The organism is Streptosporangium nanhuense, assembly GCF_059358815.1.
Window position 1 is genome coordinate 170,434 of sequence record NZ_JCADBG010000006.1, and the last position, 54,107, is coordinate 224,540.

Sequence of the window (54,107 nt, forward strand, 5' to 3'; positions counted from 1 at the left end):
TCGCGGTCCGCGCCGGACGGGGACCATCCGGTACGGCCCGAGCCGGGCGGGGACCAGGCACGGCCCGAGCCGGTGCACGTCGTCGCGGTGGGACGGCTCGCGCCCCGCAAGCAGCCGGTCCGGTTGCTGAGGCTGCTGCGGGAGGCCCGCGCCCAGGTGCCGAAGGAGACGCCGATGCGGGCGACCGTCGTCGGCGACGGGCCGGCCCGGTCGCAGATGGAGCGCTACCTGAGGGCCAACGGCATGACCGGCTGGGTCTCGCTCCCCGGCCGCTACAGCCGCGAGCGGATCCGCGAGCTGCTCGCCTCGACGGACGTGTTCGTCGCCCCCGCGCCCCGCGAGTCCTTCGGGCTGGCGGCGCTGGAGGCAAGGGCGGCGGGGGTGCCGGTGGTGGCGCGCGCGCAGAGCGGGGTGGCCGACTTCGTACGGCCCGGCAAGGAGGGGCTGCTCGGGAGGAGTTTCGACGAGTTGGTCGCGTCGGTGGCCAGGCTGGTCCGCGACCGCGAGCTGCGCGAGTCGATCGCGGCGAACAACCGGGAGACCGAGCCCGTCCGCAGTTCCTGGCCCGCGGTGCTCGAAGGCTTCGAACGCTGCTACGAGCAGGCCCGCGCCACCAGGACCTGACCGGGGCGGGGAAGACGTGTGAGGCCCCTGCCGTGCGGTGGCAGGGGCCTCGACGAAACTCGACGAAACTCGATGGAGCTGTTCGGTACGGCCGCCGCACCGCACTGCCCCCCGCAGGCGGGGCGGCGGCCGTACCCGGAACGCCTCCTGTCACCAGGAGGCGCGAGTCCGGTGGACGGGTTCGTCCGGGAGCGAGCGCCTAGGAGCAGGCCTCGGCCAGCTTGGTGCTCGCCTCCTGGGCCTTCGTCACCAGCGATCCGGCGGCCGTGGCGGCCGCGGCCGGGTCGTTCGGGTCGATCTTGACCGACTCGAACGAGGTGGCGAGGTCGTTGAGGGCGGTGGCCACCTCGCCCTCGGCCGTGCCCGCCAGCGCCTTGAGGTCGGCGGCGAGCTTGGCGGTGGCGTCGTTGTACTTGGTGAGGTCACCGGCGCTCGCCGCGGCGGCGGTGGTGAAGTCCGCGAAGGGCTTCGACCACGAGGCCTCGGTGCAGACCGCGCTGTTGGCGGACGCCCCGCCGCAGGCGGCGGTCATCGATATGAGAGCGACTCCCGCGGCGGCGACGGCGAGGCGACGGGAGGAGAGGGCGCGGAACATTTCTGCCTTTCATTGCATTTCGTGACAGTTGGAACTGTAGGCAGGGTTCCTTGCGGATCACTTTCATGACGCTTACAACAGTGACTCGTGTGACCCGACGTGATTTCGCCCCCTCTTTGGGTAAGGGCGGGGTATGGCTGAGGCGATCGTCGATCCCGGTTCCGGTCAGCACTCGCTCAAGCGGGTCATCGGGCGCAAGGTCCTCCTTCTGTTCGTGGTGGGCGACATCCTCGGCGCGGGGATATACGCCCTGGTCGGGAAGGTCTCCGGATACGTCGGCGGAGCGCTGTGGGTGCCCTTCCTCGTGGCCTTCGTGCTGGCGGCGCTGACGGCGACCGCCTACGCCGAACTTGTCGGTAAATATCCACAAGCAGCCGGTGCCGCGCTTTACGCGAATAAAGCGTTCAACATCCCCTTTGTCACTTTCATCGTGGCGTTCGCGGTGCTGATGAGCGGGATCACCTCGGCGAGCGCGGCCGCGCGGGCCTTCGGCGGCGACTACCTCGGGGAGTTCGTCACACTGCCGGTCGTCGTCGGGGCGTTCCTCTTCCTCGGCCTGGTCGCGCTGGTGAACTTCGCGGGGATCTCCGAGTCCGTCAAGGTCAACGTGGTGCTGACGATCATCGAGGCGTTCGGCCTGCTGGTGGTCATCGCGATCGGGATCTTCGCCCTGCTCTCCGGTGACGGCGAACCGGCGCGGGCCCTGGAGTTCCATCCGGCCAACGGCGCCTTCCTCGGGGTCCTGGGGGGTACGGCCCTCGCCTTCTACGCGCTGCTCGGCTTCGAGGACTCGGTCAACCTCGCGGAGGAGACCAAGGATCCGCAGCGAGACTTCCCCCGCGCGCTCTTCGGCGGCCTGGCCATCGCGGCGATCATCTACATGGCGGTCGCGTTCACGGCGACCATGCTGGTCGACACCAAGACGCTGATGAGCTCGTCGGGTCCGTTGCTGGAGGTCGTCAAGGTCGCCGGGCTGGCGTTCCCGCCCAAGTTGTTCGCCCTGATCGCGTTGCTCGCGGTGGGCAACACCGCGCTGATCAACATGCTCATGGCCTCGCGCCTGGTCTACGGCATGGCGCGTGAGGGAATCGTGCCGCGGGTCTTCGCGGCGGTCCATCCGACGAGGTCCACCCCGTGGGTGGCCATCGTCTTCACCGTGGGTGTCGCTGCGGTGCTGGTCGCCACCGGCGACGTGGGCGGTCTGGCCGACACCACGGTGCTGTTGCTGCTGTGCGTCTTCACGCTGGTCAACGTGGCCGTGCTGATCCTCCGCAAGGACCAGGTGGACCACGATCACTTCCGGGCGCCGAGCTGGATGCCGGCCCTGGGGGCGGTGGTCTGTTTCGTCCTGGTGCTTCCGGTCACCGGCAGGAGCGTGGACGTCTACGTCCGCGCGGGGGTGCTGCTCGTGATCGGGGTGGCTCTCTGGTTCGTCAACCGGTTGTTCCTCTCAGAAGGGCAGCGTCCGTCCTGAGGGGGTGCGGAGGTCCAGAGCGATGGGTTTCCGGGGCGGCCGGGGCTTTTGGAGGATAAGAACCTTTTTCATGTGATACTCCCTCTTTGTTGGAGTTTGAGAGAGACTACGTCACCTGACCGACTTTTTCACGGATTTTTTACCTAGTACGTGCAGGTCTGGGGTGGGTTAGGGGTCCTAGGGGTCACGTGAGCGCGCGGAGGTCTGACCTCTGGCGTCCCAGCCGTCTCATTTGGGGGGTAATGGTGCGCCATGTCCGCACAGTAGGTGGCTCATGTTTCCGGCGGTGACACCGCGTGTTCCAAGTCCGCGACCTCGGTGCCGCCCAGGGTACGGCGAGACGGTTACGCGGCGGGCGGTGATGCCGTCCGTGTCAGGCGTGCCGTCCGTGTCAGGCGTGCCGTCCGTGTCAGGCGTGACGGCCGCGTCCGGTGGGACAGCCGCGTCCGGTGGGACAGCCGGGCCGAGGGCCGGGAACCGGCGACGACGCCGGCGAGGCCGGCGGCTGGGTCGGCGGCTGGGTCAGCGGCGGAGCATGAAGGCCTTCTGGTCGTCGCCGACCCCCACTGAGCCCACCGCCCACAGCGTGTCGCTGCCCGGCACCCGGGCCAGGCCGGTGCCGCCGACGTCGTCGGTCTCGTCGTACTGCTGGGTGGTGGTGTAGGCGCGGAACAGCGGACCGTACTCGCGTGACCAGGTGGTGCCGTCGAAGTGGAGGATGAGCACCTGTCCGGCGTGATCGGCGTCGACGCCGCTGATCCACAGGTCGCCGGGGCCGGAGGCGGTGATCCCGTGCAGGCTCCCCCGGGAGAGCGGCACCTCGACCCGCGTCCAGCGGGTTCCGTCCCAGCGCATGACGAGCGGCCGCGTCTCCGCCTGACCGCCGGACCCGATCTCGCCCTCCGGCGGGGACGACGGGGTAGCGGTGATCTGCCCGACCGCCCACACCTCCGAGGGCGAGACCTGCCAGACCCCGCTGAGACGGCCGCCGGGGATCGGGGGCGTCTCCAGGCTCTCCCATGATCCGGCCGTGCCGTGCCAGACCAGCGGGGTCCGGGTCTCGCTCGTCCCCACCGCCCAGACGTGCCCCTTCCCCGAGGTGATCGCCTCGAAGGCGCCCCCGGTGCTCAGCGCGTTGCGGAACTCGCCGCCCGCCCGCTCCAGGACGACCGCGCCGGAGGGGCCGTTCGCGGCGAACCACGCGTCGCCGCCGCTCGTCGTGACGTCCGCCAGTCGGTAGTCCTCGGCCACCCCGAAGGGCCGGTGCGGGGCCCACGCCCGCCCGTTCCAGTGCGCGGCGAACGCGCTCGGGCCGTTGCCGACCACCCACACGTCGTCGGGCCCGGCCGCGCCGACTCCCTCCAGGCGCTGGGCGCCGGCCTCCGCGCCCAGGGACATCTCCCGCCAGCGCCTCCCGTCCCAGCGGAGGACGGCGGGCGTGCCCTCCCGATCCTCCGCGCTGTCCTGGTATCCGACGGCCCAGGCGTCGCGGGGCCCGGTCGCCGCCACGTCGAGCAGCGCCGTGCCGCCCGACAGCTTCGCGCCCCCCACGGCCGCCCACTCGGCGGACGCGGCGACCGCCCCGGTCGCCACCGGGCTCGCCGAGGGATCTCCCGGCGCGGGGGCCGGGGAGGTGGAACCCGGGGGAAGGGGGCTCCGCGAGGCCGTGCCGCCCGGTGCCGGGGTCGCTGTAGGCCCAGTGGGCCCAGTGGGCGCCGGAGCCCCGCCGCACGCGGCGATCAGGAGCGTTCCGACGACCAGGACCGCCACCGGGCGCGCTTCAACCATGCCACCATTGTTCCGCATGCCTCCGTCGTCCGGCCCGCCTTCGATGATTAGAACCGCCTGGCTGGGGCACCGGGGACGTAGGCGGGAGAGGATGCCGATGTCGAAGGCTGAGAAGGACGCGAGATTCCGCGTCCGAGCCGACAAGCACAGCCAGTTCACCGCCCTGCACGCGGTGGGGGCACTGGACTACGGGTCCTCCCATCTGCTGAAGGAGCAGGCCGACGTCGCGCTGGGGGCGATGGATCACCCGCGTCTGGTGATAGACCTCACCGAGGTCACCTTCTGTGACTCCACCGGATACGGCGTGCTCATGTACGCTCTCACCCGCGTCCGCCGGCTCGCGGGATCGCTGGTCCTCGTCGGCCCCTCCGCCGTGATGAGACAACGGCTGAGGCGCCTGGGGGTGGCCGAGCTGTTCGACACCCGGCGTACGGTCGAAGAGGCGATGGAGGCGTTTCCCAAGACGACGTGAACGGCCGTTCTTCTCCACACCGAGGCGATCCGCGCCGTATGAGACAGTTATGGTTGCTTGGGCAAAGGGTCGGTCAGAGGGTTGGTCATGTTCGTGGGAGATGAGCCGGAGTCGGTTTTTACCGCCACATCCGGACTGCACGGTACGACGCTCGTCGTACGGGCGAGTGGAGAACTTGACCACTACCACACGTCGGTGCTGCGCGCGGAGATGGACAGGGCGTGGGATTCCCTGCCCACGCCGATGCTGATCCTCGACGTGTCCGACCTGACCTTCTGCGACTCCTCCGGGATCGGTGAGCTGCTCCAGGTGCGCCACCAGGGCCTGAACAGGGGGGTCCGGGTCATCCTCACCGGCGTCCAGGGCAACCTGGCCAGACGGCTCCACCTCGCCGGCCTGATCCAGGTGTTCGAGGTGTTCCCCTCCGTGGCCGACGCCCTTGAGGTGGCCTGAGGGCCCCTGCGGGACGGCCTCGGCGTCCCGGGGACCCCGGTCAGTCAGGCTGGTGTGCCGAACGGGTTGACGACGGGCACCCCCGTGCCGGCGAAGTCCTCGAGGTTTCGGCTGACCAGGGTCCAGCCGTTCACCCTGGCCGTCGCGGCGATCAGGCCGTCCATGGTCGGGAGGGGACGTATGGCGTTCAGCCGTCCCCACTCCTCGGCGATCTCCGAGGTGACGGGGGCGATGCGGTCACCGAACTGCCGGTGAAGAGTGTGCAGCCAGCGTTCCAGGGCGGTCGCCCGCACGGGATCACTGTGTCTGTGAAGCTCGACCCCGCAGCGGATCTCGCCGACCGTCAGGCTGCTGAGATGGAGGGTGGGCCCGTGGGCCGCGGCGATCCACTCCCTGACCCCGGGGTCCCCGTTCCGCTTCCGCACCTCGGAGACCACGTTCGTGTCGAGCAGGTAGCCGATGCCCATCAGCCGAGATCGATCTCTCGGGGAAGGTCCTGGTTCCGGGGGAACTCGATGTCGTCGCCCCAGTCGGGATCGGCGAGAAGGAACCGCCCGAAGCCGGGGGCGTCGCCCCTGAGGCGACGGTATTCGGCGACGTCGACGACGACGGCCACCTCTTCTCCGTGCCGGGCGACGGGGCCCTGCCTCACCTCACGTCGTACGACCTCGCCGAGGCGTCGTCTCCCCTTCCGGGCCTGCCACTCGTCCATGACCGTCCCCCTGTCTGGTCCGTCCGGACCCGGAGCGGCTCCGGCGGGAGATCACGCGGGTGGGTCCCCGGCCGTCGCCTGACAGATGATCCTCGTCCTCCTCGCCGTCCACCGGAGGAACGTCCGCCCCTGTGGAGTTCCCGTCGGGTCAGGCGGTGGCGTGGGTGGCGTGCTCCTGGCGCAGCCGGACGCCGGTGACGCGTCCCTCGCGCTCGCGGAGGATGGTGCGGAGCACCCGCAGCCCGTCGCGGACGGCGTGCAGGTTGCTGGCGCCGTGGATGCGGCTGCGCTCGTGGCTGGGGACCTCGCGGATGACGAGGCCGGCCTGGGCGGCGCGGATGTTCATGAGGGTCTCGATCTCGAAGCCGTCGCAGTCGAGGTCGAGGGCGTCGAGGTGGCGGGCCCAGAAGGCGTTGTAGCCGTAGCACAGGTCGGTGTAGCGGGTGCCGTACAGCCGGTTGGTCATCTTGGTCAGCATCGCGTTGCCGAGCGAACGGATCGGGCTGATGTCGTCCGAGCCTCCGCCGGGGGCGCAACGGGACCCCTTGGCGAAGTCGGCGCCCTCGACCAAAGCGGTCACGAAGGCGTGGATCTCCCGGCCGTCGGTGGACCCGTCGGCGTCGATCATGACGATGATGTCACCGGTGGCGGCGGCGAACCCCTCGGTGAGAGCGTTGCCCTTTCCCCTGCGGGTCTGCCTGACGACGCGCAGTCCCGGACGCAGGGCCTTGGCCACGGCCACCGTGTCGTCGGTGGAGTTGCCGTCGACCAGGATCACCTCGTCGATCCAGGACGGCAGGGTCGCGAAGACGTGGGGGAGGTTCTCAGCCTCGTTCATGGCGGGGACGACCACGCTGACACTGAAGGCGAAAGGGGCGCTTTTCATGGTCACAAGATCTACCGAACCGCCTGCAGAACACTTGAAAGCCTCTTGCAACCCCGTATGCGACGAAGGATCGGCCTCCTGACCTCCCCTTCAAGGTGCGAGGGAGACGTCAGAAGGGGAGCGTACGACCCGAGGGGCTGCGCAGGTCGAGCGGCACCGGCTTACGGGGGGGACGCGGGCGTTGCACGACCAGGATCCTTTTCACGGTGCCGCTCCATTCTGGGCTTGATCACCGGGTGTTACCCATGCCAGGCCCAAGAATCACCTATCTCCGTATCACATGAAGAACACTGGCCACACGCTCCGCGGCCGTCGCGACGTCCTCCGCGTGGCCGATGCGCCCCGCCCAGGACAGCCAGAACCACCACTCGCCGTCCTCCTCGTGGGCGGCGAGCACGTCCTCGGTCCTGGCGGGGGCCATGGGGTTGATCACATGAAGCCGTGGATAAAGCCCTGCGGTCGACCTCAGGCGTACCTGGAAGGCGTGCGCCTCCAACTGGGCGGCCAACCGACGCAGGTGGTCGATGCCCTCGCCGCGCTCTGCCATCATCCGGATCACTCCTGGCGGACACTCGTGACTTGCCTCTCTGCAGAGTGCGGTTTCGCGGCACATGAGGCAATCGGTCCCTCCGCAATCCGCCCCGGGATCAGTGGAATAGACCGGAAAGTCGCTGATGTTCCGTGGAGAAACCGCGAATAAACGAAACGCAACGCACAGCTGCGTTTACGCTGAGGTGCGTGTTTGTTAATGTTATGTAAACAGCGACCGGGAGGGGCGCCGTGGCCCGAGGTGAACATTCACCCGCGTGCGCGCGACGGTGGCGGGAGCAAGCGGCCCCCAGGCAGTGGACCCACTGGCAGACCACGCAGGCCATTCACGGCTGCTGCGGGGTGAGTCTGCTCAAGGCACACCGCCTGGCCAGGGGATGGTCGGCCAGGCAGTCCGTGCAGGAACTGGAGGAGCTCTGTGAGCGCCAGGACCTGGGCGAGGCGCGGGCCAGCATCGACCTGCTCAACGCCTGGGAGAACAACCGGGCACGGCCGCGCCCGCAGACCATCGATCTGCTGGCCCGACTCTACCGCGCGAACGCCGTGAGGCTGGGCCTGGCCGGAGACTACTGCGAGGACGGCGAGGGCGCCAAGGTCGTGGTCGTCTCCGGGGGCGAGGCCCGCGCGCCGTACCAGACGGAGGAACGGGAACGGTCCGAGGACGACATCGAGCGGCGGGCGCTGTTCCACCACGCCCTGCTCGGCTCGGGGTCGGTGATGAGCGGCCGGCTGCTGGCCGAGGTCGAACGGACCCGCCAGGACCTGGACCGCACGCTCGCCGTCGCCACCGTCTCCGAGGAGCAGCTCGACCGGCTCGACGAGCAGGTGCTGCGCTACCGGCGCGAGTACATCAGCAGCGCGCCGGTGCCGATGCTCTACCGGCTCATGCTGGAGCTGTCGGACGTCCGGACGCTCTCGCTGGCCCGCCAGCCCGCGATGGCCCAGCGCCGCCTGCTCAACGCCACCGTCATGCTGGCGCTGCTGTCGGCCGACGCGCTGATGAAGCTCGGCGACACCCGCCAGGCCCACGCCTGGTACGGCACCGCGCGCAACGCCTCCGACGACATGGGCGACGTGCGGCTGCGCGCCCTCGTCCGGGCGCAGCAGGCGATGCTCCCCTACTACTACGGCGACCTGGCCGAGACCGTGCGCCTGGCCCGCGAGGCCAGGATGCTCGCGGGCAGCGCGCCCAGTTCCCCCGCGGCGCTCGGCGCGGCGGCGGAGGCGCGGGCGCTGGCCCGGATGGGCGAGCACAAGGCCGCCAGGGTCGCGCTGGCCGAGGCCGAGCGGATCTTCGCCAGGATGCCCCCCGAGGGCCACGACCACCTGGCGTTCCGCTTCTCCGAGCGGCGGCTGCAGTTCTACCGGATCGGCACCCTGATCGAGCTGGGCGAGGACGTCGACTGGAACCCCGGGCCCGCCGGGCCCTCGATGCCGTACGCCATCGACCCGGTCCTGCTGCTGCTCGACCAGGCCGCGCACCTGGTCCGCGACGGCAAGATCGACGACGCCTGCCACCTGGCGGAGAAGGCACTGCTCCAGGTCCCGCCGGAGCACCGCACCTCCATCGTGCTCAACCGCGCGCGGGCGCTGCTGTCGGAGGTGCCGCAGACCAGGCACAGGGCGGCGGCGGTGCGACGTCTGAACGACCTGGTCACCGGCGCGGCACCGGTCAGCTGATGAACGCGCTCGCCGAGGAGGCGTTCACCGTCCTGCGGGAGGTCTGCGAGGACCTCGGCATCGACCACAGGGATGCGGAGCTGCTGCGGGTGCGCAGCAACGCCGTCTTCAAGCTGCGCAGCGAGATCGTGGTCAGGATCGCCACCGCTCCCAACGCGCTGACCCGTCTGCCGCTGGTCCTGGCGGTGGCGCGCTGGCTCGCCGAGCAGGGGTTCCCCGCGGTGCGCCCGGCCGACGAGATCTCCGAGCAGCCCGTGGTGCACGAGGGCAGGGTCGTCACCTTCTGGCACTACGTCCCGGCGAGCGGCCGTCCCACCACCACGGAGCTGGGCGAGATCCTGCGCAGCCTGCACCTGCTGCCGGTGCCGCCGGTGGCGTTGCGGCGTTTCGTCGACCCGTTGTGCGAGGTACGCCGCGCCGTGGACCGCTCCGAGGAGCTCACCCCCTGCCAGCGGGCCTGGCTGCGCGACCGCATCGCGGAGCTGACGGAGCGCTGGTCGGACCTCGGCATGGACGACTCCCCGGTGCTGCTGCACGGCGACGCGTGGATCGACAACCTGCTGCGCTGCACGGACGGGCACGTGGTGCTCTGCGACTGGGACGGCGTCGCGGTCGGCCCCCGCGAGTGGGACCTGGTCCACACCTACCACGGCCAGCGGCGCTTCGGCCTGACCGCCGCCGACGTGGACGCCTTCGCCGACGCGTACGGCAGCGACCTGCGTTCCTGGCCGGGATACTCCACCCTCATGGAGGTCAGGGACGTCTACGCGGTGGGCATCCACATCCGCAACGCCGCCGCCGACCCGTTCTCCCGGCGCGAGCTTCCCCGCAGGCTGGATTCCCTCACCCGAGGTGAGCAACATGCCCGCTGGTACATGGCGGAACCCGTTACTGTCTCCCAGTAAAGATCTTCAAACGGGGGCATGGTATGCCAAAGGTCACACTGCGTAACACCTTCCACGTCCGCAACACCCCGGAGGCGCTGCACGCCCATCTGAGCCAGCCGCAGAGCTACGTGGGGCTCTCCCCGATGGTGGTCGCGGTCAAGAACGTCGAGCGGGGCGAGTCCGAGACCCGCTACACCTCGGTGGAGCGGTTCAGGTTCCTCGGCCTCGTCAAGTACGACAACATGATCAAGGTGACGCTGCGGAGCACGCCGCGGACCGTCGAGGGCGAGGTCGACAGCCCCGGCGGGGTGCGCCTGGACTACCGGTTCACCCTCAACGAGAAGGACGGGGGCACCGAGGTCGAGGACATCCTCGTGGTGCACGCCTGGGCCAGGCCGCTGCTCGGCTACGCCGCGAAGAAGGCCCGCGCGGTGCAGCTCGCCCGCGCCGGGGTGCTGGCCGCCCGCCTGGAGTCCGCTCCCTAGGTTCCCCGTCGCGGTCGTCGTCGCGGCGGCGGTGGCCCGCGCCTAAGGTGGGGCGCGTGAGAGCGCCCACGGTCACCGGGAAGGTCATGGCCATCCTCGGCGCGTTCCTGCCGGGGGACGTGCGGCTGACGCTCACCGAGATCTGCCGCCGGGCCGAGCTGCCGCCCGCCACCGGCCACCGGCTGGTCAGGGAGCTGGTGGAGGGCGGGTTCATGGAGCGGCTCCCCGACGGCTCCTACCGGGTCGGGATGCTCCTGTGGCAGATCGGCGCCCAGGCCGCGGAGCCGAGGGAGCTGCGCGAGCTCGCCCTGCCGTACATGGAGGACCTCTACGTCGCCACCCGCGCGAACGTGCAGCTCGCGGTGCTCCGCGACGACCGGGCGCTGTACGTCGAGCGGCTGCGCGGGCCGACCTCCGTGCCGGTCGTCTCGCGCGTGGCGGGAGAGCTGCCGCTGCACGCGACCGGGGTCGGCAAGGTCCTGCTGGCCTTCGCGGACGCGGAGACGGTGGAGCGGGTGCTCGCCCGGGAGCTCACCCCGCACGCGCCGAACACGGTGGTGGACCCGGCGCGGCTCCGTACCGAGCTGGAGGAGGTGCGCAGGACCGGGGTCGCCCGCACGCAGGAGGAGATGTCGGTGGGCACCATCTCGGTCGCGGCGCCGGTACGGGGGGCGGGCGGCCGGGTGGTGGCGGCGCTGTCGCTGGTGACCTGGCGGCACACCGCCGATTCGCGACGGCTGGCACCGGCGGTGCTGTCCGCGGCGGCGGCCCTCTCCCGGGACCTCGCCGCCGCTCCCCGCTGAGCGCTCCCGGCCGTCTCGCGCCGCTTTCCGCCTCCGCCGGGCGGAGGTTTCCGCTGAGCGGAAGGGTGCGCCGTACGGGGGCGGACGGTACGGAATGCTCGGTGCATGCGAACTCAGGTCGGGATCGTCGGCGCGGGACCCGCCGGGCTGCTCCTCTCCCATCTGCTCCACCTGCGGGGCATCGACTCGGTGGTCCTGGAGGCGCGGAGCAGGGAGTACGTCGAGCAGCGCGTGCGGGCCGGGGTGCTGGAGCAGGGCACCGTGGACGTGCTCAACGAGGCGGGCGTCGGCGACCGGATGCGCGCGGAGGGGCTGCCGCACCACGGCATCGAGCTGCGCTACGGCGGGGCGGGGCACCGCGTCGCCTTCGAGAGGCTGGTCCCCGGGCGGGCCATCACCGTCTACGGCCAGCAGGAGGTCGTCAGGGACCTCATCGCCCGGCGGCTGGCCGACGGAGGGAAGATCCTCTTCGACGTCCCCGACGTCGCGCTGCACTCGCTGGAGAAGGACCCCTACCTCACCTTCCAGGGCGAGCGCCTCGACTGCGACGTCATCGCCGGGTGCGACGGCTTCCACGGCGTCTCGCGGCCGTCGATCCCCGAGGGTGTCCTGTCGGTCTTCCAGCGCGACTACCCGTTCGCCTGGCTCGGCATCCTCGCGCGGGTTCCGCCGTCGTCGGAGGAGCTGATCTACTCCCACAGCGACCGGGGCTTCGCGCTGCACAGCATGCGCTCCCCGGAGATCAGCCGCTTCTACCTCCAGGTCCCGCCGGACGCCTCGCTCGACGACTGGCCGGACGAGCGGATCTGGGCCGAGTTGCGGGCCCGCCTGGAGACGGTCCCGGGGTTCGCGCTGGCCGATGGGCCGATCATCTCCAGGGACCTGTCGGCGATGCGCTCGTTCGTCGCCGAGCCCATGCGGCACGGCAACCTCTACCTCGCCGGGGACGCCGCCCACATCGTGCCGCCCACCGGCGCCAAGGGGCTCAACCTGGCCGTCGCGGACGTCCGGCTGCTGACCGCGGCCCTGGCGGAGTTCTACGCGACGGGCTCCACCGGGCTGCTGGACACCTACTCCGCCAGCTGCCTCAAGCGCGTCTGGCGCGCCCAGCACTTCTCCTGGTGGATGACCACGCTGCTGCACACCTTCGACGAGGACGACCCCTACGGGCGGCGCCTGCAGACCTCCCACCTCGACTACGTCACCTCCTCCGAGGCCGCGGCGACCACCCTCGCGGAGAACTACGTCGGCCTGCCCTTCGACTTCTGAGCCCACCGGCCCGCCCGTGACCTCCCGCGGCCCGGTCCCGCGCCGGCCCGCGGACCTCACCCCGAGGGGTGGAACCCTGATGGGGAGCGCCCTACCATCAGGGGCTTTTGTGCAGCTCATGGGGATATAGCGGGGAGTGTCCCCGGAGGGTGGGCACCACTCCGTCCCGGGGGCCATCCGGGATCGTTCAGGGGTGGCCGGGGGCTGTCTCCGATACTCCGTGATCTTGATCGTCGCCATCGTTGAGGCATGGGAAGCCAGGCGCTCACACGGCACACGATGATCCTCGGCGGCTACGCGGCGATCGGCGCGGGGGCCGTCGCGATGCTCGGACTGCACGTGGTCACCGGTCTCGATCCGGTGCACACCGTGATCAGCGAGTACGCGTTCGAGGCGGACGGCTGGCTGCTGCCCCTGTCGCTCACGCTCTTCTCCGTCGCGGCGACGATCATCGGGACCGTGCTGGCCCGCCGGGGAGAGGACCGCGCGGTGGCCCTGCTGGTCGGGATCTGGGGCCTGTGCATGCTGCTGATCGGCGCCTTCCCGACCGACGAGCCCGGCGTGCCGCTGTCGATGTCCGGTGGCATCCACAGGTACGCGGCGTTCGTGGCCTTCCTGACGATGCCGATCGCCGGGCTGCTCCTGGCCAGGCGGTACGCGAACAGCCCGTACGCCCGCCCGGTCCGGCTGCTCAGCCTGGCCGCCCTGGGGGTGCTGGTCCTGGTGGTCCTCCCGTACGTGGTGCGGATGTTCGGCGTGGACCTGACCAACGACGACATCCCCGCCGGGGTGATCCAGCGGCTGGTGGTGGGCTTCGAGGTGGCGGTGCTGGCCATGCTGGGACTGGTGGCCGGCGCCAGGCGCGGCCGTGTACCCGGCGGCCGCCCGCGCGTGACCGTTCCCGCCGGGGCGTCCCCGCGCGGGCCGCTCCGCGTGGCTGGTTGACGGTCCCGGTGGCCCGGCCTACCTTCGCAGGAAGCGACCGCTCGGTACGTCACCGCCGTCAGGTCGGACCAGCCCCGGAGGACGCGCATGCCGGTCGTGAACACCGTCAGAGGACCCGTCGACGTCGCTGACCTGGGCCAGACCCTCATGCACGAGCACGTCTTCGTCCTGTCTCCCGAGCACCTCGACAGCTACGGCAGGGGCGCGTGGTGGGACGAGGAGCACCGGGTGGCCGACGCCGTCACCAAGCTCAGGGCGGTGGCGGCCATGGGGGTGAGGACCATCGTCGACCCGACCGTGTGGGGGCTGGGCCGCTACATCCCGCGCGTGCGGCGGGTGGCCGACCAGGTGCCGGAGCTGAACATAATCGTCGCCTCCGGGATCTACTCCTTCGACGAGATCCCGCACCAGTACGAGTACCGGGGCCCCGGCCTGATGATGGACGTGCCCGAGCCGATGGTCGAGGACTTCTCCCGCGACATCGTCGAGGGCATCGCCGACACCGGGGTGAAGGCCGCGTTCCTGAAGTGCGTGGTCGAGAGCAAGGGGCTCACCCCCGGCGTCGAGCGGATCTGCCGGGCGGTCGCGCAGACCCACCTGCGGACCGGCGCGCCGATCACGGTGCACACCAACCCCTCCACCGGGAGCGGGCTGCTCGTCCTGGACCTGTTCGTCAAGGAGGGGGTCGACCCGGCCAAGGTCGTGCTCGGGCACTCGGGCGACTCCAACGACCTCGACCACCTGATGCGGCTGGCCGACACCGGCGCGACGCTCGGCATGGACCGCTTCGGGCTGGACGCCTACAACCCCACGGCGTCGCGGATCTCCACCGTCGTCGCGCTCTGCGAGCGTGGCTACGCCGACCGGATGGTGCTCAGCCACGACAGCGCGTGCTTCATGGACTACTTCGGCGACGCCTGGGACGAGGGCATACCGCTGGCCGCGCCGAACTGGCACTTCGGCCACATCCACGAGGACGTGCTCCCGGCCCTGCGGGCGGCCGGGGTGAGCGACGCGCAGGTGGACCAGATGCTGATCGACAATCCTCGCCGCTACTTTTCCTGACTTTTCGTTATTTGTCGTACGGCTGCCCTACGCTCCCGGAAAGTCGATCGATCGAGAAGGTGGGGCATGGCCGCGCGGAGCACTTACCTGGAACTGTCCGAGGACGGCGGGAGCTCGCACAAGTTCTATGAGGTCGTGGTCGACGGGACCGAGGTGACGATCAGGTACGGCCGCATCGGCGAGACGGGCCAGGCCAAGGCGTCGGCTTTCGCGAGCGAGGCGAAGGCCGAGGCGGCCGCCGCGAAGAAGATCAACGAGAAGGTCCGCAGGGGGTACGCCCCCGCCGTCCAGGGGGTGCGCCAGCGCCGCGCGGTCACCCGGCGCAGCGTGGAGAGCAGCCGCTCCACCGCCACCCAGGCGCCGGTGCTGTGGCGCTTCGCCAGCGGCGCGGCGGCGTTCGGCATCTTCGTCGACTCCGAGCGCTGCTGGGTCGGCAACCAGCGCGGCGACGTCTACACCGTCACCCACGGCGGCACCGTCACCGGCCGCTTCAAGCTGCCCGACGGGGTCAAGTGCATCGTCGGCGACGACTTCTGGATCTACGCGGGCGCCGACGACGGCAAGGTCTACGACCTCGGCGGCAAGGTCCCCAGGGTCGCCTACGAGATCGCCGAGGACGTCGACATCTACTGGCTGGACATCCACGACGGCGTGCTGGGCGTGTCCGACCGGGCCGGGCGGATCACCACCATCGACCACGAGGACGAGTTCCAGTGGGCGCGCAAGGGCAGGGGCGACTCGGCCTGGATGGTCCGCTGCGACGACGAGGCCGTCTACCACGGGCACTCCACCGGGGTGGCCCGCTACGACGCCGCCGACGGGACGCCGGTCTGGGAGACGCCGCTCACCGGCGCGGTGCTGTTCGGCTGGCAGGAGGCCGACTCGGTCTACGCCGGAACCTCGCGCTCGGCCGTGCACCGCCTGCGCAAGTCGGACGGCGCCTCCCAGGCGGTCTACCGCTGCGACGCCACGGTCTTCTCCTGCGCCACCGCCCCCGGCGGCCGCTACGTCTTCGCCGGTGACAACCACTCCTCGATCTACTGCTTCGACCAGAGCGGCGAGCGCCTGTGGAAGCTGGCCACCGGCTGCGGCTCCGCCTTCTCCATGCAGTATCTCGACGACCGCCTCTACATCGTGACCACCGACGGCACCCTGGCCTGCATCGACGCCACCGAGCAGGCGATCAGGGCGGCCCAGGAGGGCACCGTTCCCGAGGTGGTCGACGTCAAGGCGTCCGCCGGGCTGGCGGTGGTGGAGCCCACCACCGCGCTGGAGACCGTGGTGCTCGACACCGTCCCCGACACCGGCGACGGCGTGGTGGTGGAGTGCTTCCGCGAGGGCGAGCGGCTCCGGGTGCGGGTGGTCAGCGAGGGCTACGACGTGCGGCGCAACGTGCAGTTCCCCAAGGGCGTGCGCGAGGCCGGGGCCCGCTACCTCGTCGAGGGCGTCCGCTTCTCCGAGCGGGGCGGTTTCTACCGCGCGTACGGCGACATCAGGCGCCTGCTCTGATCGCCCGCCGGGCGGCCACCGGCGAAAGTGACGAGATTTTGTCAGATGCTGTCGCTTCCTGACCTCTCTCCCGCGTGGATGTCCTAGCGTCCGATACATGGTGCACGACTACCGCGGCGCGGCCTCGGCGAGGGCGGGGGAGAACCCCGCAGGTGAAGGCGCGCCGCGCGAGGGATTCGCGCGGCAGGGCCCGGCGCGCGGCGGCGAGGGCGGCGAGGGCGGCGGGGAGGGCGCGGTCGCCGTCGTCGCGGAACTGAACGTTTTTCCGCTCAAAAGCGCGGGCGGCACCCCCCTCGCCGGTGCCGAGCTGACGGAGACCGGGCTGCGGCACGACCGGGAGTTCATGCTGGTCCGGCCCGACCTGCGGCACCTGTCACAGCGTGAGCTGCCCCGGCTGGCGACACTGCGGCCCGCGTACGACGGCGTGAAGCTCGTCGTGGGCGCGCCCGGGGCGGTGACGCCCCTGGTCCACGAGCCGGTGGACGGGCCCGCGCTGGAGGTGACCGTGCACGGGAAACCCTGCCGGGGCGTGGACCAGGGGGATGAGGCCGCCGCGTGGTTCTCCGGTCTTCTCGGGGCGCCCTGTCGGCTGGTCCGCTTCACCGGCACCAGGCCCACCTCGCGGGGCGGCGGCACGCTGGCGTTCGCCGACGCCCACCCGCTCTCCGTGCTGTCACGCGAGTCCCTCGACGACCTGAACCGGCGGGTGAAGGACGGCCCGCTGCCGATGAACCGGTTCCGGCCCAACATCGTGCTGGAGGGCCTCGGCCCCTACGGCGAGGACGCGCTGTCCACGCTGCGGATCGGCTCCGCCGAGATCGAGCTCGTCAAGCCCTGCGGGCGCTGCGTCATCGTCAACGTCGACCAGGACTCCGCGCGCAAGAACGGCGAACCCCTGCGGGTGCTGGCCGGCTACCGCACACAGGTCTTCGACGGCGATCGCGGCGTCATGTTCGGCCGGCTCGGCGTCCCGCGCGCCCTCGGCGCGATCGCGGTCGGTGACACGGTCACCGTGTCGTGAGCGGGGGACGGGAGAGACCCGTCGGTGACGGAGGACGGGAAGGGCCCGTCGCGGGCCGGAACCGGGGGTGAGGGTTCCGGCCCGCGACGGGCCGCGTGAGGTGGAGGCGGGCCGGGTCAGGCCGGGGCGTTCCACTTCTGGTTGGCGGTGCCGGTGCACTCCCAGATCTGCAGGCGGGTGCCGTTGGCGCTGGCCTGGCCGGTGGCGTCCAGGCACTTGTTGGCGGCCGGGTTCACGAGATCCCGGGCCGAGGAGTTGTAGGCCCACCGCTGGGCGGCGGTGCCGTTGCAGTCGTAGAGCTGGATCTGCGCTCCGTTGGCGGTGGAGGCGGCGGTGACGTCCAGGCACTTGCCCAGGGCGCGCACGGTGCCGTCGGTGCCCAGGGTCCACTGCTGGGCGGCGGTGCCGTTGCAGTCGTACAGCTGGACGGGGGTGCCGTTGGCGCTGCTGGCCGCGGCGACGTCGACGCACTTGCCGCCGATACCGGTGATCTGTCCCGTACGGCCGCCGCCGCCGGTGGGCGGGGCGTACACGCGGACGTAGTCGACGGTGAGCTGCTGCGGGAAGGTGGTCGAGGCGTCGGGCGAGCCGGGCCAGTTACCGCCGACGGCGAGGTTGAGGATCATGAAGAACGGGTGGTCGTAGACCCAGGGGTTGCCCCGCGTGTCGGCGGGGGTCTTCCTGGAGTACTGGACGCCGTCGACGTACCAGGTCACCGCGCCGGGCTCCCAGTCGACGGCGAAGGTGTGGAAGGCGTCGGCGAAGGCCTGGCCCGCGGGGAGGTTGTAGCTGCCGCTCAGCGGGTTGGCCCCGAAGTAGCCGGGGCCGTGGAGGCTGCCGAGCACCTGTCCGGGGACGGTGCCGACGTTCTCCATGATGTCGATCTCGCCGTTGGACGGCCAGGGAGCCCCCCCGGTGCCCAGCATCCAGAACGCGGGCCACATGCCCTTGCCCCGGGGGAGCTTCATCCGCGCCTCGAAGCGGCCGTAGGCGCGGGTGAACGTCGCGGCGGTGGTCAGCTTGCCCGAGGTGTACTCGCACGAGCCGTACCAGCAGCCGTATCCGGCGGGGTTGCCCTTGCGCGCGGTGATGACCAGGTTGCCCGCGCCGTCGTGGGCGATGTTTCCGTTGCCGTCCGTGTAGTACTGCCGCTCGTTGTTCCCCCAGCCGCCGCCACCGACGTCCCGGCGCCACTTGGTGGTGTCGGGGCCGGTGCCGGAGGCGGCGTTGAACTCGTCCGACCACACGAGGGGGCCGGGCGCGGGGGCCGCCAGAGCCGCCTGGGCGGTGGACCGCGCGGCGCCTGCCGGAGTGGGGACGAGCGCGGCGGAGCCGAGGGCGAGGAGCGTCGCGGCCAGCAGGCCGCCGATCCGGGCGAGTCGCCTCCGTGGGCGGCTCCGCGAGTGACGTGTGCCGGGAAGGGCCGCCGGGCTGGTGGAGATCATCGGCTGTTCCTTTCGAGCCGGTGTCCGCTGGAAGGGGGTGTCACGCTCTTAGAAGCCGGCCGTGATGCGGGTGAACTCCCAGTTGGGCTGGGAGATGCCGCTGCATTCGGAGCCCGCGTCGCCGCCGGGGCAGGGACGGTCGCGGTTGACCGCCCAGTAGGCGAAGCGGGTCAGGCCCTTGGACTTGGCCCAGTCACGGATCTGGGTCCAGGCCTGCGTGGTGGTCAGCTCGCCCTGGTCGGACAGGCCGTTCATGCCGGAGATGCCCATCCGGGCGTACGCCTGCGCGTCGGTCCAGCCGTTGGCGGCCTTGAGCGCGTTCTTCAGTCCCTCGGAGGAGCTGACGGTCGCGTTGTAGATGTTCGAGGCGCCGAAGTTGAACGGCATGATCGTGTAGTTGTCGATCGGCACGGCCAGGGCCTTGGCCTGGTTGATCAGGCGGACACCGGTCGAGCTCGGGCCGTTGATCCCGGTACCGATGGTGACGGCGATCTTGACGTTCGGGTTGTTCTGCTTGACGATCTTCAGGCCGTTGAGGATGCGGTCCTGGACGGTGAAGTTCTCGAACTCGTCGTTGTTCTCGATGTCGAAGTCGACGACCGCGGGACCGACCGCGTTGATGACCTGCTGCACCGCGCCGGCGAAGGCGGCCGGGGTGGAGCAGTTCGGGCCGAGCTTGTTGCCCGACCAGCCGCCGAAGGAGACCTGCACGCTGCCGCCCGCGGCCTTGATCTGGTTGATCGCGGCCTGGTCGGTGCCGCCGGTCAGCGGCCTGGAGCCGTCCCAGCGCGGGGTGCAGCCGCCGCCGGACAGGATGAACGCCATGGTGAAGGACCTGATACCGGTGGTGCTCATGATCGTCGCCGGGCTCGGCGGGTTGCCCCAGCCCATGTAGAGGTACGGGGCCGCGGCCATCTTGCCGGCCGGCGGGGGGTCGGTGGGCGGGTTGCCGCCGTCGCTCGGGGCGTTCCACTTCTGGTTGGCGGTGCCGGTGCAGGTCCAGATCTGCAGGCGGGTGCCGTTGGCGCTGGACTGGCCGGTGGCGTCCAGGCACTTGTTGGCGGCCGGGTTCACCAGGTCGTTCGCGGCGCTGTAGGCCCACTGCTGCGCGGCGGTGCCGTTGCAGTCGTAGAGCTGGATCTGCGCTCCGTTGGCGGTGGAGGCGGCGGTGACGTCCAGGCACTTGCCCAGGGCGCGCACGGTGCCGTCGGTGCCCAGGGTCCACTGCTGGGCGGCGGTGCCGTTGCAGTCGTACAGCTGGACGGGGGTGCCGTTGGCGCTGCTGGCCGCGGCGACGTCGACGCACTTGCCGCCGATGCCGGTGATCTGCCCGGTGGCGGCGGCGGCCGGGGAGGCGGTCGTCACGCCGGCGAGGGCGAGGACGACGACGGTGAACATCCCGCCGAGGGTGGTGGGGAGCTGCATACGACGGCGCCGGCGGGGCGACTGTCGGGTGTCCATGCGCGGACTTCCTTCCGTCTTTGGGAGGTGGCGCACGGGTGCCGTCACGCCCCGGGCGGGGGCGCGGCACGCGCGTGACGCCACGACCCGTGTCAGGGGGTGACGTGCGGGTGGTGCCGAACGCGGCGAGCGTCCTTCCACGAGCGGCCGCGCGGTGGCCCGGGAACGGGCCCGCCACACGGCGGCACGCGCTGCTCGGCGCGTCCCGGGCCCTGCCGCGACGGATACGGCAGGGAGAACCGGGGGTCGTCACGGGCGGCGGGCGGCCAGTGCGCCCGCTGCCCGTGACGGGGTGGGTCAGGGTGATGAGGCGAACGCGGTCATCGCGCCCGCCGCCATCCGGCGTAGGGGGAGCGAGTCATGGGGGGTCCCTTCACGGCAAGGTCTCGCTTGCCCGGGACCTTAGGCCAGCCTTCGTTCTCAAGTCAATGCAAGAAGTAAAAAAAGTCTCCGGCCGTCCAGGGTCGTGCTCGCGCGAAACGCCGTGGACCTGAGGTGAAAAGGAAAGTTTACTTACGGTGGAAGCCCTGAAGGGAACGGTCCATGATGCGGTCCTGTCAGGACCTGCTGTCAGGATTTTCCGGCGAGGAATTCTCCTGGTCCGCGGCGAGGAATCCGCGGGCCGATGGCGGGGATCCGGGCCGGAGGCCGGGGAGGCCCGTGAGGCCCGGTGCGACGGTGGACCGGCTGTCGGTCGACGGTGGGCCGGCGGTTGGGCCGGCTGCCGACCGGCGGTTGGGCCGGCTGTGCGCCGGCGGTGAGCCGGTGGTGGCATCGTGCCGTCCGTGCCGCGCGTGTGGTTTTCGGGTGTGTGGTTCCACGCCCCGTGGCAGGATGCGTCGAGATCATCCGTGGTGTGGCGTTATTCGTTGTCCTTCCCGACTTTTCGTATGGTGTGATGTCCGGGAGGTGGCGAGCCCTCTTGCGCGTCGCCCGGCGATCGACAGTGGGGTTTCGCTCATGCTTCGCGGAGACAGGGTTCTGCTCAGGGCCATCACCAAGGAGGACGCGGTCTCGCTCCACCGGTTGAACGAGGAGGTGGAGACGGCGGCCGGGGCCACGACGACGCCCTGGCTTCCCGAGACGGTCGAACAGGTGGTCGCCTACTACGACGGGCGCAAGCCCGACCCGGCCAACGTCGCCTTCGCCGTCCAGGCCATCTCCTCCGGGGATCTGCTCGGGTCCTGCATCGTCTGGGGGATCGACACCCTCAACCGCAACGGGCACCTGGGCATCTCGCTGCTCCCCGAGGCGCGCGGCCACGGTTACGCCCCCGACGCGCTCAGGCTGCTGTGCGACTACGCCTTCCGCATCCGCGGCCTGAACCGGCTGGGCCTGGAGACGCTGGTCACCAACAGCGCGATGATCGCCGCCGCCGAGAAGACCGGCTTCCGGCGCGAGGGCACGCTCCGCGCCCACGCCTGGGTGGCCGGCTCCTTCGTCGACGAGGCGCTGTTCGGCCTCCTCGCCTCCGAGTTCCACGACCCGCGCACCACGAAGGAGCTGTGAGCGATGAGGACCTGGCTTCCGGTCGGTCTCGGCGTCCTGCTCGTCCTGGCGGGCGGCCTCTGGGCGCTCCAGGGCCTCGGCTACGTGGGCGGCAGCTCCATGAGCGGCGCGCGGGAGTGGTTCTGGATCGGCCTGGCCACCGTCGCCGTCGGCCTCGTCCTGGCCGGTTCCGCCCTCCGCCGGGGCCGCCGCCCCCGGTAGGTCGTTCCCGCCCCCGGGACACGGCGGGGGCCTCGTACGCGTGACCGGATCAGGTGAACCCGGCCAGCTTGTAGAGGACCAGCGAACCGGCGACGGCCACGTTGAGGCTGGCTCCCGTGCCGATCATCGGGATCTCCACCGCGGTCTGCAGCAGGTCGAGCGCCTCCGGCGGGATGCCGTCACGCTCGTGGCCGAGGACGGCGACCGTGGGGCGGCGGGCCATGGGCAGGTCCGCGAGGCGGACGGCCTCCTCCGCCAGCTCCACGCCGAGGATGTGGTGCCCGGTGGAGCGCCGGTCGGCGAGCCAGGTCAGCGGGTCGCGCACCCAGTGCACGCAGGCCGGTCGGCGCAGGGTGTTGCCCCGGTCCAGGGCCTCGGGGACCCAGGACAGGCGGGGTACGGCCATGCACGCGCCGACCGCGTCACAGGTGCGCAGCAGGGTGCCGAGGTTGAGCCCGTGCAGGGGCCACAGCGGGGCGACGTACAGGTGGCCGAGGCATCGGGACGGTCGCGGGCGACGGGTCGCCCGCAGGTCCTCGCGGGTGCGGACCCGGATCGCGGGGCCGCTCACGCCCGCTCGCGGAAGACCTCCGCGCGGGTGGCAGGAATCATGGTGGTGAACGCTTCAGCGGTGCGTCCGGACCATCGACGGGGGTTGTCTCGCCCCCAGGGTAACGGCACGGCCACCGCCACGTGAAGGCGGTGGCCGCACCGGTCGCGGGGCGGGTGTTCAGCGTTTGCCGCCGGAGCCGTCGAGCCCGGCGCGGCGCAGCGCGTCGGCCATCGCGCCGCTCGGCGCGTTGCGCTGCCGGTCGCCGCCGCCCTGGCGCTGCCGGTCGCCGCGCCCCTGGCCGCCACCTTGCCCGCCCTGCCCGCCGCGTCCCTGCCCGCCGCCCTGTCCGCCGCCCTGGCCACCACCGCGCCTGCCGCCGCCGTCGCCCTGCCGCTGGCCGCCGCCGCCCTGCTGGTCGCGCGATCCGCGGGGCCCCGAGGGCTTGACGTCGTCCTCCAGGCGGAGGGTGAGCGAGATGCGCTTGCGCGGGATGTCGACGTCGAGCACCTTCACCCGGACGATGTCGCCGGGCTTGACCACCTCGCGCGGGTCCTTGACGAAGTTGTGCGACAGCGCCGACACGTGGACCAGGCCGTCCTGGTGCACGCCGACGTCGACGAACGCGCCGAAGGCGGCGACGTTGGTGACCACGCCCTCCAGCAGCATGCCGGGCGTGAGGTCGGAGAGCTTCTCCACGCCCTCCTTGAAGGTGGCGGTCTTGAAGGCGGGACGCGGGTCGCGACCCGGCTTCTCCAGCTCGGAGAGGATGTCGGTGACGGTCGGCAGGCCGAAGGTGTCGTCCACGAACTCCTGCGGGCGCAGCGCACGCAGCGCCGTGCCGTTGCCGATCAGGGACGCGAGGTCGCCGCCGGTGCTCTTCAGGATGCGCCGCACCACCGGGTACGACTCCGGGTGCACGCTGGAGGTGTCGAGCGGGTCGTCGCCGTCGCGGATGCGCAGGAAGCCCGCGCACTGCTCGAAGGCCTTCGGGCCGAGCCTGGGCACCTCCTTCAGCGCCTTGCGGGAGCGGAACGGGCCGTTGGCGTCGCGGTGCTGGACGATGTTCTCCGCGAGCCCGGAGCCGATGCCGGAGACCCGGGTGAGCAGCGGCGCCGAGGCGGTGTTGACGTCGACGCCGACCGCGTTCACGCAGTCTTCCACCACGGCGTCGAGCGAGCGGGAGAGCTTGGTCTCGGCGAGGTCGTGCTGGTACTGGCCGACGCCGATCGACTTGGGATCGATCTTGACCAGCTCGGCCAGCGGGTCCTGCAGCCGCCTGGCGATCGACACGGCGCCGCGCAGCGACACGTCCATGCCGGGCAGCTCCTGCGAGGCGAACGCGGAGGCGGAGTAGACCGACGCCCCTGCCTCGGACACCACGATCTTGGTCAGCCCGGGGACCAGCTTCACCAGCTCGCCCGCGAGCTTGTCGGTCTCGCGCGAGGCGGTGCCGTTGCCGATCGAGACGAGCTCCACGTCGTACTTCCTGGCCAGCGCTGCGAGGGTGGCCAGCGACTGGTCCCACTGGCGGCGCGGCTCGTGGGGATAGATGGTGTCGGTGGCCAGCACCTTGCCGGTCGCGTCGACCACCGCGACCTTCACCCCGGTGCGCAGCCCGGGGTCCAGCCCCATGGTCGCGCGGCTCCCGGCGGGCGCGGCGAGCAGCAGGTCGCGCAGGTTCGCGGCGAACACGCGCACGGCCTCCTCCTCGGCGGCCTGCCACATGCGCATCCGCAGGTCGATGCCGAGGTGGACGAGGACGCGGGTGCGCCAGGCCCAGCGGACCGTGTCGGCCAGCCACGCGTCGGCGGGCCGCCCCTGGTCGGAGATGCCGAAGTGGTGCGCGATGCGGCCCTCGTAGGTGCCGGTGGGCTCCGGCTCGGGCTCCAGGGTGAGGGTGAGGACCTCCTCCTTCTCGCCGCGGAACATCGCCAGGATCCGGTGGGAGGGCAGCTTGGTGAACGGCTCGGCGAAGTCGAAGTAGTCGGAGAACTTGGCGCCCCCCTCCTCCTTGCCCTCGCGGACCGCCGCGACCAGGCGGCCCTTCGTCCACATCCGCTCGCGCAGCTCGCCGACCAGGTCGGCGTCCTCGCCGAACCGCTCGACCAGGATCGCGCGGGCGCCCTCCAGCGCGGCGGCCGCGTCGGCCACCCCCTCGCCGACGAACGCCTCCGCCGCGGCACGCGGATCGACCGACGGGTCGGCCAGCAGGCCGTCGGCGAGCGGTTCGAGCCCCGCCTCCCTGGCGATCTGCGCCTTGGTCCGCCGCTTGGGTTTGTACGGGAGGTAGATGTCCTCCAGTCGGGCCTTGGAGTCGGCCGCCAGGATCTGCGCCCGCAGTGCGTCGTCGAGCTTGCCCTGGCCCTGGATCGACTCCAGGATCGCGGTGCGTCGCTCCTCCAGCTCCCGCAGGTAGCGCAGCCGCTCCTCCAGCGTGCGCAGCTGCGTGTCGTCGAGCATCTCGGTGGCTTCCTTGCGGTAGCGGGCGATGAACGGCACGGTGGCCCCGCCGTCGAGCAGGTCCACCGCCGCACTCACCTGTCGTTCGCGCACACCCAGCTCTTCGGCGATCCGCTGATGAATAGACGTGGTCACGATCTCTCTTCCTCTGTGATGACGGTCTCCAAGCTACCGCCTCACCCCCTTGGAGGGCCGGAGAGCCGGAGGGACGAATCACACGAGAGCCGGAAAAGGGGCACGTGGCCGTACCGGGAGGGGGACGGTCAGGGCAGCACCTCAAGGGTGGGGGTGAGCCGGGTCCACTCGACGGTCGCCCCGGCCGCGTTGCCGCCGGGGGTGCCGGTCACCCAGTGGGTGAGCTGCGGGCTCTCCCTGCTGTCCTGGACGACCCAGGTCGCCCCGGTGTCGGCGCCGTCCCTGAACAGGCGGGCCGTCCCCGCGCTGTCCACGCGTACCCGCCAGGTCGCCGTCCGTCCGGCCGCGTCCAGCGAGTGGACCTTCTCCCAGACGGCGGACCCCTTGCGCATCGTCCAGACCCCGCCGCGCTGCACGGTCAGCATGAGCCGCCTGGCGCCGTTGGCCACCTTCACGCCGAGACAGACACCGTTGCCGGTACGCGGGTCGAGCGCGCTGTCGTCGTCCACCCGGCCGCGGAACTCCAGGGTGAAGTCGCACCCCTTGGCAGGGTCGAGGGGGAAGGACGCCCGGCACGCCGCGGTGCCGGTGCTCCTGAGCCGCAGCCCGCCCCCGGTGCCCCCGGCGCCCTCGGAGCCACTGACGACCCGCGCGCCGCCGCCCAGCGTCCAGCCCGCCGCGTTCGCGTCGGTGGTCCAGTCGGCCGCGGCGAGGGGCGCGCCGGAGACGGGCCGGGTGATGTCGAGCCTGGCGACCTTGATGTTGGTCTGGTTGTGCTCCCAGACGACGAAGAACCGGCCGGGCTCGTACTCGTCGGCGCTGGGGTAGACGTCCCATCCCCGGGCCGCGCCCTTCGTCAGCCGGGGGCCGTCGGCGAAGAGCCGCGCCGGCTCCCACGGCTCGCCGGGCCGCCTGACCTTGTAGTGGAGCACCTCGCGGTACTGGTCGGGCTTGCTCGCCGAGGAGCCGGTGAACGGCCCGGCGAGCGTGTTGAAGATGGCCAGGTGGCGGCCCGCCGAGTCGCGCGTGAAGAACGTCTTGACGTAGTAGTTGGGCAGGTTCGCGTCCAGCCTCAGCGGCGACCACGTCAGCCCGCCGTCGGTGCTGGTCGCCGTGGCGCTGTGGGCGGCGCCGGTGCGGTAGCGGGCGTCGCGCGCCTCCGCCGAGGTGCCGCTCCGCAGGTCCAGGGCGCGGGTCACCATCACGAGCGTGCCGGGGTCGTCCTGGGAGGGCGCGATCTGCGGCTCCTCGATCGCCACCCCCGGCGGGTTCTCCGCGAGCGCGCCGGAGGTCCAGTTCACCAGGTCGGCCGAGCGCAGCACGCCCGCCCTGTTCGTGCCGCCCGCGTGCCGCCAGTACGGCACCAGCCACACGCCGCCGTGCCGCAGCGGCCTGCCCGCGACGACCACGCCCCTGCCGTTGTCCGGCACGTCGACGGTGACGGCGAAGGCGGTCCACGTACGGCCGCCGTCGGTGCTCCTCCTGACGACCAGCGAGGTGGGGAAGCCGTCGACGTCGCCCTCCCGGTCGCGGTCGCGCTCGACCGAGATCAGGCCGAGCAGCGCGTACAGCGTGCCCGCGTCGTTGAGGAAGATCACGTAGTGGTAGCGGGTCGTGGCGGTGGCGGCGGCCAGGGTTCCCGTCGTCCAGGTCAGGCCGCCGTCCTGCGAGCGGGCGTACAGGATGGAGCCCTGGTCGGTCGGCGCCGGGTCGCGCGCGTCCCGGACCCCGGCCCGCCAGGCGACCACCAGCCGCCGCCGGTCCAGGGCGACGATGTCGGGAACCCGGTTGCCCTCGTGGGCGAGCTCCCCGTCGGGACTCCTGTCGACCGTGCCGTACACGGTGACGGGAGGGCTGACGTCCGATCCGACGATCTCGGTTTCCGGCCAGGGCATGGATCACAGCGAACAGGGGGCGGATGGACGGGAGGTTACCGGGGGGTGAAACCCGCCCGGCCGTCGTCCTCCTCGGTCCCACCCGGCGGGGGTTCCTGGGCGGGAATGTCTGGCGAATGAAAACCGTTATCACCGGCATCGTGCGATCCCCGACCCGAGAGGAGCCGACCGTGGCCAGGAACGAGGTGCGCTCAGTGATCAGGCTGAGGTCCACCGCGGGCACCGGTTTCACCTACGTGACCCGCAAGAACCGGCGTAACGACCCCGACCGGCTCACCCTCGCCAAGTACGACCCGATCATCCGCCGTCACGTCTCTTTCCGAGAGGACAGATAGTCATGAAGAAGGACATCCACCCCGACTACCACCCGGTCGTCTTCCGCGACCCGAGTGCCGGGTTCGCCTTCCTGACCCGTTCGACCGTCACCAGCCGCAAGACCGTCGAGTGGGAGGACGGCAACGTCTACCCGCTGGTCGACGTCGACGTCTCCTCGGCGAGCCACCCCTTCTACACCGGGCGCAGCCGGGTCGTCGACACGGCGGGGCGCGTCGAGCGCTTCAAGCAGCGCTACGGGAAGGGCTGACGCCGCCCGGCCCGGCCCCGGCCGGGCCGGTTCCCTCTAGCCGCAGGTGATCTCGGTGAAGGCCGGGGGAGTGGCGGCGGCTCCCACGAACCCGATGTCGGAGACGGTCGCCCCCGGCGGCAGCGACGGCTTCTCCGGGGGGGCGTGGAGCATCGCGACGGGGCCGCTCTGCATGTGGGTGCCGTTCCAGGACTGCCTGAAGGTCGCCTCAAGGGGCTGCATCCACTGGATGTACCAGCCGTGCAGCGGCTTGCCGGTGGTGTTGGTGATCGTCGCGGTGCCCCGGTAGCCACCCGGCCACGACTCGACCAGGGTGACCGTCGCCCGGCACCTCTTGGAGGCCGGCAGAGGGCTCGAATGGGCGGTCGCGCCGGTGGGCGGGGAGGGCGACGGCGCCGGGGTGTCCTCGCGGGCGGGCGGGGGCGCCGGGGACGCGGGGACCGCCGGGGACGCGTGGTGGGCGGGCGAGGAGGACGGGTGCGCGGCCGCGTGCCCGCCCTCCGTCGTGCGTCCGGCGCAGGCCACCACGATCAGGGCCGCCGCCGCCCCGAGCGAGGCGAGGCCCAGCAGTGGCGCGATCTTCGTGGTGGGTGGCACGGGACTCCCTTCCGCCCTTCACGAGGGCGCGCCGGTGATGGGCGGGACGGAGACGGGCGAGATGGAGCTAGGCGCGGGACGGTCCCCGCCGGGTGTGCGGTACCGGCGGGGACCGTCTCCCGCTAGGGGCTGGTACAGGTGACGGACGGGGAACCGCTGGTGCCCGTGCCGGTGAATCCGAAGGTGGTCGAGGCGCCGCCCGCTATCGTGCGGTTCCATTCGGCGGGCTTGGCCGTGACGGTGGACCCGGACGTGGTGTGCGTGGCGCTCCACAGGCTGTTCACCGCGCTGCCGCTGTTGAGCGTCCAGCTCGCCGTCCAGCCGTTGAAGGCGGCCGTGCCCGTGTTCCTCACGGTCACCTCGGCCTGGAAGCCGCCCGACCAGGTGCTGATGGTCCGGTAGGAGGCGGCGCACGCGCCGGTTCCGGGCGTCGGCGTCACTCCGGGCGTCGGAGTCACGGTCGGGGTGGGCGTGGGGGTGGGGGTCGGCGTGGGGTCGGTGCCTCCCCGGCCGACGCCGGTCACCTGGCCGTTGCCGCCGTCGAAGACGACGTCGGAGCAGTTGTAGAACGTCTCCGCGCTGTCGGAGCGCTTCCACACCGAGTAGATGATGTGACGGCCCGACTTGCCCGACGGGAGCCTGGCGTTCCAGTAGTAGTTGGCGTCGTTGGTGCCCGGCGAGCCGACGCTCTGCGGGTGGTCGGCCGTGTGGAAGGGCTCGCTCTCCAGGTCGTCCCAGGTCAGCGCCCGGTTGGGGTTCCAGCCGTCCTTGGTGATGTAGAGGTAGAACCAGCCGGGGTGCGCGGCCCACTTGTTGTACTTGAACTGGATGGTCGCGCCCGAGGTCAGGTGCGTCACCGGCCAGTTGGCGCTCGGCAGGTCGTACCCGCTGTAGCCGGGGTTGCCGCCGCTGCAGGCCTGGCCGTCGGGGATGAACCCGCGCGTCCGACCGGCCCCGTCGGACCGCAGCAGGCTGAACCAGTTGTACAGCGAGTTGGCCCCGCTCTGGGCCACCGCCGCCGAGCACGCCTGGTTGATGGGCACGATGTTCCCCTGCGGGGAGAGGCCGTCCTGCCAACAGAAGAAGGTCCGGCTACCGGGGGTCATCATGGCGCCGTGCGCCGAGGCCGGCAGGGGAACGAGGACGACGGCAAGAAGCGCGGTCATGAACGTGACCACACCGGCGACGGCCATATTTCGCCATTTACGCACAGAAATACCATCCCTTTCGAGGGGTGACGAGTCGCTGATCAATGGCGGTGAGGCGCTCACGCGAGACGGACTCTAGGTCGCCGGCTCCGGGGTGTAAACGGAGTGCCTTTACCGCGACGTGTCAACGGCTCGTCGTACCAGCTCAGGGAGGGGGTACGACGGTTTTGCGAGATGAAAGGTTCACGGCCGGAGTGTGTCCTCCGTGAGGTTTTCCCGGGCGGGCTTCCCGGGAGGGGGAGAACGCCGCACGGCGGAACGGAAGACCGGCCGGAAGGATTTCCGGCCGGTCTTCGCCGTGGAGGCGGGCCCGGGACGAGATCCTTCTCCCGGCACGGTCGCCGCGCTCCCACGACGGTTACCGCGTGCTTCTGGCGACGGTTACCGCGTGCTCCTCGCGGCGGTTACCGCGCGCTCCCCGGGATGGTCAGCGCGTGTTTCCCACGGCGACCTTCTCCAGCGCGGGGCCGGAGAGGCGGTACCTGTCCCACTCGCCGATCTGTTCCGCGCCGATCGCCCGGTAGAAGTCGATGGCCGGGGTGTTCCAGTCGAGCACCGACCACTCGAAGCGGCCGTAGCCGCGCTCCACGCAGATGCCCGCCAGCGTGGCGAGCAGCTTCTTGCCGTACCCGCCGCCCCGGTGGTCGGGGTGGACGAAGAGGTCCTCGAGGTAGATCCCGTGGGTGCCGAGCCAGGTCGAGTAGGAGACGAACCAGATCGCGAACCCGGCGACCTCCTCCCCGTCGACGGCGATGTGGCAGAACACGCTGGGGGAGGGGCCGAAGAGCGTCTCGTGGAGCATGCCGGGGGTGTTCACGACCTCGTCCAGCGCCTTCTCGTACTCCGCGAGGCCGCGGATCATGTCGATGATCGCCGGGACGTCGTCCGGCGTTGCGGGGCGAATCATGCTCGAAGTCTAGGCGCGGGCCGGGGCGGGCCTGGTTCGAAAAAAGGACTTTTAGTGATAAAAGGTGTTATATGGGGCCGCTTGGCTGGATGGGGGGTTCCTCCCGTAAGTTGTCTGCTGATCGAAGTGCGGGTCGTTGAGAGAGGTGGGGCAGCATGTCGACAGAGCCCAACGGGGATCGGCTGGCGGAGCTCAGGCAGGCGTTCGCGGCCATCGACACCGATGGCGACGGGTTCATCACGGAGCGGGAGTTCGGAGAGCACTTCCCCGCCCTGCCCGCCGAGGCCATCGGGTCGCTGAACCAGAGCGGCGACTCCGACGGCGACGGCCGGTTCTCGTTCGAGGAGTTCGTCCGCCTGGTCTCCCGCGACTGATCCGCCCCCGCCCCCGCTCCCGGAACCGGCCCTCTCGCCCGCCGGAACAGGCGATTCCTTCCGGGAGCGGGTGCCGGACGGTGCGGAGACGTTCCACGACCGCTCGGACGTCGTCTTCGACGGCGAGGGGGCGGGCGATCGGGTGGGATCAGTGCGAGACGGGGACGACCCTGTCGGAGACCTCGCGCAGTGACTCCTCGATGGTGGAGTCGATGGGAAACGCCTCTCGCAGCCTGGTCAGGTCGAGCAGGCGGCTGAGGAATCCGTGCACGCCGACGAGGCGCAGCCAGCCTTTCCGTTCGTAGGCGCGCCGCAGGCTCGTCAGCAGCACCCAGATGCCCGTGGAGTCGCAGAATCCCAGCCCCGTCGTGTCGACGACCAGGCAGATGTGGCCACGTCTCATGAAATCCGCGAGCCTCTCCTCGAGCAGGGGTGCCGAGGACTTGTCCAGATCGCCGATCAGAGTCACCACGGAGAATTGCGGACGCGCGTCCACGGTGACGGAAAGTCGAGTCATATCGCCCCGCTGTCTACGGCAGTTGGAGACAGCGCCCTGTCGGGAGCCGTACGAAGGACGGGTGCCATTGGCCCCACCGTACGCCCGTGGCTCATGACAGTACAACAAGCGATTACGAACCGCCGTCGGTCAGGAAGCCCGGTGAGCGGCCGCCGGGAACCCGGTCCGGGGTGTCCCCGCCCCAGGTCGTCACGGTCGGGCGCCCCCTCCTGGAGGCCCGGCGGAGCGGCGGACGACGGCCGCCGCGACGCGCCGTTTGCCCTACCCGGCCCCGGGCACGCCAGGGGGATGGGAACCACTGACCCGGCGGTGCTCACCGTCAACGCGGGATCGTCGAGCCTCCAACTCCACCTCGTCCGGGACGGTGAGGTCCTGCGCACCGAGCACACCGAGCGCAGCCCCGACCCCGAGACGGCCGAGCGGGCGATCGCGGACTTCCTCGACGCCGCCCCCGGCGTGGACCTCGCCGCGGTCGGCCACCGCCTCGTCCACGGGGGCGAGGCCGTGCGGGAGCCGACGGTCGTGGACGACGGCGTGCTGGAGGCGGTACGGGAGTACGCCGACCTCGCCCCGCTGCACGTGCCGCCCGCCCTCGCGCTCGTCGAGGCCGCCCGGCGCAGGCTGCCCGGCGTCCCGCACGTGCTCTGCCCCGACACCGCCTTCCACGCCGGGCTTCCCGACCGCGCCGCCACCTACGCGCTGCCCGCGGAGTGGAGGAGCCGTTACGGCCTGCGCCGCTACGGCTTCCACGGTCTGTCGTACGCCTGGGCGCTGGAACGGGCCGCGAAGCTGCTCGACCGGCCCGCCGGAACCCTCCAGGTGGTCCTGGCCCACCTCGGCGGAGGTTCCTCGGTGTGCGCCGTCCGCGAGGGGCGCAGCGTGGACACCTCGATGGGGTTCACCCCGCTGGAGGGGGTCCCGATGAGCAAGCGGTCGGGGAGCGTCGATCCCGGCATGCTGCTGTGGCTGCTGTCCGGTTCCCGGCTCACGCTCGACGAGTTGCGCGACGGCCTGGAACACCGGTCGGGGCTGCTCGGGCTCTCGGGCGGGAAGTCGGGCGACACCAGGGAACTGGTCGCCTCCGGGGATCCCGCGGCGGCGCTGGCGCTGGAGGTGTTCGAGCACCGGGTGAGCCGGGAGATCGCCGCCGCCGCGACGAGCCTGGACCGGCTCGACGCGCTCGTGTTCACCGGCGAGATCGGCTGGGACCAGCCGGAGGTCCGCGAGGGCGTCTGCCGCGGGCTCTCGCTGCTCGGTGTCGAGCCGCCCGCCCGTACCGGCCTCGACGCCGACGGTACGGTCAGCGCGCCCGGCGCGTCCGTGCCCGTACTGGTGGTCCGGCCGAGAGAGGAACTGCAACTCGCCCGCGACACCCTCGGCGCGCTCGGCTGACGTTCGCGGGGCGGCCCGCCCCTCCGTGTCCCTGCCGGGAGAGGACGGGGCGGGCCGCCACGCTGATCGCGGAGACGGTGGAACGGTGTGTCCCGCCAAGGGGATCCCGTCCTACGAGCGGTCGCCGAGATGCTAGGAGGCGCCCACCGAGGCCGAGACCGGCTGCCCGGCCGAGAGCGTCTGCCGCATCGGCTTGCCGACGTTACGCGCCGCGTTGGGGCTCTCCGGTGCCTCCTGGACGTCCGCGGGGTTGATCCGGCCGCCGTGCTCGTCGTGGTGGTCCGCGTCCGCGTCGTCGAACCACACGCCGCCGTCCGCGAGGTAGCGGAAGCGGATGGGCTGCCGTGCGGGGACCATCAGGCTCACCTGGTAGGTGCCGTCGTCCCTGCGTTGCATGGGATGGGCGTAGGGGTCCCAGTCGTTGAAGTCGCCGACCAGCGAGACCCCTCCGTGGGTCGGGCTCTCCGCTATGCTGAAAGTCAGCTTGACCTGGCCGTTCTTGGTCGGCTTACCGCGCTTGATCACTGAAATCCTCCTGACATCACTGTCTCCGTGCGTAACGTGCCGTGATCTTGGTTGCGGAAAGACGTGAAGATCACGCCAACTACCGGATCGCGCCGACGTGGACGTGACGCGACCAGGAGGCCGACGCCCAGTCACGGCCGAGCCGTCGATCCATATGGATCGTTACCGCCTGTAGCGGCAGGACAACCCGGACAGACCGATATTTGATCGGCATCACGTCCGACCTTGACCCGGCCATGATGGTTGACCGGCCCTGACCGGAGACGGGCGCGCGTCGGCCAGGATGGTGGGGTGAACATACGGCCGATCTCCCCGTCGTCGCTGGTGGAGGAACTCGCTGACCGGGTCACCGCGGGACCCCGTGACTCCTGGGTGCGCGTCGCGCTCGACGGGGCTCCGGCGGCGCGGCCGGAGGACCTCGCCGACGCGCTGGCCGACCCGCTCCGGCTCCGCGGCCGGGAGGTGCTCCACGTCTCCACCGCCGACTTCCTGCGCCCGGCCTCGCTCCGCTTCGAGTACGGCCGGACCGACCCGGACTCCTTCTACGCCGACTGGTTCGACTACGGGGGACTGGCCAGAGAGGTCCTGAGGCCGCTCGATCCCGGCCGGTCGGGGAAGGTGCTGCCCACGCTGTGGGACAGCGTCGTCGACAGGGCCACCCGCGCCCCCTACGTCACGGTCCCCCCGGGCGGGGTGTTGCTGCTGTCCGGCCCCCTGCTGCTGGGCCGGGGGCTGCCGTTCGAGCTGACCGTGCACCTGAGGCTCTCACCGGGCGCGCTCGCCCGGCGCACCCCGGAGGAGCGGCGCTGGACGCTGCCCGCCTACGCGCGCTACGAGGAGGAGGCGACCCCGGCGGAGGTCGCGGACGTGGTCGTCCGCGTCGACGACCCGAGACATCCGGCCCTGGTCACACCGTCATGACCCGTGCCCGGGCGGAACGGGGCACGAGACGGGGCCGGAGAAGATGACCAGGGCGGGGACGCGGGGGCGAACGCGAGGCCGAGGTGGGAGTCGGGCGGGAGCGGCGGGGCCGGGAGCGGACGGGTGATCGAACGCCGAAGCGGGGCGCGCCCCCCGGACACGCCCTGCCTCCGATCGCCCGGCGGTGGCGCTACACCCCCGCGCGCGAGGGCATCCTGCCCTCGGAGTACGAACCGCTGAACGACTCCTGCTCGATGGAGGACCGCGTCTCCTCGCGGATCTCCTCCATGCGCAGTGCGACTCCCACCGCGAAGAAGGTCGGCGCCCACTCGCCGATGAAGATCCCCCAGCGGTCCGCCCGGTCGACCCCCGCGCTCTCCTTCGAGTTCGACGTGAACCACACCGCGACCGACGCGCCGATCGAGGCGAGCCCGGCGACGTACATCGCGCTGGACTTAATGCCCATTTTGTGAAGCATATTGATCATTTCATCCCCCTGATGATGGTTCGTTCTTATGGTTACCCCGGGAAATCCCGGATAACCGAATGTGACGAACCGCAGGTGGCGGGCTCTCCGGGCGCGTGGGCCCCGTCGCCCTATGTCGTCCCGCGGGGGTGTACGCGATCGCGCTCGCCCCCCTCCCCGAGGCGTTCGAGGAGGTCCTGGCGCCTGGCTTCGAGCTCGCCGACGAGGTTCTCCTGCTCGTCGGCCTGGTTGATCATCATCGACCGCTCGGTGGAGTCGGTGGGCCCGACCTCCCCGACCTGTCTGCGCAGCTCGGCGACCTCGGCACGCAGTCTTTCCAAATCCTCGTCAACTTGCCGCAGCTCATCCTGAAGGCTCATTGGCTGTCCATACCCCTGCTTCCGGCCTCGACTCCACGGTCCTGGCCGTATCGCCCCGCCCCCGCTCGGCGGTCCCACGACCACGGTGACCTCGCCGGCGCCGTGGCCCCGGTGACCGGGAACCCGGCGGGCCCGGCCGGTGTACCTCCCGCATGAGACGAATCCTTCTCCTCCTGGCGCTCATCGTCCCCCTGCTGGCCCTCGGTGCCCCGGCGCGGGCGGGGGGCTGGGCGCTCACCGTGATGGACCCGGTCCCGGTGACGAGCCCGGACACGACGCACACCCTCGGCTTCTGGCTGCTCCAGCACGGCACCCATCCGTACGTGGGCGACGACCTGGGGGAGGTGGCGCTGAAGTTCACCGACGGCAAGAGGAGCCTCCAGTTCTCCGGGGTGGAGCTGAAGGAGCCCGCCCACTACGCCGCCGCGGTCTCCCTGCCCAGGGGCACCTGGGAGGTGGAGGCGATCCAGGGCTGGTTCGCGCCCTACCCGATCGGCACCCTGACCGTGCCCGGCCGGCTGAAGGTCGCCCCGGTTCCCAGGGAGTTCAGGCAGATGATCGCCAACCAGCCGCCGCAGGAGGATCACTGGGGCGTGATCCGCCCGCCGGGCGTCCCCGTCGGCGACGTCACTCCCGGCACCCCTCCCTCCAGGGCCGCCACCCCCGCGCCCGCCACCCCGGCGGCGGCGCCCGCCGGAGGCTCGCCGGGGGAGACGACCAGCGTCGCGATCGTGGACCGGGGATCCTGGTGGCGGCCCTCGTACGCGGTGGTGGCGCTCCTGGGGGTCGCCGCTCTCACGGCCCTCGCCTACCGGGTACGGCGACGCTGACCACCGGGGCATCGCCGGGGCGGGGGCGGGGCGGCTCGCCCGACGGCACGGGCCGGCGGGTCCTGCCCGTGCCTCGGGTCAGCGGAGCAGGGATCTCGCCGTCGGCGTCAGGTTCAGCCGCTCGGGAGGGGCGATCAGGCGCGCCGACAGCGCGGGAAGGACCTCCCGTGTCCACGTCGCCGAACGTGCGAGCCGCGCGGCGTGCTCGTCGTGCCGCTCCCGGCTCGCGAAGGCGGAGAACCACACGAAGACGTCCTCGCCGGTCCGTACCGGAAGGGCCGGATAGGTGTTCTCGGCGTGTTCGGTCCGCAGGCGGGCCAGCGGGGTGGCGCCCGTCTCCGCCAGCAGCGGTGCCACCCGGTCGTCGAAGAACCGGGCGAACCCGTCGCCGGGGATGTTCGGGTGGCAGACGGTCGCGGTGAACCACGACGAGGCCGTCGCCTCGTTCTCCGGGGGACCGGCCGTCACGGGACGGACGGCGCCCGAGAGGTCGAAGCCCGCTCCCGGATCCGCCGGGCGCAGCAGCAGGACGTCGTCCGAGTCGATCATCGTCCCGTTGGCCTCGTCGCGGTGGGCCTTCCAGACCGGTCCTCCGTAGAAGGCCGACAGCGCCTCGGCGCGCGACTCCATGTCACGGAACCCGCGCAGCCAGACGAACCGGTCGGGGTCGTCCCGGTCGCGGAACTGGCCGAGGACGCGCATGCCCACGGCCTCCTGGGACTCGACGAACTCCCTGTCGAACAGGGTGATCAGGTCGTCCCTCCTGCCGGGGCGCAGCGTGTACCGCCTCAGTTCGAGGATCGGGCAGCGGGTCTTCCCCGCCTGCCCGTGGCGGGCGTCGTTCGTCACCGTGGTCGGTCCTTCCCGGAACTGCTCAGTGGTGCCCGCATGCTAGGAGCGGGTCACTGACACCTCATGTCAGTGACCCGCTCCCGCGGCGGGGGGCGCCACCGCCGTGTCCGGCGTGTCCGGCCGGTTCGAACACGAAGCCCGTGACACGCGGGGTGTCACGGGCTCCTTGCCGTCAGTCGTCGTCCTGGTCGTTCTGGTCGTCGGCGTCGTCGGCGTCGTCATCGGTGTCGTTGGCGTCATCGGCGGCGTCGGCGGCCCGCTCGGCGGCGGTCTCGGTCTCCTGGTCCTGCTCCAGGATCGCGCCGCTGGTGGCGTCGATGTCGAACTCGTGCTCGACGTCACCCTGGAGCAGCTCGACCTCCCAGCTGGTGGGGGTCTCGTCGCCGTCGAACTCGGCCTTGACCAGCTTGGCGCCGGGCACCTTGTCCTGAGCGATCTTGATGGCCGCGTCCCGCTTGACCTTGGCCTCCGCCTCGCCGGGCGCGGGAGTCGCGGGAGTGGTCTGGGTCCCGGGCGTCTCGTTCACGGGTGCGGGGCTCGTGGCCGTACCGCTGGGTGCCGGGGTGGGCGTCGCGGTCCCGGCGAAGGCTACTGCGCCACCTCCGGAGACGACGGCGAGAAGTCCGGCAGCGGCGATGCTGAGTTTCGTCGTGTTTCGCATGTCCCCAAGCTTGCCGAGTCTCCCGTTAGGGGCACGCTGCGGAAACCCTAAAGGCAGGTTAAGGCCGCCGAGTCCCGTTCCCCCATGCTCTCTCCGCCCCAACCCGGCTGCCGGGGACCGTACGGGAATCCGGGGGTGACCGCGAGAACCTCACGAATGGGGTCTTGTCGAAGTGCGGTCAGAGGATCACTGTCGGAGCAGGGGGGTTCCAACCCTGGAGGATCGCCATGACTGAAGTCACCCGGTCCCACCCGCTCGGAGTCAGCCGCCCGGATCTGGCCGTGGCGGACCTGCCCGAGCCCGAGGAGGTCTTCGGAGTATCCCGGCTCGGCAAGAAGGAGCTGTTCAAGTACGCCGTCGGTCCCAGCCTCATCGCGCTCGGCATCTCCATCGGCAGCGGCGAGTGGCTGCTGGGGCCACAGGCCGTCGGTCAGTACGGGTTCGTCGGGGTGGGCTGGGTCATCCTGGTCTCGGCCATCCTGCAGACCTTCTACAACGTCGAGTGCTCGCGCTACGTCATGGCCACCGGTGAGGCGCCGGTGGTCGGCTGGGGACGGGTCCCGCCCGGCTTCCAGCTCTGGGTGCCGCTCTCGGTCTTCATCGTGATCTTCGCGTTCATCGCCGGGGGCTGGGCCGCCGCCGCCGGGCAGGGCGTCTACGCGCTCGTCCACGGGGAGGTCGCGCCCGCCGGGGCCGAGGAGCCCAGGCTGTGGGCGATCGGCCTGCTCCTGCTCGTCTTCCTCATCACCGCCGCCGCCCGCAAGATCAGCCGCGCCCTGGAACTCGCCAACTGGGGCATGATCGGCACGATCCTGGTCGCGCTGCTGGTCATCGATCTGTTCGTGGTGCCGTTCGAGATCTGGTGGGACGCGATCCGCGGTTTCGTCACCCCCGCGGCGCCACCCGCGGGGATCACCGCCACCCAGCTCGGCGCGCTGGCCGGGTTCACCGCGCTCGCCTCCGGGCTGAACTGGTACGTCATGGGCCACTACCGTGACAAGGGCTACGGCATGGGCTACCGGACCGGGTTCATCGCCGGGATGCGCGGGCCCAGGAGCGAGCTGCTGGCCAGCGGCGTTACCTTCCCGGACGACGAGGCCAACGCGGGCCGCTGGCGCCGCTGGTATCGCCTGCTGATGATCGACATGTGGGGTGTCTTCTTCGTCGGGGCCGTCCTCGGGATGCTGCTGCCCACCATCCTGATGTCCAGGGCGGTCGAGCTGTCCGGCGAGCGGCCGACCCAGGAGAACGTCCCGACGTTCGTGGCCAGCGCCCTGGGCGACGAGTACGGCCAGGCCATGTTCGTCGGCGCGCTGATCCTGGGGGTGCTGATCCTCTTCTCCACGCAGCTCGGCATCTTCGAGGCGATGGTCCGGGTGGTGACCGACGCCGCCCATGCCACCAGCCCCCGGCTGCGGGTGCTCATCGAGGGCGACCCCCGCAGGTTCTACTACCCGTTCATGTTCGGGCTGCTGGTGGTCATCTCTGTCGTGCTGCACCTGGCGCTCCCGATCAGCCTGGTGCAGTGGTCGGCCAACATGTCCAACCTGGGCGCGCTGATCTATCCGTTCATGCTCATGTACCTCAACGCCAGGTTGCCCCGCCCGGCACGCCCCCGCTGGTGGCACTACGTGATCCTGGCGCTGAACTTCCTGTTCTTCGGGTTCTTCTTCGTGAATTTCATCGCCGACTTCATCGGGGATCCGCTGGTCACCTTCTGACCCCTGTCCGATCCCTGCGCCCTCGCGTCCCCGTGCCGGACCTCCGGCACGGGGACGCGGTGCGCCGGGGCTGAACCCGGCCCGCCGGTCCTGCGTACCTGCTGGTGAAAGCGACCTCGAAACCGGTGGTACGGGGCCGGGCGCGAGCGGTGGTCCGGCTCGCGGCCGGGCGCGAGCCGCCGTCGTGCCCGCACGCCCTCGTGCCCGTACGTCCTCGATGACGCGGATCTCCACGCTGGAAGGATTGGGATGGACGACATCACGGCCTCCGTCGGGACTCTTCGCCCCCGCTCCGAGACCTCGTGCCCCTCGTGGTGCGAGCGCGAGCACTCCACCATGTACGTCACCCACGCGGCCGACATCGCCGAGCTGCGCAACCCCGACGGCTCCACGGTGACCGTCACGCTCTCCCAGCACGTCCAGCCGGGGTACGTGGGGGAGCGGGTGGTGCGCGTCTACACCTGCCTCGGTGAGGAGACCGGCATCGCCGACCTGTCACCGGACTCCGCCGAGTCGGTCGGGCGCTCGATCGTCGCCTTCTCGCCCGAGGGATCCATGCGCGCGTACGGCCTGGCCCTGCAACGGGCCGCCGCCTACTTACTGCTCCCCGGGCTGGAGGTGTCCCGCGACGGGGAGGACGCGGCGAGGCCGGTCAGGGGGCCCGGAGAGTCCTCCGCCGAGTCGCTCTCGCAGGAGAAGCTGTTCAGGATCGCGTTCCTGTCCGGCTACCTCAACGTGACGAGGGCGCCGGAACCGTTGAGCGGGGGCATGGTCGAACGCCGTCTCAGCCGCGTGCTGTCACCGAGGGAGACGAGCGAGCTGTGCGACATCGTGCGCGGCATGCTGTCGCGCCGCGCCGCCGCGAGCCGGGGAACCCTCCGCGGCGACACGCACCGCGGCACATACGGCGACGCGCGCGGTGACATGCGGGGTGACATGCGCGGTGACGTGCGCAAGGACGCGCACGGTGACATGCGCGGAGATGTGCTCGGCGACGCGTACGGCCTCGCGTCGGGACTGTAGTTCCGAAGGGTTTCGGACACGGTCCGCCGGGCGGGAAGATAGCGGTAAAGGAGATTTGTCTCGATCTGCACTTGCGGTTGCAAGTGCAGGCGCAAGTGCGTGCGTGGCGGAGCTGTGCGAAACGCGCCGTATATGTGAAACTGTGGCACCGTAGGGAAGGTGCGACAGGGAGCCCACATGGCCAGACAGACCGCGGAAGACAGCGGCGAGCAAGGCGGCGTTCTCACGTACACGGGCGGTGGCGGCCCCACCATCCTGCGGATTCTCCTGGGCGCCCAGCTGCGGAGGCTGCGCGTCGCCAAGGACATCACCCGTGAGCAGGCCGGCTACGCCATCCGCGCCTCCCACGCCAAGATCAGCCGGCTGGAGCTCGGCAGGGTCGGCTTCAAGGAACGCGACGTCGCGGACCTGCTGACGATGTACGGGGTGACCGATACCCAGGAAAGGGCTCCGCTGCTCGCGCTGGCCCGCCAGGCCAACGCCCCCGGCTGGTGGCACAAGTACGGAGACCTGCTCCCCGACTGGTTCCAGGTCTACGTCGGGCTCGAAGAGGCCGCCTCGATCGTCCGGACCTACGAGGTGCAGTTCATTCCCGGCCTCCTGCAGAGTCCCGAGTACGCGCGGGCCGTCATCATGCTCGTGCACGGCTCCGCCGCCGCCGACGAGGTCGACCGCCGCGTCGCGCTCCGCATGGCCCGCCAGGAGCGCCTGACCAGGCCCGACGCCCCGACGCTCTGGGCCGTGATGGACGAGGCCGTGCTGCGGCGGCCCATCGGCGGGGCCCACGTGCTGCGCGCCCAGATCGACCACCTGCTCGACGTCGTCGAGCAGCCCAACGTCAGGCTGCAGATCATGCCGTTCGAGCGGGGCGGCCACGCCGCGGCCGGTGGCCCGTTCTCCATCCTGCGCTTCCCCGAGCGGGACCTGCCCGACGTGGTCTACCTGGAGCAGCTGACGAGCGCCCTCTACGTGGACAAGCTCGAGGAGACCGACCACTACATGCAGGTCATGGACCGCCTGTGCATCCAGGCGTACTCCGTCTCCGAGAGCAAGCGGTTCCTTCGCGACCTTCGTGAGGAGATCCCGGACTGACCTGACTCGGCATGGTTCCAGGGGAAGTTGTGATGTCTGGTGACTGGGAGCCCTCTTGTCCAGTTATTAGACGAAATATCGGTTCATGATCTGAAAGCTTTGATCGCTCGTCTACCATGCGGGAAAGACGTGGTGAAGGCGAGGATATGACTGAGCACGAGCAGGCTCCGCCGGGAATCGACCCTACGGTCCCGAGTGTGGCTCGTATGTACGACTACTACCTGGGAGGCAAGGACAACTTCGCCTCCGACCGGATCGCCGGTGAGAAGATCGTCGAGTTGGTCCCCAACGTCAAGGACGTCGCGCGCTCCAACCGCGCCTTCCTCGGGCGCACCGTGCGGCATCTCGTCGCCGCGGGGATCCGCCAGTTCATCGACATCGGCACGGGCCTGCCGACGCAGGAGAACGTGCACCAGGTCGTCCTGCGTGAGGCGCCCGACTCCCGGATCGTGTACGTCGACAACGACCCCATCGTGCTCGTCCACGCCCGCGCGCTGCTCGCCGACAACGCGCAGACCGTCGTGATCCCCGGTGACCTGCGGGAGCCGGAGGCGATCCTCGACCACCCGGACGTCCGTGAGCGCATCGACTTCGACCAGCCGGTCGCCGTCCTCATGGTGTCCATCCTGCACTTCGTCGCCGACGACGAGGAGGTCTCCGGCATCGCCGCCTCCTTCGGGAAGCGGCTGGCCTCCGGCAGCCACGTGGTGATCTCCCACGTCACCTCGGGCGACCTCACCGAGGAGCAGGTGCGCCAGGGCCGCGGCGTCTACGGCACGACCACCGCGGGCGGCATCTTCCCCCGTACCCTCACCCAGATCCGCGGTCTGTTCGACGGGCTGGAGATGCTCGAACCCGGCCTGGTGCCCGTCTACGACTGGCGTCCCGAATCCGGCGACGTCGTCATCCCGCCGGGAGCCGGAGCCATCACCGTGGGAGCCGTCGGGCGCGTCCCGTAGGGACCGTCTCGCCCCCGTCCGCGTTCCTCCCCGGGAGCGCGCCCGGGGATTCTCCGGACGCCGTCCGGGTCTCCCCGGGCGCCCTCGGCCGACACCGGGCCGGAAAAGGTGAACCCGCCGGAGCCGGTGAGCGTATCTGAAGGATGTTGACACATTCGTGCCAGACCGGTGTCGCCAGGAACGTCCGGGCGGTCGCCACGGTGATTCTCGCCCTGTCCTTCTCCGTCGCCTGCAGCGCGGAGCAGCCCCCGGCCGCTCCCGCCGCCGCGGCCGGAGCCGCCGCCCCCGCGGGCCCGCCCCCGACCGTCGAGCAACTCGCCAAGAAGGTCGACTGCAAGCCCCAGATCCAGGTCGACGCGGTCGACATCCGGACGGGGGCCTGCAAGACCTCCGTCGGCCAGTTCTTCATCAGCACCTTCGTCACCCAGTCCGGCAAGGACCAGTGGATGGACCAGGCGCCGGAGTACAACCCCCACCTGGTCGGGGAGCTGTGGACCGTGCTGGGCGCCAGGAAGGTCCTGGACGAGTTGCGCGTGACGCTCGGCGGGGACCTGCACCTGACCGACCACCGGGTGACCCCGACCCCCACGCCACCCGCGGGATGATTCCCCTCACGCCACCCGCCGGGTGACCCCGACCCTCACGCCGCCCACCGGGTGACTCCCCTCACGCCACCCGCCGGGTGATCCCGGCCCTCACGCCGCCCACCGGGTGATTCCTCCCCGCGCCGTCCGCAGGGTGATTCCCTCCCCACGCCGTCCGCAAGGTGGTTCCTCCCCGGCGCGGCCCGCGGGGTGACGAGCGCGGTCGGCCCGCACCAGGCGAGCACGCCTGGTGCGGGCCGGGGTCGCGTACCGTCTTGACGTCCGACCCACCGGAGCAACACTTGCCGTAGCAGTGCTAGATGTGCGAGCGGCATTATTGCTAGCAGGGATCGGCCTGGTAGCGGTGCTAGCATCTGCGGGATGTCCACACACGAGCGCCGCGAGCGCGAGCGGGCGCGACGCCATCGGCTGATCGTGACGGTCGCTCGCGAGCTGGCCGAGGCCGAGGGTTGGGAGGCGGTCACGACGCGCCGTCTCGCCGAGCGTATCGAATACAGCCAGCCGGTCCTCTACAGCCACTTCGCGGGCAAGGACGCCATCGTGGCGGCCGTCGCCCTGGAGGGGTTCGCCGAGCTCGCCGCCGAGCTGGGCAAGGCCCGCGCGGCGGCCGCCGGCCCCCGCGAGGCGCTCGCCGCCCTGATCCACGCCTACGCCGGCTTCGCCGGCCTGAACCCGTCGCTGTACGACGCCATGCTCACCCTCGCCGTCGACCTCCCCTTCGGCCGTCCCGACACGCCCGCTCCCCTCCAGGCCGCCTTCACCGAGTTCCGCGAGGCGATCGCCGCCTTCGCCGACGGCCGCGACACCGGCGTCCTGGCCGAGATCGCCTGGGGTTCCGTCCACGGTCTCGTCACCCTCACCCGCAGTGGCCGCCTTCCTGCCGACCACCACGAGCGGCGGCTGGCGATGCTGATCGACCAGCTCGCCGCGTCCGCCGACCGGCGGTAGCCCCGGGCCCTCCTGGCGTACGTGTCTCCTGACAGGCTCGCGGGCTCTCGGGTTATGGGGAGGGGCGAACTTTATCCCTGAATGAAATAGATACGGCATTGCCTGCTGATTCGCCGGTCCGTAGCATCCGTCCCATGTCCATCACACGTGAGTTCGCCTACGCATCGCCCTCGCGTCCCGCTGACGGCGAGTGCGTGTGGTATCGCTCCAAGGGCGACCTCTATGACCTGATTCGCACGGGCAGCGACGGAGATTTCCGCTATCACATCTTCCATGCCCGCGACGGCCGCTATCTCCAGGCCTTCGCCTCCTGGCAGGACGGCCTGGAGTGGATCGAGGAGCGTGTCGAGGGCGAGTAGCCCGGGGCCGCCCGGGGTCGTCTGGGGTCCCGGTCCCGGGCACGGACGGCCACGACCGTCGCCGCCGGAACGGAGGCCCCGGACGGAGGTCCTGGAACGGGGTCAGGGCACCAGACGCAGCGCCGGGCGCTGGTCGGGCAGGTCGAGCAACTCGCGTACCCGGGAGACGGGCCAGGCCAGCTGGGTGGCGAGGCGCGCCATGGTGAGGCCGGTCTCCGAGACGGCCAGGTCGAAGGCCCTGCGCAGCAGCACGGGCTGCTCGCCGGGATAGCCGCTGATCGGCTCGGCGGCGAAGCCCGGCTGGTCGCGCAGCGTCTTGAGCCGCTGGTAGGCGCGGCTCGCCGCCGAATCGGAGATCAGGCCGACCTCGCGGCAGCGGTACAGCAGGGAGTCGACCGACACGCCCCAGGTGTGCTTGAGCTCGACCAGCCTGCGCAGGTCGAGGCGGCCGGGCAGCTCCGGCAGGATGCTGTCGCGCGGGGTCAGGAACTCGGCGGCGAAGACGTCGGCCTCCCGCTCCTGCTGCGTGTCTCCCGACGCGGTGTCGCCGTGCAGCACCAGATGCCCCAGCTCGTGGGCGGCGGTGAAACGGTAGCGGTGGATGTCGTCGAACCGGTTGGCGGTCAGCACCACGATCGGGCGGGGCAGCTGGGAGGTGGAGAAGGCGTCCACCGTGGTGGCGTCCTCGTCCGGGGGCGGGAAGACCACGACGATCCCGTGCGCCTCCATGTGCCGGACGATGTGCGACAGCGGGCCGGTGCCCAGCCCCCAGAGCCGCCGCAGGGCGCGGGCGGCCTGGGCGGGGTCGCCGGCCAGCTCCACGCCGGAGTGGACCTCGCCGCCTGAGAAGCCGGGAAGGGCGACGTGCGGCAGCCTGACCTGCCTCTCCAGGGCGTGGGCCAGCTCCCACACCTGCTCGACGAAGGCCGCGGCCTTGGCCCGCTGGTGCGCGCGGGTGGAGCGCAGGCTCCTGAAGTGCGCCATCGAGCCGTCGAGCTTGCCGTGCGGGCGGCCCAGCAGGAAGAACGCCGGCGGCACGCCGAGCGTGTCGGCCAGGCGGGGGACGAGGTCGGCCCGGGGGCGGGTCATGCCCGTCTCGTACTGCCCCACCGCCGCGGGGGTGACGCCGATCCGTTCGGCCAGATCCTTCTTCGTCATCCCCGCCAGCTGCCGTGCCTGGGTCAGCCGCCCCTGGTCGAACGCGTCGGCCACGGCCTGCGGGCTCGGCCCGCCGCTCCCGGTGTCGCCGGGAGCGCCGAACAGAGGGGTCTGGTTACGGTTGCTCATTGTCGCCGGTGACCACGGTTTCCTCGGGTGCCTCGCTGCTTACGGGGAAGATCTTGCCATTCTTCCGCTCCACCGGGGACCTCGTGCTCAACGCGAGCGCGGGTACGAGACCGTCGTCGAAGCGTGACGCGGCACCGGGCTCCGCCGCCCACAGGTCATGGACGGCGCCGGGGGAGGCGGCGGGCAGCGGGATCGGCTCGTGGTGCAGCCAGCGGATCCTGCCGAACTCGTCGATGAGCTCCGCCTCGCCCCAGTAGAGCCGCAGCAGGCCGGCCTGCGCGTTGCCCGCGTAGGCGATCGGGACCAGCCGGGTGTCGCCGGGCAGCCCGGTGAGGGCGGGACGCACCGTGGCCGGCCCGTCCGGCCCGTCCGCCCCGGCGGACAGGTCCAGCTCCTCCTGGGCGGACTCCTCCGCGAGCGCCAGGTCCAGCTCCTCCTGGCGGTAGGAGGTCGCCGGGCCGAACCTGTCGAACAGCTCGCGCACCAGCGAGGAGATGCGGCCGTCACTGACGCGGGCCTCGGAGATCGGCGTGCGGTCGTCCTCGGCGTAGCGGAAGGGCAGCAGCAGGTTGCCGCCCAGGACCACCAGGTGGTGCGGCGAGCCGTGCGGCCTGACCAGCTGGAAGCCCGGTTCGTCGCGCAGCCCCTCGGCGATCGCCTCGTAGCGCCTGGCCATCAGGGTGAAGCCGTAGGTGTATCGCTTGTCGCTGTGCCCGGAACTCTGCGCGTCCTGCGCGTTGCCCATCGCCTCCAGCAGTGACGTGGCCACCCGGCGCCGTACGATGTCGGCGCGGTCGCCGAACCGCTCGCTCGCCCAGCCCGATGTCCGGTTTCTCCCCTGGCCGGACACCTGGCCCGGCCCTGTCCGGCCCGGTCCGTCCTGGGGTGACAACGACGACCCCGCGCTCATCGGCGACCTCCGCTCAGACTTCGCTGCGCGCCGGGCGATCGTCGCCGGCACTTCATTTCCGCGCATCATACTGCCGCGAAGACTCTAGTTGATGTTGCGTGTCTCTCGTGTCGTGGTTCGTGACGACGGATTTCCCGGGGAGCCGTGGCCGGTCCCGGCCGGCAGGGGGAGGAGCGGGGGGGCGGGGGCGAGGGGCCGGGAGTAAATGAACTGTGAACTGTCGGTGGGACAGGCGATGATTGGTCCCATCATGGTCATCTCCCCGTCCCTTCCGTTCACCGCCACGACGTCCCCGAGTGGCGACATCGTGGTCTTCTACGTCGGCACCGAGCCTCGCATGACACCGGAGCAGGCACTCGCGTTCGCCGACATGCTCCGTGACCTCGCGGCCGGAGCGCGGCGTCCCGTCCTGGCCGCGTCGGCCGGCGCGAATCAGCTGCCCTGACCGACTCCTCGCCCGCTCTCTGCCCGGGTCCTCGCCTGTCCCCGTCGCCGGACAGGTGAGGGCTCTCGCGCGTCCGGGATCGGTTCCCGTGGCTCGTACCCGAGCCCGGATCCGGAATCGAGCCCGGAACCGGGGCCGGCCTGGGCTTGAGCGCGCCCGGGGTGCGCCAGGGGTATTCGTGGCAATCCCTTTCACTCTCCGTGGTCATTGCGTAACGTTCTGACCGGCGAGGCTTCCGGAGGGCGGGCCGTCTCGCCGATCCCCCACCGGCTACTCCGTCGCGGTCCCGGCGTCCGATGCCCAGGGCGTTCTCGAAAGCGTCGAAGTCAGATATGGAAGGCAGAACATGCAACCCTTCGAGCTCCCTGACTTCTACCTGCCGTACCCGGCCAGGCTGAACCCCCACGTGGAGACCGCGCGCGAGCACACCAGGGCCTGGGCGTACGACATGGGCATCCTCGACCCCGACCTCGGCATCTGGGACGAGCACAAGCTCGACGCCATGGACTACGGCCTGCTGTGCGCCTACACCCACCCCGACGCCTCCGCCCCCGAGCTCGACCTCGTCACCGACTGGTACGTGTGGGTGTTCTTCTTCGACGACCACTTCCTGGAGGCCTTCAAGCGCAGCGGCGACCTGACCGGGGCCAAGGAGTACCTCGACAGGCTGGCGGCCTTCATGCCGGTGCACCCCACGGGCCCGCCCCCCGAGCCGGAGAACCCGGTGGAGCGCGGCCTCGCCGACCTGTGGGCCCGGACGATCCCGGCCATGTCCGCCGACTGGCGGGCCAGGTTCGTCGAGAGCACGAAGAACCTCCTCGACGAGTCCCTGTGGGAACTGGCCAACATCAACGAGGGACGCGTCGCCAACCCGATCGAGTACGTCGAGATGCGGCGCAAGGTCGGGGGCGCCCCCTGGTCGGCCAACCTGGTCGAGCACGCGGCGGGCGCCGAGGTCCCGGCCGCCATCGCCGCGAGCAGGCCGATGCGCGTGCTGAGAGACACCTTCTCCGACGCGGTGCACCTGCGCAACGACCTCTTCTCCTACGAGCGGGAGGTCGGCGACGAGGGCGAGCTCAGCAACGGCGTGCTGGTCTTCGAGCGCTTCCTGGGCTACGACACCCAGCGGGCCGCCGACGCCGTCAACGACCTGATCACCTCCAGGCTGCACCAGTTCGAGAACACCGCCCTCACCGAGCTGCCCCCGCTCTTCGAGGAGCACGGCCTGGACCTGAGGTCCCGCCTCGACGTCCTCGCGTACGTCAAGGGGCTCCAGGACTGGCAGTCGGGCGGCCACGAGTGGCACATGCGCTCCAGCCGCTACATGAACGGGGCCTCGCGGGCGGCCCCGGCGGCCCCGGCCCTGCTCGGCGGGCCCACCGGGCTGGGCGTGTCGGCGGCGCGCGTCAGGCTGGCGCCCGGCGTCACCGGTCCGGGAGGCGTCAGGAGCCACACCCACGTCCCCCTGCGGAAGGTGGGGCCGCTGCTGCTGCCCGAGATCTACATGCCGTACACCGCCCGGATGAGTCCCCACCTCGACGCCTCCCGCCGCAACGCCGTGGAGTGGGCGCGCGAGATGGGGATGTTCGAGCAGCTCCCCGGCCTCCCCGGCCTGGCCGTCTGGACCGAGCACAAGCTCGACACCTACGACTTCGCCGTCTGCGCCGGGGCCATCAATCCCGACGCCTCCGCCCCCGAGCTGGACATCTCGACGTTCTGGCTCACCTGGGGGACCTACGCCGACGACTACTTCCCGGTCGTGTTCGGGTCCCGCCGCGACATGGCGGGCGCGAAGGTGTTCAACGAGCGGCTGTCGGCGTTCATGCCGCTCGACCTCTCCGCCACCCCGCCGCCGGTCAACCCGATCGAGCGGGGCCTGGCCGACCTGTGGTCCCGTACGGCGGCCCCCATGGCGGAGGCCGCGCGCGCCAGGTTCCGCCGGGCCGTCGAGGACATGACGGAGAGCTGGCTGTGGGAGCTGGCCAACCACATCCAGAACCGGGTCCCCGACCCGGTCGACTACATCGAGATGCGCCGCAAGACCTTCGGCTCCGATCTCACGATGAGCCTGTCGCGGCTGGCCCACGGCCAGGGGGTGCCGCCCGAGATCTACGACACCCGGACGATGCGCGGCCTGGACGACTCGGCCGCCGACTACGCCTGCCTGGTCAACGATCTCTGCTCGTACCAGAAGGAGATCCAGTTCGAGGGCGAGCTGCACAACTGCGTCCTGGTGGTCCAGGACTTCCTGAACTGTGACGCGCGGCAGGCCGCCGACATCGTCAACGACCTGATGACGTCCCGGATGCGGCAGTTCGAGCACATCGTCGCCACCGAGCTCCCGGCTCTCCTCGACGACTTCGACCTCGACGGGGAGGCCGGACAGGCGCTCGACGGATACGTGAAGGAGCTGCAGGACTGGATGGCCGGAGTGTTGCTGTGGCACATGAGGACGCGCCGCTACGACGAGTCCGAGCTGCACCACCCACCCGCGACGACCCGCCCGGTCGGCGGCCCCGCCGGTCTCGGCACCGCGGCCGCGCGCGTCGGATCGCCGCTCCGGGTGGTGCCGGCCCCGCTTCCCTGACGCGGGCGAGGCAGGCGCGGTCGAGGGGCGGAGGGGACGGAGGGAGCGAGGGGGCGCGGGGGCGCGGGGTCGCCGCCCGGCCCACCGGCCTTCCGGAAGATCGCGCCTGCCCGCCTGCCCGCCTGCCCGCTTACGCGGTCAGCGCACGCGTCGCGATCTGAAGTCGTACCTGCGCGGCCTGGCCCGTCGCGGTGCGTGCGCCTCCGCCTCCGCCTCCGCGTCCGCTTCCGGTTCCGTGTCCGGTTCCGCCTGCGCCGGTGGCTCCGACTTGATCTCGGGGATCGCCGGCGCGGTGACGACCTCCGTACGCGGCTCGCCGACGGGGCGCCGCGTGGTCAGGTCGATGACCGTGCCGTGACGGCTGGTCGCGGCGTGCGAGGTGGCGAACAGCAGGAGCACGTTCACCAGCTTCAGGAACAGCAGCATGCCCACCGCGCCCGCGACGACCTGGTAGGCCGGACTCGCGGAGCTGAAGTTGAGATAGGCCTGTCCGATCGTCTTGAGTAGTTCCAGCCCGATGGTGATGACCAGGGCCGGCCCGATGACCCGCCGTGGCGACAGGCGCAGCCGGGGAGACAGCGTCAGCAACGCCGTCGACAGCAGGAGGTTCACGCAGATGCCGAGCACGAAGGCGACCGTGGACAGCGTCCACTGCGCCGGTAGCGCGTCGGCCCCGATCGTGTGCTCGGCCAGCCAGGTCAGCGCGGCCTGGGCGCCGAAGGACAGGGTCAGCGAGATCGACAGCAGCAGGCCGAGCGTGACCAGCACGGCCAGGTCGATGAGCCACCGGAGGAAGAAGTTGCCCGGATACTGCTCAAGGCCCCAGACCGCCCGCATGGAGGAGCGCATCGAGTCGATCCAGAACAGGCCGGTCAGCGGCAGGCCGAACGAGGCGATCAACCCGGCCGTGTCCCGCGCGTCGCGCAGTGCCTGCACGTCCAGCCTCGGGAAGGTGTCGCTCAGATAGCCCTCCACCTGGCTGAGCGCGGCGGGCGTGTCCAGCACGTGTCCCATGATCACGAAGGCCAGCAGGGCCAGCGCGAAGATGGCGTAGAACGCGTAGTAGGTCATTCCCGCGGACAGGCGGCCCGCGTCGGTGCGGTCGTAGTGGACGGCGGCCCGGACGAGATGGTCGAACCAGCCGCATCGATCCCGCGCCGCGGTCCATGCTCTGACGAACCCGCTGGTCCACCGGTTCGCCCCGGGGGTGGCCTCCATGACGGCGCACTCTACCCCCAAGCGGGTGTTTCACCGCTTGTGGACCGGCTGATCTTGGTGGAATCCGGGGCGACGCGGCTCGTTCCCCGCGGGTGGGCGGGCTCCGGCCCCGGCCCGGTCCACAGCGCCCCAAAAAGGTGTCGTTCTGCCGTAGCGCGAGACGCGATCAGCCGTATAAAAAGACATCACCACTTCGTTTAAGGCTTGATGTAAGCTCGGCGGCGAGAGCGCTTCTCGGCATGGTCACGGTCTTCCTCAACGGCAGCGATGGCATCGAACGCACGATCAACGAGGCGGGCACCCCCGTCGCCGGCTCGTACGGGACGAGCGAGGTCGTCGGCCACCCCTGACCTGACCCGCCCGCGGGCGTCACCCCGCCCGCGGGCCCTGTGCCGACCGTCCGCCGGCGCCGACCCGGAGCGATCCGGGCCGGCGGACGGTCACTTCTCCGGCGTCGGGGACACGTCCACCCTCGGCCCGCGCAGGAGCCACCACAGGAACGACGCCTGGACGAACCCGGCGGCGATGAGCAACAGCAGATGCACACCGGAGGGAAGCACCTCCCCTGGGAGCAGCATCACCAGCCACGAGAGCGGCAGGGTCACCAGGATCAGCATGACCGCCGACAGCCCCTGGTTGTTCGGCTGGCGCATGCCGATCTCGGCGAAGACGTACGCCGCGACGACGAGCAGCGCGTAGACGCCGCTGATGACGAGGGCGAGGGTGCCCCGTTCGTACCGTGAGGCGAGACGGGCCACACCGCGAGCTGATCTCATGTCTCCGATCCTTCCCCCTGGCCACGGTTGAGGTCTCCGTACGAATACCTCATTCGTCCCGGTACGGATACTCAGCGGCAGCCGATCCGGCCGAACCGGCCTGCTGCCCGTGGTGGCTCCGTCCACGCGCACGGCTCGGCAGGGAATCCGGGTGAGGCGATGAGCCGGTGCCTCGAAGGTCACTCGCTCGGGGGGACCTCGGCCAGGGCGGCGCGGAGCCGGTCGGCGAGGTCGGCGGCCTGCCGCAGGGACCAGGGGATCACCCCGTTCTCGGTCATCAGGGCGTGGTACTGCTGCCGCTCGTAGGGGGTGCCGGGGGGCAGCGGGGCGATGTGCCAGTGCAGGTGCGTGTTGCCCTGCTGACTGCCCAGGGAGAGCAGGTAGGTGCGTTCGGAGGGGACGACCGCCTCGACGGCGAGGGCGATCCGGCGGACCGTTCGCATCAGCCGCGCGTAGGCGTCCTCGTCGAGGTCGCGGACGACGTGCTCGACGTGCGCCCTCGGCGCCACCAGGACCTTGCCGGGCATCGTGGGGTAGCGGTCCAGGAAGGCGACGTGGTGCTCGTCCTCGAAGACGACCTGCTCGAACTCGTAGCCGCCGGGATCGGCCAGGAGCGCGCAGATGAAGCACCCTCCACCCTTGGTACGCCGGACGTAGCCCTCGACGTCGAAGGCCTCCTTCTCCGGGCGGGTCGGCTCGTCCGGTCGCGTGTCTCGTGCGCTCATCGGCACCTCCGGGAGGAGCGGGCGGTTCAGGGACCGTCCTGAGAGGACATCACGCGCGGGGACACTTCGGCGGGACGGACGCCACGTCCCTCGAAAGTGTCACGTTCTCCGAAACGAGGGGATCGAGGGTGAAGCGCTGGACGCGACCCGGACATGACCGGTCTCGTGCGATGAGTGGCGCCTCGTCGGAGCGCCGCTCAGGGGCGGAACGCGTTGAGCACCATGTATCCGTAACGGCGCCACAGTGTGGGATCCCACCGGTCCAGCGTGATGAGTTGCCTGATCACTCCGCAGAGGACGACTCGCAGGTCCAGCACGTCGGCATCCTGGCGGATCCGGCCGGATTGTTTGGCGGCCTCGACGAGCCGGCCGATCAGGTCCAGGAGGCGGCCGGCGGGGACGAGCCTTCCCTCGAAGAACGCGGCGGCGAGCCCCCGGTTCCGGGTGAGGTGTTCGAGCAGGTCGGGGATGTAGTCGCACAGTTCCCGGTAGGCGTCATCGCCGTCCAGCGCGGCGAGCGTGCGCCGCTCCAGCTGCTGGAACTGCTCCTGCACGATCGCGACGATCAGGTCGTCCTTGGTGGGGTAGCTCCGGTACACGGTCGCCCGGCCGACCCCCGCTCGTTCCGCCACCTGGGGGACCGTCATCTGTAGGCCGTGCCGGGCGAAGAGCTCCCGGGCGGCCGCGATCACCTTCTCGTGGTTGCGGCGGGCGTCCAGGCGCCGATGGGAGCGGTCCGGCTCGATCGGTGGTTGGACGATGTCGGACGAGGTCATGGGATCAGTGTGCCCCGGCGCCGTCGCGCTGCTCGTCCGGGACATCGGCCGAACCGGGCCGGGGGGTGCCGGGACCGTCGGCCAGTACCGGTTCGCCGGCGCCGTACACCTCGGTGATCTCGACGTCGAGCACGGTGCAGACCCTGCTGAACGACCAGTAGTAGCCCGCGACCTGGAGAACCTCCACGATCTCGCGCTCGGTGAGGAATCGCCGTACCCGGTCGAAAAGCTCGTCGGGCACGTCGGGCCGTCGCACCACCTCGGCGGTGAAGCGGATGAGGGTCCGGTCGAAGGCCGACAGTTCGGGACTGTCGAGCTCCCTGCCGCGAATGAGCTCCCGGGTGCGCTCATCGACGCCGGCCGCGTCCGCCATCGGCTGGTGCTGGGCCGCGACGAACTCGCACTCGGCGTACTCGGCCACGGTCAGGATCACGAGCTCCCGCGAGCGGGCCGGAAGCTCCAGCGAGCTGAACTGCGCCTGCGCGAGCCGGATGAACGGCTTCACGGTACCGGCCGAGTGGGTCAGCATCTTGACCAGCGGGTCCGGTGGCAGGAAGGCGAGGAACTCGCGGACGTCGTCCGGGATGCTCTTCGGGTCGGGATCGGTGAGACGGGGCATGTTCTTCTCCACTCTCGTCAGGTCTGTCGGCGGGGCGGGGCGGGGCGGGGCGGGGTGCGTCGCGTCGGGCCGGTCGGGCGGGTCGCGGCGGATCGGCCGGCGGGTCGCGTCGGGCCGATCAGCGGGTTTCGTCCGGGCCGACGGAGAACCCCGTCTCGCTGAGTTCCTGAAAGCGGCCGTCCTCGGCGAAGGAGCCGAAGACGGAGATCTCCCGCCGTCGAGTGGAGCCGTCCACCAGGGTGATCTCGAAGACGTGCCTCTCGGCGTAGGTGGAACCGTCCCGGAGCTCGTCGAGCACGGTCACCGTGCCGCTGACGATCTGGCTCCGGGTGCCCGCCACCATCTCGGCGAACCCGGCGCGGTCGAGCGACGTCCCGTCACTGCGGTGGGTGTAGCCGGGGGCGTAGTACTTGTCGAGAGCCTCGTCCAGCTCAAGCCTGGGCTCGAAGACCAGCTCCCGGAGGGCCTCGCTGATACGCGAATGGTTCATCCTCGAAACTCCTTCTGCGTGGTGACAGTGCCCGCGCGGCGGCTCGGCATGGAAACGGACTCGCTGGTCCGGTTAGTGACAGACCGTACCGGACTCCAGAGTCCGTTTTGTGTTGATTTAGGGGATAGTGACCAGTGTCATATCGCCGACGGCGACGATCCCCCGCGAAGTCATCGAGGTCGATGACGCGACACCAATCGAGAGGTCGCTGGACGAGCCCGAGATCTTCGCCATCCTGTTCGACCGCCATGCGCCGCTTAGACCCCCGAAGAAGGAGGACCGACAGTACGATCGCATCACGGGCCTGGGCGAGCCCCGCAGAGCGCGACCACGTCCTGGAAACCGGTGCGGAGGTACGCAACGGATGAGCGCCGACACGTCAGGATCACCGCAGGAGCGAGCTCTCCGCCATGTCGCGGCCCTGTCGTCAGGCGGGCCACTCGACCCCCGGACGCGGGTGACCCTGAACTTCCACCCG

The 54,107-nt window shown here is 70.9% G+C and carries 59 protein-coding genes (2 of these 59 only partly in view); 31 read left to right on the top strand and 28 right to left on the bottom strand.

Annotated features, from left to right (window positions below):
* A protein-coding gene (locus AC5L38_RS14295) for a glycosyltransferase family 4 protein (protein WP_495243267.1) crosses the window boundary here: on the top strand, window positions 1–624 show its 3' portion. Its footprint begins 570 nt before the window's first position; 624 of the gene's 1,194 nt are visible here — the last part of the coding sequence; its start codon lies beyond the left edge, outside the window; its stop codon occupies window positions 622–624.
* Window positions 625–823: 199 nt separating this feature from the next.
* Here AC5L38_RS14295 and AC5L38_RS14300 read toward each other — a convergent pair whose 3' ends face one another.
* Window positions 824–1,219, bottom strand: coding sequence for a hypothetical protein (locus AC5L38_RS14300; RefSeq protein WP_495243268.1), 396 nt, complete (start codon window positions 1,217–1,219; stop codon window positions 824–826).
* A 133-nt stretch (window positions 1,220–1,352) separates the two neighbouring features.
* Between AC5L38_RS14300 and AC5L38_RS14305 the strand changes: the two genes are divergently transcribed.
* A complete protein-coding gene (locus tag AC5L38_RS14305) occupies window positions 1,353–2,693 on the top strand; it encodes an APC family permease (protein ID WP_495243269.1) in 1,341 nt (446 codons plus the stop codon).
* A gap of 522 nt (window positions 2,694–3,215) precedes the next feature.
* On the opposite strand, the gene AC5L38_RS14310 is transcribed toward AC5L38_RS14305, so the two are convergent.
* Window positions 3,216–4,481: a hypothetical protein gene (locus AC5L38_RS14310; protein WP_495243270.1), complete on the bottom strand. Its 1,266-nt coding sequence runs from the start codon at window positions 4,479–4,481 to the stop codon at window positions 3,216–3,218.
* Window positions 4,482–4,578: 97 nt separating this feature from the next.
* Here AC5L38_RS14310 and AC5L38_RS14315 point away from each other — a divergent pair, with 97 nt between their 5' ends.
* Both AC5L38_RS14315 and AC5L38_RS14320 read left to right on the top strand, forming a co-directional pair.
* The gene (locus AC5L38_RS14315; RefSeq protein WP_495243271.1) at window positions 4,579–4,953 is read left to right on the top strand and encodes an STAS domain-containing protein; all 375 of its coding nucleotides are present in this window, start codon (window positions 4,579–4,581) and stop codon (window positions 4,951–4,953) included.
* An 87-nt stretch (window positions 4,954–5,040) separates the two neighbouring features.
* Window positions 5,041–5,406 (top strand): STAS domain-containing protein, encoded by a 366-nt coding sequence (locus AC5L38_RS14320; RefSeq protein ID WP_495243272.1) that lies wholly within the window; start codon window positions 5,041–5,043, stop codon window positions 5,404–5,406.
* Window positions 5,407–5,450: 44 nt separating this feature from the next.
* Here AC5L38_RS14320 and AC5L38_RS14325 read toward each other — a convergent pair whose 3' ends face one another.
* The 4 genes from AC5L38_RS14325 to AC5L38_RS14340 form a co-directional block, all read right to left on the bottom strand.
* Window positions 5,451–5,873, bottom strand: a complete 423-nt coding sequence (locus tag AC5L38_RS14325; protein WP_495243273.1) for a type II toxin-antitoxin system VapC family toxin — start codon at window positions 5,871–5,873, stop codon at window positions 5,451–5,453.
* On the bottom strand, window positions 5,873–6,118 hold the full coding sequence (locus AC5L38_RS14330) for a type II toxin-antitoxin system prevent-host-death family antitoxin (RefSeq protein WP_495243274.1): 246 nt from the start codon (window positions 6,116–6,118) through the stop codon (window positions 5,873–5,875). The genes AC5L38_RS14325 and AC5L38_RS14330 overlap by 1 nt, the downstream gene beginning before the upstream one ends.
* Before the next feature lie 148 nt (window positions 6,119–6,266).
* Window positions 6,267–7,004, bottom strand: coding sequence for a glycosyltransferase family 2 protein (locus AC5L38_RS14335; RefSeq protein WP_495243275.1), 738 nt, complete (start codon window positions 7,002–7,004; stop codon window positions 6,267–6,269).
* A gap of 265 nt (window positions 7,005–7,269) precedes the next feature.
* A complete protein-coding gene (locus AC5L38_RS14340; protein ID WP_362870769.1) occupies window positions 7,270–7,554 on the bottom strand; it encodes a hypothetical protein in 285 nt (94 codons plus the stop codon).
* 341 nt (window positions 7,555–7,895) lie between these two features.
* On the opposite strand from AC5L38_RS14340, the gene AC5L38_RS14345 reads away from it, so the two are divergent.
* From AC5L38_RS14345 to AC5L38_RS14385, 9 genes are all read left to right on the top strand, one after another.
* Window positions 7,896–9,233 carry a helix-turn-helix domain-containing protein gene (locus AC5L38_RS14345; RefSeq protein ID WP_495243276.1) on the top strand — a complete coding sequence of 446 codons (1,338 nt, stop codon included), beginning with the start codon at window positions 7,896–7,898 and terminating at the stop codon, window positions 9,231–9,233.
* The gene (locus AC5L38_RS14350; RefSeq protein WP_495243277.1) at window positions 9,233–10,138 is read left to right on the top strand and encodes a phosphotransferase enzyme family protein; all 906 of its coding nucleotides are present in this window, start codon (window positions 9,233–9,235) and stop codon (window positions 10,136–10,138) included. The genes AC5L38_RS14345 and AC5L38_RS14350 overlap by 1 nt, the downstream gene beginning before the upstream one ends.
* 23 nt (window positions 10,139–10,161) lie before the next feature.
* Window positions 10,162–10,605, top strand: a complete 444-nt coding sequence (locus AC5L38_RS14355) for an SRPBCC family protein (RefSeq protein WP_495243278.1) — start codon at window positions 10,162–10,164, stop codon at window positions 10,603–10,605.
* A gap of 56 nt (window positions 10,606–10,661) precedes the next feature.
* Window positions 10,662–11,408, top strand: a complete 747-nt coding sequence (locus tag AC5L38_RS14360; RefSeq protein WP_495243279.1) for an IclR family transcriptional regulator — start codon at window positions 10,662–10,664, stop codon at window positions 11,406–11,408.
* Window positions 11,409–11,513: 105 nt separating this feature from the next.
* Complete coding sequence (locus AC5L38_RS14365; RefSeq protein ID WP_495243280.1) at window positions 11,514–12,677, top strand: 4-hydroxybenzoate 3-monooxygenase; 1,164 nt, start codon at window positions 11,514–11,516, stop codon at window positions 12,675–12,677.
* Between the two features lie 249 nt (window positions 12,678–12,926).
* Entirely contained in the window at window positions 12,927–13,622 is a 696-nt protein-coding gene (locus AC5L38_RS14370; RefSeq protein ID WP_495243281.1) for a DUF998 domain-containing protein, read from the top strand.
* 87 nt (window positions 13,623–13,709) lie between these two features.
* Window positions 13,710–14,687: a phosphotriesterase family protein gene (locus AC5L38_RS14375; RefSeq protein ID WP_495243282.1), complete on the top strand. Its 978-nt coding sequence runs from the start codon at window positions 13,710–13,712 to the stop codon at window positions 14,685–14,687.
* A 66-nt stretch (window positions 14,688–14,753) separates the two neighbouring features.
* Window positions 14,754–16,196 carry a WGR domain-containing protein gene (locus tag AC5L38_RS14380; RefSeq protein WP_495243283.1) on the top strand — a complete coding sequence of 481 codons (1,443 nt, stop codon included), beginning with the start codon at window positions 14,754–14,756 and terminating at the stop codon, window positions 16,194–16,196.
* A gap of 97 nt (window positions 16,197–16,293) precedes the next feature.
* The gene (locus AC5L38_RS14385; RefSeq protein WP_495243284.1) at window positions 16,294–17,217 is read left to right on the top strand and encodes an MOSC domain-containing protein; all 924 of its coding nucleotides are present in this window, start codon (window positions 16,294–16,296) and stop codon (window positions 17,215–17,217) included.
* A gap of 116 nt (window positions 17,218–17,333) precedes the next feature.
* On the opposite strand, the gene AC5L38_RS14390 is transcribed toward AC5L38_RS14385, so the two are convergent.
* Both AC5L38_RS14390 and AC5L38_RS14395 read right to left on the bottom strand, forming a co-directional pair.
* A complete protein-coding gene (locus AC5L38_RS14390; protein WP_495243285.1) occupies window positions 17,334–18,662 on the bottom strand; it encodes a ricin-type beta-trefoil lectin domain protein in 1,329 nt (442 codons plus the stop codon).
* A gap of 48 nt (window positions 18,663–18,710) precedes the next feature.
* Window positions 18,711–20,123, bottom strand: a complete 1,413-nt coding sequence (locus AC5L38_RS14395; protein WP_495243286.1) for a ricin-type beta-trefoil lectin domain protein — start codon at window positions 20,121–20,123, stop codon at window positions 18,711–18,713.
* Between the two features lie 960 nt (window positions 20,124–21,083).
* On the opposite strand from AC5L38_RS14395, the gene AC5L38_RS14400 reads away from it, so the two are divergent.
* Together AC5L38_RS14400 and AC5L38_RS14405 are read left to right on the top strand one after the other, a co-directional pair.
* Window positions 21,084–21,632: a GNAT family N-acetyltransferase gene (locus AC5L38_RS14400; protein ID WP_495243287.1), complete on the top strand. Its 549-nt coding sequence runs from the start codon at window positions 21,084–21,086 to the stop codon at window positions 21,630–21,632.
* A gap of 3 nt (window positions 21,633–21,635) precedes the next feature.
* Window positions 21,636–21,833 (top strand): hypothetical protein, encoded by a 198-nt coding sequence (locus AC5L38_RS14405; RefSeq protein ID WP_495243288.1) that lies wholly within the window; start codon window positions 21,636–21,638, stop codon window positions 21,831–21,833.
* 49 nt (window positions 21,834–21,882) lie between these two features.
* Here AC5L38_RS14405 and AC5L38_RS14410 read toward each other — a convergent pair whose 3' ends face one another.
* The 3 genes from AC5L38_RS14410 to AC5L38_RS14420 form a co-directional block, all read right to left on the bottom strand.
* Window positions 21,883–22,404, bottom strand: a complete 522-nt coding sequence (locus AC5L38_RS14410; RefSeq protein ID WP_495243289.1) for a TrmH family RNA methyltransferase — start codon at window positions 22,402–22,404, stop codon at window positions 21,883–21,885.
* A 159-nt stretch (window positions 22,405–22,563) separates the two neighbouring features.
* On the bottom strand, window positions 22,564–24,981 hold the full coding sequence (locus tag AC5L38_RS14415; protein WP_495243290.1) for a Tex family protein: 2,418 nt from the start codon (window positions 24,979–24,981) through the stop codon (window positions 22,564–22,566).
* Between the two features lie 128 nt (window positions 24,982–25,109).
* Window positions 25,110–26,876, bottom strand: a complete 1,767-nt coding sequence (locus AC5L38_RS14420) for a sialidase family protein (protein WP_495243291.1) — start codon at window positions 26,874–26,876, stop codon at window positions 25,110–25,112.
* 170 nt (window positions 26,877–27,046) lie between these two features.
* Here AC5L38_RS14420 and rpmG point away from each other — a divergent pair, with 170 nt between their 5' ends.
* Together rpmG and AC5L38_RS14430 are read left to right on the top strand one after the other, a co-directional pair.
* On the top strand, window positions 27,047–27,211 hold the full coding sequence (gene rpmG, locus AC5L38_RS14425) for a 50S ribosomal protein L33 (RefSeq protein WP_389915603.1): 165 nt from the start codon (window positions 27,047–27,049) through the stop codon (window positions 27,209–27,211).
* Window positions 27,212–27,213: 2 nt separating this feature from the next.
* Window positions 27,214–27,459: a type B 50S ribosomal protein L31 gene (locus AC5L38_RS14430; protein ID WP_389915600.1), complete on the top strand. Its 246-nt coding sequence runs from the start codon at window positions 27,214–27,216 to the stop codon at window positions 27,457–27,459.
* A gap of 36 nt (window positions 27,460–27,495) precedes the next feature.
* On the opposite strand, the gene AC5L38_RS14435 is transcribed toward AC5L38_RS14430, so the two are convergent.
* The 3 genes from AC5L38_RS14435 to AC5L38_RS14445 form a co-directional block, all read right to left on the bottom strand.
* On the bottom strand, window positions 27,496–28,056 hold the full coding sequence (locus tag AC5L38_RS14435; RefSeq protein ID WP_495243292.1) for a cellulose binding domain-containing protein: 561 nt from the start codon (window positions 28,054–28,056) through the stop codon (window positions 27,496–27,498).
* Between the two features lie 122 nt (window positions 28,057–28,178).
* On the bottom strand, window positions 28,179–29,222 hold the full coding sequence (locus tag AC5L38_RS14440; protein WP_495243293.1) for a lytic polysaccharide monooxygenase auxiliary activity family 9 protein: 1,044 nt from the start codon (window positions 29,220–29,222) through the stop codon (window positions 28,179–28,181).
* Between the two features lie 469 nt (window positions 29,223–29,691).
* Entirely contained in the window at window positions 29,692–30,171 is a 480-nt protein-coding gene (locus AC5L38_RS14445) for a GNAT family N-acetyltransferase (RefSeq protein WP_495243294.1), read from the bottom strand.
* Window positions 30,172–30,326: 155 nt separating this feature from the next.
* Here AC5L38_RS14445 and AC5L38_RS14450 point away from each other — a divergent pair, with 155 nt between their 5' ends.
* Window positions 30,327–30,545 carry an EF-hand domain-containing protein gene (locus tag AC5L38_RS14450; protein ID WP_495243295.1) on the top strand — a complete coding sequence of 73 codons (219 nt, stop codon included), beginning with the start codon at window positions 30,327–30,329 and terminating at the stop codon, window positions 30,543–30,545.
* Window positions 30,546–30,693: 148 nt separating this feature from the next.
* Here AC5L38_RS14450 and AC5L38_RS14455 read toward each other — a convergent pair whose 3' ends face one another.
* Window positions 30,694–31,062, bottom strand: coding sequence for an STAS domain-containing protein (locus tag AC5L38_RS14455; RefSeq protein WP_495243296.1), 369 nt, complete (start codon window positions 31,060–31,062; stop codon window positions 30,694–30,696).
* A 288-nt stretch (window positions 31,063–31,350) separates the two neighbouring features.
* Here AC5L38_RS14455 and AC5L38_RS14460 point away from each other — a divergent pair, with 288 nt between their 5' ends.
* Window positions 31,351–32,454, top strand: coding sequence for an acetate/propionate family kinase (locus AC5L38_RS14460; protein ID WP_495243297.1), 1,104 nt, complete (start codon window positions 31,351–31,353; stop codon window positions 32,452–32,454).
* 132 nt (window positions 32,455–32,586) lie between these two features.
* Here the strand turns inward: AC5L38_RS14460 and AC5L38_RS14465 are convergent, their stop codons facing one another.
* Entirely contained in the window at window positions 32,587–32,979 is a 393-nt protein-coding gene (locus AC5L38_RS14465; RefSeq protein WP_495243298.1) for an isoamylase early set domain-containing protein, read from the bottom strand.
* A 291-nt stretch (window positions 32,980–33,270) separates the two neighbouring features.
* Between AC5L38_RS14465 and AC5L38_RS14470 the strand changes: the two genes are divergently transcribed.
* Window positions 33,271–33,900 (top strand): nucleoside/nucleotide kinase family protein, encoded by a 630-nt coding sequence (locus tag AC5L38_RS14470; RefSeq protein WP_495243299.1) that lies wholly within the window; start codon window positions 33,271–33,273, stop codon window positions 33,898–33,900.
* Between the two features lie 190 nt (window positions 33,901–34,090).
* On the opposite strand, the gene AC5L38_RS14475 is transcribed toward AC5L38_RS14470, so the two are convergent.
* Window positions 34,091–34,366 carry a hypothetical protein gene (locus tag AC5L38_RS14475; protein WP_495243300.1) on the bottom strand — a complete coding sequence of 92 codons (276 nt, stop codon included), beginning with the start codon at window positions 34,364–34,366 and terminating at the stop codon, window positions 34,091–34,093.
* A gap of 131 nt (window positions 34,367–34,497) precedes the next feature.
* Window positions 34,498–34,746, bottom strand: a complete 249-nt coding sequence (locus tag AC5L38_RS14480; protein ID WP_495243301.1) for a hypothetical protein — start codon at window positions 34,744–34,746, stop codon at window positions 34,498–34,500.
* A 152-nt stretch (window positions 34,747–34,898) separates the two neighbouring features.
* Here AC5L38_RS14480 and AC5L38_RS14485 point away from each other — a divergent pair, with 152 nt between their 5' ends.
* Window positions 34,899–35,576: a hypothetical protein gene (locus tag AC5L38_RS14485; RefSeq protein ID WP_495243302.1), complete on the top strand. Its 678-nt coding sequence runs from the start codon at window positions 34,899–34,901 to the stop codon at window positions 35,574–35,576.
* A 78-nt stretch (window positions 35,577–35,654) separates the two neighbouring features.
* Here AC5L38_RS14485 and AC5L38_RS14490 read toward each other — a convergent pair whose 3' ends face one another.
* Both AC5L38_RS14490 and AC5L38_RS14495 read right to left on the bottom strand, forming a co-directional pair.
* Complete coding sequence (locus AC5L38_RS14490; RefSeq protein WP_495243303.1) at window positions 35,655–36,425, bottom strand: NIPSNAP family protein; 771 nt, start codon at window positions 36,423–36,425, stop codon at window positions 35,655–35,657.
* A 175-nt stretch (window positions 36,426–36,600) separates the two neighbouring features.
* Complete coding sequence (locus tag AC5L38_RS14495; protein ID WP_495243304.1) at window positions 36,601–37,089, bottom strand: PepSY domain-containing protein; 489 nt, start codon at window positions 37,087–37,089, stop codon at window positions 36,601–36,603.
* 227 nt (window positions 37,090–37,316) lie between these two features.
* On the opposite strand from AC5L38_RS14495, the gene AC5L38_RS14500 reads away from it, so the two are divergent.
* The 7 genes from AC5L38_RS14500 (at window position 37,317) to AC5L38_RS14530 (ending at window position 43,796) form a co-directional block, all read left to right on the top strand.
* Window positions 37,317–38,810: an Nramp family divalent metal transporter gene (locus AC5L38_RS14500; protein WP_495243305.1), complete on the top strand. Its 1,494-nt coding sequence runs from the start codon at window positions 37,317–37,319 to the stop codon at window positions 38,808–38,810.
* A 249-nt stretch (window positions 38,811–39,059) separates the two neighbouring features.
* On the top strand, window positions 39,060–39,833 hold the full coding sequence (locus tag AC5L38_RS14505; RefSeq protein ID WP_495243306.1) for a hypothetical protein: 774 nt from the start codon (window positions 39,060–39,062) through the stop codon (window positions 39,831–39,833).
* 177 nt (window positions 39,834–40,010) lie between these two features.
* Window positions 40,011–40,925, top strand: coding sequence for a Sco1979 family transcriptional regulator (locus AC5L38_RS14510; protein WP_495243307.1), 915 nt, complete (start codon window positions 40,011–40,013; stop codon window positions 40,923–40,925).
* Between the two features lie 146 nt (window positions 40,926–41,071).
* A complete protein-coding gene (locus tag AC5L38_RS14515) occupies window positions 41,072–41,884 on the top strand; it encodes an SAM-dependent methyltransferase (RefSeq protein WP_495243308.1) in 813 nt (270 codons plus the stop codon).
* A 143-nt stretch (window positions 41,885–42,027) separates the two neighbouring features.
* Complete coding sequence (locus AC5L38_RS14520; protein WP_495243309.1) at window positions 42,028–42,489, top strand: hypothetical protein; 462 nt, start codon at window positions 42,028–42,030, stop codon at window positions 42,487–42,489.
* Window positions 42,490–42,849: 360 nt separating this feature from the next.
* The gene (locus tag AC5L38_RS14525; RefSeq protein WP_495243310.1) at window positions 42,850–43,437 is read left to right on the top strand and encodes a TetR/AcrR family transcriptional regulator; all 588 of its coding nucleotides are present in this window, start codon (window positions 42,850–42,852) and stop codon (window positions 43,435–43,437) included.
* Window positions 43,438–43,571: 134 nt separating this feature from the next.
* Window positions 43,572–43,796: a hypothetical protein gene (locus tag AC5L38_RS14530; protein ID WP_495243311.1), complete on the top strand. Its 225-nt coding sequence runs from the start codon at window positions 43,572–43,574 to the stop codon at window positions 43,794–43,796.
* A gap of 102 nt (window positions 43,797–43,898) precedes the next feature.
* Here AC5L38_RS14530 and AC5L38_RS14535 read toward each other — a convergent pair whose 3' ends face one another.
* Together AC5L38_RS14535 and AC5L38_RS14540 are read right to left on the bottom strand one after the other, a co-directional pair.
* A complete protein-coding gene (locus AC5L38_RS14535; protein WP_495243312.1) occupies window positions 43,899–45,083 on the bottom strand; it encodes an XRE family transcriptional regulator in 1,185 nt (394 codons plus the stop codon).
* Window positions 45,070–45,993: a hypothetical protein gene (locus AC5L38_RS14540; RefSeq protein WP_495243313.1), complete on the bottom strand. Its 924-nt coding sequence runs from the start codon at window positions 45,991–45,993 to the stop codon at window positions 45,070–45,072. The genes AC5L38_RS14535 and AC5L38_RS14540 overlap by 14 nt, the downstream gene beginning before the upstream one ends.
* A gap of 235 nt (window positions 45,994–46,228) precedes the next feature.
* Here AC5L38_RS14540 and AC5L38_RS14545 point away from each other — a divergent pair, with 235 nt between their 5' ends.
* Window positions 46,229–46,438, top strand: coding sequence for a hypothetical protein (locus AC5L38_RS14545; RefSeq protein WP_495243314.1), 210 nt, complete (start codon window positions 46,229–46,231; stop codon window positions 46,436–46,438).
* A 346-nt stretch (window positions 46,439–46,784) separates the two neighbouring features.
* The gene (locus tag AC5L38_RS14550) at window positions 46,785–49,025 is read left to right on the top strand and encodes a family 2 encapsulin nanocompartment cargo protein terpene cyclase (protein WP_495243315.1); all 2,241 of its coding nucleotides are present in this window, start codon (window positions 46,785–46,787) and stop codon (window positions 49,023–49,025) included.
* Window positions 49,026–49,163: 138 nt separating this feature from the next.
* Here the strand turns inward: AC5L38_RS14550 and AC5L38_RS14555 are convergent, their stop codons facing one another.
* From AC5L38_RS14555 to AC5L38_RS14580, 6 genes are all read right to left on the bottom strand, one after another.
* Window positions 49,164–50,243, bottom strand: a complete 1,080-nt coding sequence (locus AC5L38_RS14555) for a YihY/virulence factor BrkB family protein (protein WP_495243316.1) — start codon at window positions 50,241–50,243, stop codon at window positions 49,164–49,166.
* 440 nt (window positions 50,244–50,683) lie between these two features.
* A complete protein-coding gene (locus AC5L38_RS14560; protein ID WP_495243317.1) occupies window positions 50,684–51,019 on the bottom strand; it encodes an SCO4225 family membrane protein in 336 nt (111 codons plus the stop codon).
* Between the two features lie 179 nt (window positions 51,020–51,198).
* Complete coding sequence (locus tag AC5L38_RS14565; protein WP_495243318.1) at window positions 51,199–51,744, bottom strand: HIT family protein; 546 nt, start codon at window positions 51,742–51,744, stop codon at window positions 51,199–51,201.
* 197 nt (window positions 51,745–51,941) lie between these two features.
* Window positions 51,942–52,520: a TetR/AcrR family transcriptional regulator gene (locus AC5L38_RS14570; RefSeq protein WP_495243319.1), complete on the bottom strand. Its 579-nt coding sequence runs from the start codon at window positions 52,518–52,520 to the stop codon at window positions 51,942–51,944.
* A 4-nt stretch (window positions 52,521–52,524) separates the two neighbouring features.
* On the bottom strand, window positions 52,525–53,139 hold the full coding sequence (locus AC5L38_RS14575; RefSeq protein WP_495243320.1) for a carboxymuconolactone decarboxylase family protein: 615 nt from the start codon (window positions 53,137–53,139) through the stop codon (window positions 52,525–52,527).
* Window positions 53,140–53,257: 118 nt separating this feature from the next.
* Window positions 53,258–53,629: a hypothetical protein gene (locus tag AC5L38_RS14580; protein WP_495243321.1), complete on the bottom strand. Its 372-nt coding sequence runs from the start codon at window positions 53,627–53,629 to the stop codon at window positions 53,258–53,260.
* Window positions 53,630–53,993: 364 nt separating this feature from the next.
* On the opposite strand from AC5L38_RS14580, the gene AC5L38_RS14585 reads away from it, so the two are divergent.
* Window positions 53,994–54,107: the beginning of a DUF3626 domain-containing protein gene (locus AC5L38_RS14585; RefSeq protein ID WP_495243322.1), read on the top strand. It continues 768 nt past the right edge of the window; 114 of the gene's 882 nt are visible here — the first part of the coding sequence; it begins with the start codon at window positions 53,994–53,996; its stop codon lies off the right edge, out of view.

Coding starts and splice junctions, on each gene's coding strand:
- AC5L38_RS14300 (WP_495243268.1), bottom strand. CDS start 1,219: ATGTTCCGCGCCCTCTCCTCCCGTCGCCTCGCCGTCGCCGCCGCGGGA.
- AC5L38_RS14305 (WP_495243269.1), top strand. CDS start 1,353: ATGGCTGAGGCGATCGTCGATCCCGGTTCCGGTCAGCACTCGCTCAAG.
- AC5L38_RS14310 (WP_495243270.1), bottom strand. CDS start 4,481: ATGGTTGAAGCGCGCCCGGTGGCGGTCCTGGTCGTCGGAACGCTCCTG.
- AC5L38_RS14315 (WP_495243271.1), top strand. CDS start 4,579: ATGTCGAAGGCTGAGAAGGACGCGAGATTCCGCGTCCGAGCCGACAAG.
- AC5L38_RS14320 (WP_495243272.1), top strand. CDS start 5,041: ATGTTCGTGGGAGATGAGCCGGAGTCGGTTTTTACCGCCACATCCGGA.
- AC5L38_RS14325 (WP_495243273.1), bottom strand. CDS start 5,873: ATGGGCATCGGCTACCTGCTCGACACGAACGTGGTCTCCGAGGTGCGG.
- AC5L38_RS14330 (WP_495243274.1), bottom strand. CDS start 6,118: ATGGACGAGTGGCAGGCCCGGAAGGGGAGACGACGCCTCGGCGAGGTC.
- AC5L38_RS14335 (WP_495243275.1), bottom strand. CDS start 7,004: ATGAAAAGCGCCCCTTTCGCCTTCAGTGTCAGCGTGGTCGTCCCCGCC.
- AC5L38_RS14340 (WP_362870769.1), bottom strand. CDS start 7,554: ATGATGGCAGAGCGCGGCGAGGGCATCGACCACCTGCGTCGGTTGGCC.
- AC5L38_RS14350 (WP_495243277.1), top strand. CDS start 9,233: ATGAACGCGCTCGCCGAGGAGGCGTTCACCGTCCTGCGGGAGGTCTGC.
- AC5L38_RS14355 (WP_495243278.1), top strand. CDS start 10,162: ATGCCAAAGGTCACACTGCGTAACACCTTCCACGTCCGCAACACCCCG.
- AC5L38_RS14365 (WP_495243280.1), top strand. CDS start 11,514: ATGCGAACTCAGGTCGGGATCGTCGGCGCGGGACCCGCCGGGCTGCTC.
- AC5L38_RS14370 (WP_495243281.1), top strand. CDS start 12,927: ATGGGAAGCCAGGCGCTCACACGGCACACGATGATCCTCGGCGGCTAC.
- AC5L38_RS14375 (WP_495243282.1), top strand. CDS start 13,710: ATGCCGGTCGTGAACACCGTCAGAGGACCCGTCGACGTCGCTGACCTG.
- AC5L38_RS14380 (WP_495243283.1), top strand. CDS start 14,754: ATGGCCGCGCGGAGCACTTACCTGGAACTGTCCGAGGACGGCGGGAGC.
- AC5L38_RS14385 (WP_495243284.1), top strand. CDS start 16,294: ATGGTGCACGACTACCGCGGCGCGGCCTCGGCGAGGGCGGGGGAGAAC.
- AC5L38_RS14390 (WP_495243285.1), bottom strand. CDS start 18,662: ATGATCTCCACCAGCCCGGCGGCCCTTCCCGGCACACGTCACTCGCGG.
- AC5L38_RS14395 (WP_495243286.1), bottom strand. CDS start 20,123: ATGGACACCCGACAGTCGCCCCGCCGGCGCCGTCGTATGCAGCTCCCC.
- AC5L38_RS14400 (WP_495243287.1), top strand. CDS start 21,084: ATGCTTCGCGGAGACAGGGTTCTGCTCAGGGCCATCACCAAGGAGGAC.
- AC5L38_RS14405 (WP_495243288.1), top strand. CDS start 21,636: ATGAGGACCTGGCTTCCGGTCGGTCTCGGCGTCCTGCTCGTCCTGGCG.
- AC5L38_RS14420 (WP_495243291.1), bottom strand. CDS start 26,876: ATGCCCTGGCCGGAAACCGAGATCGTCGGATCGGACGTCAGCCCTCCC.
- AC5L38_RS14430 (WP_389915600.1), top strand. CDS start 27,214: ATGAAGAAGGACATCCACCCCGACTACCACCCGGTCGTCTTCCGCGAC.
- AC5L38_RS14440 (WP_495243293.1), bottom strand. CDS start 29,222: ATGACCGCGCTTCTTGCCGTCGTCCTCGTTCCCCTGCCGGCCTCGGCG.
- AC5L38_RS14445 (WP_495243294.1), bottom strand. CDS start 30,171: ATGATTCGCCCCGCAACGCCGGACGACGTCCCGGCGATCATCGACATG.
- AC5L38_RS14450 (WP_495243295.1), top strand. CDS start 30,327: ATGTCGACAGAGCCCAACGGGGATCGGCTGGCGGAGCTCAGGCAGGCG.
- AC5L38_RS14455 (WP_495243296.1), bottom strand. CDS start 31,062: ATGACTCGACTTTCCGTCACCGTGGACGCGCGTCCGCAATTCTCCGTG.
- AC5L38_RS14460 (WP_495243297.1), top strand. CDS start 31,351: ATGGGAACCACTGACCCGGCGGTGCTCACCGTCAACGCGGGATCGTCG.
- AC5L38_RS14475 (WP_495243300.1), bottom strand. CDS start 34,366: ATGGGCATTAAGTCCAGCGCGATGTACGTCGCCGGGCTCGCCTCGATC.
- AC5L38_RS14480 (WP_495243301.1), bottom strand. CDS start 34,746: ATGAGCCTTCAGGATGAGCTGCGGCAAGTTGACGAGGATTTGGAAAGA.
- AC5L38_RS14485 (WP_495243302.1), top strand. CDS start 34,899: ATGAGACGAATCCTTCTCCTCCTGGCGCTCATCGTCCCCCTGCTGGCC.
- AC5L38_RS14495 (WP_495243304.1), bottom strand. CDS start 37,089: ATGCGAAACACGACGAAACTCAGCATCGCCGCTGCCGGACTTCTCGCC.
- AC5L38_RS14500 (WP_495243305.1), top strand. CDS start 37,317: ATGACTGAAGTCACCCGGTCCCACCCGCTCGGAGTCAGCCGCCCGGAT.
- AC5L38_RS14505 (WP_495243306.1), top strand. CDS start 39,060: ATGGACGACATCACGGCCTCCGTCGGGACTCTTCGCCCCCGCTCCGAG.
- AC5L38_RS14510 (WP_495243307.1), top strand. CDS start 40,011: ATGGCCAGACAGACCGCGGAAGACAGCGGCGAGCAAGGCGGCGTTCTC.
- AC5L38_RS14515 (WP_495243308.1), top strand. CDS start 41,072: ATGACTGAGCACGAGCAGGCTCCGCCGGGAATCGACCCTACGGTCCCG.
- AC5L38_RS14520 (WP_495243309.1), top strand. CDS start 42,028: ATGTTGACACATTCGTGCCAGACCGGTGTCGCCAGGAACGTCCGGGCG.
- AC5L38_RS14525 (WP_495243310.1), top strand. CDS start 42,850: ATGTCCACACACGAGCGCCGCGAGCGCGAGCGGGCGCGACGCCATCGG.
- AC5L38_RS14530 (WP_495243311.1), top strand. CDS start 43,572: ATGTCCATCACACGTGAGTTCGCCTACGCATCGCCCTCGCGTCCCGCT.
- AC5L38_RS14535 (WP_495243312.1), bottom strand. CDS start 45,083: ATGAGCAACCGTAACCAGACCCCTCTGTTCGGCGCTCCCGGCGACACC.
- AC5L38_RS14540 (WP_495243313.1), bottom strand. CDS start 45,993: ATGAGCGCGGGGTCGTCGTTGTCACCCCAGGACGGACCGGGCCGGACA.
- AC5L38_RS14545 (WP_495243314.1), top strand. CDS start 46,229: ATGATTGGTCCCATCATGGTCATCTCCCCGTCCCTTCCGTTCACCGCC.
- AC5L38_RS14550 (WP_495243315.1), top strand. CDS start 46,785: ATGCAACCCTTCGAGCTCCCTGACTTCTACCTGCCGTACCCGGCCAGG.
- AC5L38_RS14555 (WP_495243316.1), bottom strand. CDS start 50,243: ATGGAGGCCACCCCCGGGGCGAACCGGTGGACCAGCGGGTTCGTCAGA.
- AC5L38_RS14560 (WP_495243317.1), bottom strand. CDS start 51,019: ATGAGATCAGCTCGCGGTGTGGCCCGTCTCGCCTCACGGTACGAACGG.
- AC5L38_RS14565 (WP_495243318.1), bottom strand. CDS start 51,744: ATGAGCGCACGAGACACGCGACCGGACGAGCCGACCCGCCCGGAGAAG.
- AC5L38_RS14570 (WP_495243319.1), bottom strand. CDS start 52,520: ATGACCTCGTCCGACATCGTCCAACCACCGATCGAGCCGGACCGCTCC.
- AC5L38_RS14575 (WP_495243320.1), bottom strand. CDS start 53,139: ATGCCCCGTCTCACCGATCCCGACCCGAAGAGCATCCCGGACGACGTC.
- AC5L38_RS14580 (WP_495243321.1), bottom strand. CDS start 53,629: ATGAACCATTCGCGTATCAGCGAGGCCCTCCGGGAGCTGGTCTTCGAG.